The organism is Rhodanobacter sp. OR92, assembly GCF_000427545.1.
In the GTDB taxonomy this organism is placed as follows: Bacteria; Pseudomonadota; Gammaproteobacteria; order Xanthomonadales; family Rhodanobacteraceae; genus Rhodanobacter; species Rhodanobacter denitrificans.
The window spans coordinates 191149-248819 of sequence record NZ_KE386556.1; the positions used below are offsets into that span (position 1 = coordinate 191149).

Below are 57671 nucleotides of genomic sequence, written 5' to 3' on the forward strand. Positions count from 1 at the left end.
CGCGGCGCCGTCGAAACGCAGCGATTCGTGCACCCGCGCGTCGCTCCAGCGCGCGCGGCCGCGGTGGTACAGCCGCGCCAGCTTCTCGCCCACCGACGGGCGGTACCAGCGCATCGGTCGCCCCATGTAGATCGTGCGCCGGCGCAGGTACGCCGCCGGCGCATCGCCGTCCATCAGTGCCGGCAGGCGCTGCTGCAGCTCGGCGGCGAGTGCCGGGCTGAGGTATTCGTCGGCGTCCAGCACCAGGATCCAGTCGTGCGCGCACTGCGTGGTGGCGAAGTTGCGTTGCGCGCCGAAGCCCAGCCAGTCCTGGTGCACCACGCGCGCGCCATGCGCCTGCGCGATCGCCACCGTGTCGTCCTCGCTGCCGGAGTCGACCACCAGCTTCTCGGCCGCGAACGGCACGCTGTCCAGGCAGCGCGCGATGCTGCCGGCCTCGTTGCGGGTGATCACGGCAAGGGTCAGCGGGAACGTGGGCATGGGCGGATTCTAGCCGAAGCCCGGCATGCGCCCGCGGGCCGACGGACTGAACGGGTTGCGTGTCGGGCGAAGCCGGTCGCACCCCTGCACGGAAATCCATGACAATATTTGTCAGGCAGCAGCGGATCCGGCGTCACCTCTCCCTTTACCGCAACGGTACCCTACGGCAACGCATGAAACGGATCCTAGTCACCGGCGGCGCCGGCTTCCTCGGCTCGCACCTGTGCGATCGCCTGCTCCACGACGGCCACGACGTGCTGTGCGTGGACAACTTCTTCACCGGCAGCAAGCGCAATGTCGCGCACCTGCTCGCCCACCCGTACTTCGAGCTGATGCGCCACGACGTGACCTTCCCGCTGTACGTGGAGGTGGAGCGCATCTTCAACCTGGCCTGCCCGGCCTCGCCGGTGCACTACCAGCACGACCCGGTGCAGACCACCAAGACCAGCGTGCACGGCGCGATCAACATGCTGGGCCTGGCCAAGCGGGTGAAGGCGCGTATCCTGCAGGCCTCCACCAGCGAGGTGTACGGCGACCCGGAAGTGCACCCGCAGGTCGAGGGTTACTGGGGCCGGGTCAATCCGATCGGCATCCGCAGCTGCTACGACGAGGGCAAGCGCTGCGCCGAGACGCTGTTCTTCGACTACTACCGCCAGCACGACCTCGACATCAAGGTGGTGCGCATCTTCAACACCTACGGCCCGCGCATGCACCCGAACGACGGCCGGGTGGTCAGCAACTTCATCATGCAGGCACTGCGCGGCGAGGACATCACCATCTACGGCGACGGCAGCCAGACGCGCAGCTTCTGCTACGTCGACGACCTGATCGAGGCGATCGTGCGCATGATGGAATCCGAGCGCGGCTTCACCGGTCCGGTGAACATCGGCAACCCGGTCGAACACACCATGCTGGAGCTGGCCGAGAAGGTGATCGCCCTGGTCGGCGGCCGCTCGAAGCTGGTGTACCGGCCGCTGCCGTCGGACGACCCGCGCCAGCGCCAGCCCGACATCGGCGTGGCCCGCGAGCGGCTCGGCTGGCAGCCGACGGTGGCGCTGGAGGACGGCCTGCAGGAGACCATCGGCTACTTCCGCCGCCTGCTGCAGGACGGTGCGGCGGCATGACCAGCTTCGCGGTCGTCATCACCAGCTACAACTATCGCGGCTTCGTCGGCACGGCGGTCGACAGCGCGCTGGCGCAGAGCCGCGCGCCGATGCAGGTCATCGTGGTCGACGACGGCTCCACCGACGGCACGCCGGCGTATCTGCGCGAACGCTACGGCGCCGACCCGCGGGTGACCCTGCTGTGCGGCGAGAATGGCGGCCAGCTGGTCGCGTTCCAGCGCGGCGTGGCGCAGGCCCGCGCCGACGTGGTCTGCTTCCTCGACGCTGACGACCGCTGGGAGCCGGACTACCTGGCGCGCCTGGGCGAACTCTACGACAGCCGCCGCGATGTCGACTTCGTGTTCTCCGACATGCAGCTGTTCGGCGACCAGCAGCGCTGGATGGGTTACGCCGCGTGTTCGCGCGACCTCGGCTTCACCGCGATCAGCACCTACGTGCTGATGCACTGGTACGGCGCGCCGACCTCGGCGTTGTCGATGCGCGCGCTGTGGGCGCGCCGCACGCTGGAGCTGCCGGCGGAGCTGGGCCAGACCTGGCGGCTGTCCGCCGACAACTGCCTGGTGTTCGGCGCCAGCGTGCTGGGCGCGCACAAGTACTACCTGCGCACCGGCGCGGTGCATTACCGCATCCATGGCAACAACGGCTGGTGGGGCCGGCAGACGGCGGCCACGACCTACCTCAACCGGTTCCGCTCGCGCTGCCTGATCGAGATCTACGCCCGGAACATTGGCCTGGACGAGCGCTGCCTGGAGAGCGTCAAGCACGAGTTCCGCACCAAGCCCGACCCCTCGTGGCGCGAGGCCCGGCACTACGCGAAGCTGGCGCGCCTGCGCCACGGCTCGTGGCTGCGCAACCAGCAGCGTGCCGCGTCGATCCTGTGGTCGGCCATCCGGCCACGCCGGCACGTGCCGGCGACGGACTGAGCCCGCCGCCGTGCGCATCAGCGTCGCCGTGATCACCTACAACTGGCCCACCGCGCTGGCGCGGGTGCTGCGCGCGCTGGCCGCGCAGAGCGAGCTGCCGCACGAGGTGATCGTCACCGACGACGGCTCGCAGCCGGCCACGCGCGAACTGCTGGAGCGCATCGCCGCGGACTACCCGGTGCGCCTGGTGCACCTGTGGCAGCCGGACGATGGCGCGCGCATGAGCCGCGCGCGCAACCGCGCGATCGCCGCCGCGCAGGGCGACTACGTGATCCTGCTCGACGGCGACATGGTCGCCGAGCCGCACTTCGTCGCCGACCATCGCGCGTTCGCGCGCCGCGGCTGCTTCGTGCAGGGCTCGCGCGTGCTGACCGACGCCGCGCTGACCCGCCGCCTGCTGGAGGGCGTGGCGCTGCCGGGCTTCTTCGGCCGCGGCATCGAGCGGCGCCGGCACACCCTGCGCCTGCCGTGGCTGGCGCGCTGGTATGCCCGGCCCGGCACCAAGCAACGCGGCATCAAGAGCTGCAACATGGCGTTCTGGCGCGACGACCTGCTGCGCCTGAACGGCTTCAACGAGGCGATGACCGGTTGGGGCCGCGAGGATACCGAGTTGGCCCTGCGCGCCTTCCATGCGGGCCTGCTCCGGCGCGAGCTGCGCTTCAGCGCGCTGGCGACGCACCTGTACCATCCCACCCGCAAGCACGTCGTCGACAATCCGAACGACCGCATCGTGGACGAAACGCGGACGTACCGGCTGCTGCGTTGCGAGCGCGGCGTCGAGCAGCACCTGGGCGAGTTCGCCGATCCGCCGCCGGACCTGCGCGCGCTCGCCGCTCAGCCGAGCTGACGCAAGGCGGCATCCAGCCGCGCGGCGAAGCTCGCTTCGTTCGACTCGAACCAGGCCCGCGCCTGGACACCCAGCGCCGCGCGTTCGTGCCCGGGCATCGCCAGCAGGCGTTCGATGGCCGCTTCCAGCGCCGCCTCGTCGAAGCGATGCAGCGTGCTCAGGTTGAACGGCCCGGCGTCGCTGGCGCCGATCAGGACGCCGCGTGCCGGGGTGACCAGCTCGTTCATCGGCGGTGCGTCGCAGCTGACTACCACCGCGCCGCAACTCATCGCCTCGACCAGGTAGTGACCCCAGCCCTCGGTCTCCGACAGGCACAGGTGGAACAGGTGCGCGTTCTGCAGCCGGCGGATCTCGCGCACGTCGCCCGGATAGCCGATCCGGTGTTCGATGTTGGCCGGCACCGGCGCAGTCAGCGGGGTGGCGGTGCGCGGCGACTGCAGCACCAGCAGCTTCGGCCATTCCGGGTGCCGCTGCCATAGCGCCAGCAGGCGCTGCGTGCCCTTCATGCGGCTGGCGCCGGCCAGGTGCAGGAAGGTCGGCTGCCGCGGAATTTCCGGCTGCAGGCAGTCGGTGCTGCGAAAGCCGATGTACAGCGCGCGGCAGCCGCGGGCGGCGAACAGCCCGACCGCATGCCGGGTCTTGCACAGGATCGCGTCGTGGCGAGCCAGGTAGCGCTGGCTGCGTGGCGACAGCCATTCCGGGTTTGGCACCAGCAGGTTCCGCCGCGCCAGCCCGAACCAGTCCGGACGCACGTGCTCCAGTGCGATGTTGAAGTCGTACAGCGTGGCGTGCCGGTCGGCGTGGCGCAGCCGTTGCCACCACATGCGCGCATGCGCCAGCCATACCTTGCGGCGGCCATCGTGCCGGTGCGGGCCGAGCCGGGTCACCTGGACCTGATGACCGAGCGCGACCAGGGCCGCGGACAGCAGCCGGATGTCGTGGCTGAGACCGCGCTGGTTGTCCCATGCAAGCAGATTGATGCGGGCCATGGCAGGCGTCAGCAGGATGGAGCGTTGCGCTGCAGACGGCCGATGCCGACGGCCAGGCCCAGCACGAGGAACAGATAGAGCGATTGCGGCATGGCCCGATAGAACACGTTGTCGCCGAACGCACACAGGGCGTACATGCCGATCACCATCACCCCGGCCGCCGCCGCCGCGGCGACCGGCTCCCGCGGATGGCCGAGCTGGCGGGCAAAAAAGCCCAGCGGCACGGCGAGGAACAGCAGCAGCACCAGCAGCGCGGGCAGGCCGCCGGCTACCATCGATTCGAGGTATTCGCTGTGTGGGTGCACATACTTGGCGATCAGCGGGCTGGCATTGCCCGCAGCGGCCTGTTCGCGCACATAGACGCCGAACTGGTCCAGGCCGATGCCGGCCAGCGGATGCTCGCTGAAGGCCTGCCATGCGGTGCGCCACATTTCCAGCCGTTCGCCGACGGCGCTGCCGTTGCTGTCGCCGCCGGTGTCGTAACTGGCGATCTCGGCCGGGACATCGGTCAGCCGTTCGACCAGTTCCCGGTGCAGCGTGGCGGTGACCGCCAGCATGCCGAGCACGGTTGCCGCGAACAGCACCAGCACGCGGCGCCAGTGCCGCGAACGCATCGCATGCCACAGCATCAGCCCCAGGTAGACCGGGGCGAACGACAGCAGCGGGCCGCGGCTCTGGGTCAGCACCGCGCCGTACAGGCCGACCGCCACGGCGGCGACGTGCAGCCAGCGGTCGCCGCGCCGGGTGTCCGGCCGCAACGCCTGCAGCATCGCCAGCAGCACCAGCACCAGCAGGTACATCGCAAACTCGACCGCGGCCCAGTCGCCGCCGTTCAATCCGTAGGGGCGGTCGACACCCAGCGCGTAGCGCTGGTACAGGCTCGCCGCACCCAGCAGCACGGCGGTCAGGCTGAAGCCAAGCGCGATCACGCGCTGCTTCAGCGGCAGCGTGAACACGGCCGCGATGCCCAGGAACAGCAGGGTCTGCGCCGGCAGGTCGAGGGTGGACCAGTCGAGCCGGTGGCTCAGGAAGTTGCCGATGTCATACAGCAGGCGCAGCATGCAGACGGCGATGACCGGCCAGGCCAGTCGCCAGGCCTGCCGACTCTCCGCCCGCGTGGCCAGCAGGACCACGCCGGTCACGAACAGCAGGGCCATCGGCAGGCTCTTGAAGCGCCCGGATACGGCGAAACACAGCGGCATGACTGCCAGCAGCAGCGAAGCGGTCCAGAGCTGCCATGAAGCGGGGTGAGCGCGCACGCGAGAAACCTGTCGAAGCAACGTGTAATCCCTGTCCGGCCATGCTAGCGGGCCAGCGTCCTCGACTTGGCATGCGCGCGCCGCATCGTAACGCGAAGGTTCATCTTCCATGTGTGCCGTTCCGTGGGCGTGTCGTGAATGGGTGCTGCGCTTTTGTTCAGAGCGTGTCGTCGGCCTGCGGGTCCGCGCTGGCGCCGGGCACGCAGCCGGGCACCACCGCGTTGGCCTGGAACATCCACCACTCGCGGCGGTTGGCGTGGCCGACGTAGGTGGCGCGATGGCGGTCCACGCAGGCGCCCATCGCCTCGTCGAGGCTGAAGATCCAGCGATGCGCCGGGTCCTGCCGCTGCCAGGCGATCGCCTCGGCATATTGCTGCGGCCACGGTTTCAGGAAGCCGAACTCGGCGACCGGCCCCGCGGCCATCAGCAGGTTCTGCTCCTTCCAGGCGAGCAGGCCGATGGTGGCGTCGGGGCCGGCCATGGCGCGCGCCTGCACCATCACGTCGCGCGCCGAGCGGTCACCGTTGAGCATCGGATAGCCCCACAGCCCATACACGCTCCACAGCACACCGGCGAACAGCAGCCAGCCCAGCGGCGCGCGGCGCACCCGGGTCAGCGCCACGATGACCAGGCCAGTCGCGCCGATGGCCAGCAGCATCCACCAGATCTGTGGATCGAGACTCTGCTCGATCTTCACCGCCCAGGCCGGATGACGATGGATCGCCAGCGCGGCGGCGGCGGTCAGCGCGCCGGCCAGCAGCACGGTCAGCGCGCACACCGCGAGGCGCACGCCGCGCCGGCGCAGCAGGCCGGGCAGCAGCGGTGCCAGCGCCAGCGCGGTCATCGGCAGCGCCGGCAGGATGTAGACGTCGCGCTTGCCCGGGCTGAACGAGAAGAACAGCAACATCAGCACGATCCAGCCCAGCGGCAGCAGGAAGCGCGCGTCGCGCCGCTGCAGCCGGCGCCACCATGCCGGCAGCGCCCATGGCAGCAGCAGCGACAGCGGCAGCCAGTCGACGACGATGATGCCGAGGAAGTAGAACGGCGAGTGGAGGTGTCCGGTCGGCGTGGCGTAGCGGTGCACGGTCTGCCCGAACAGGATGTTCTGCACGTACGCGGCGTGCTGCGGATCGCCGTCGGCATGGGCGACCAGCAGCATCGGCAGCAGCCAACCCAGGATCGGCACGAAGAACAGCGCCAGGCCGCCGGCCCAGCGCCAGCCGCCGACCGGCAGCGCCAACTGGCGCCAGTGGCCGCGGCGCGCGACCAGGTACGGCAGCAGCATCAAGAGCGCCAGCACGCCGACGCCCTTGGTCGCCACGCCCAGGCCGGCGAAGAAGCATCCCACGGCGAACCAGCGCCACGACGGCCCCAGCAGCAGGTGGCGCAGCAGGCCGTAGTTGGCCAGGGTGATCCAGCCCAGCAGCAGCGGGTCGATCTGCGCATTGCGCATCTGGTAGGTGAAGTGGATGGTGACCAGCAGCGTGGCCGCGGCCAGCAGCGCGCTGCGGTGGTTCCACAGCCGGCGTGCCAGGTCGTAGACCAGCGCCAGCGCGCCCAGCGCGGCGAGCAGCGAGGGCAGCAGGAAGGCGATGCGCCAGTGGTGGGTGAGGTAGTAGCTGAGCGCCTGCAGCCACATGAACACCGGCGGCTTGTCCGGGTACAGCTCGTGGCCACGGTGCGGGAACAGCCACTGGCCGTGCTCGACCATCCACTGCGCCACCAGCGCGAAGCGCGGTTCGTCGGACGGCCACGGGTCGCGCAAGCCGATGCCGAGGCCGAGCAGCAGCAGCGCGAACACGCCGAACAGCAGCAGCTCCGCGCGGGCGCTGCGCAGCCACAGCGGGCGCGCATGGGACAAGGATGCGCAGGGATTCACGGGTGGGGCGTTCCGTCGGCGGGGGTCGGGGGAGTGCCAAGCATAGCCCGGCGGTGGTATGCCGACCTCATGGAGGGCTCAGCGGGACTTTTGCAGCACCGCGTAGTACATGCCGTCGAGGTCGCCGTCGCCGGGCAGGATCTGCCAGCCCAGCGCAGCGGGCTGGCCCGCCGGCAGGGTGAACGCCAGCGCCTGCGCATCGGTTTGTGCCGCGAGCAGTTCGCCGACGATCGCCTCGTTCTCCGCGCGCAGCACCGAGCAGGTGACGTAGAGCAGCCGCCCGCCCGGCGCCAGCAGCGGCCACAGCGCGGACAGGAGGCGACGCTGCTGTGCGTGCATCGCGGTGATGTCGCTCTCGCGCCGGTGCAAGCGCACGTCCGGCCGGCGGCGCAGCACGCCGCTGGCCGAGCACGGCGCGTCGAGCAGGATGCGGTCGAACGGCCGACCCTTCCACCAGCCCTTCGGCGCGCCGGCGTCGCCGACCACGATTTTCGCGTCCAGGCGCAGACGCATCAGGTTCTGGCGGATGCGTTCGGCGCGCGGCGCGTCGAACTCCAGCGCGGTGAGGTCGATGTCGGCGCGTTCGAGCAGGTGGCAGGCCTTGCCGCCGGGGGCGGCGCAGGCATCCAGCACGCGCAGGTCGTCGTGCAGGTCGGCCAGGTCGGCAGCTGCTTGCGCGGCGCCGTCCTGCACCGCGAACAGGCCATCCTCGAAGCCGGGCAGGCGGGTGACATCGCTGCTGTGCGGCAGCACCAGCGCGTCGCTCAGCCACGGATGCGCAGTGGCGGTGTAGCCAGCGGTCTGCAGCCGGGCGAGCAGCGCCTCGCGCGTGCTGCGCCGGCGGTTGACACGCAGCATCAGCGGCGGTTCGGCGTTGTCGGCGGCCATCACCGCCTCGGCCTGCAGCGGCCAGTCGCGCGCAAGCGCCGCGGCCAGCCAGGCCGGGTGCGCGTGGCGGGTCTGCGGCCGGGCATCGAGTTTCGCCAGCAGGCTTTCGCGTTCGCGCTGCCAGCGCCGCAGCACGGCGTTGACCAGGCCGGCCAGTTGCGGCCGCTTGAGCGCGCGCACCGCCTCGACCGTGGCGGCCACCGCGGCGTAGGCCGCAAGTTCGAGGATCTCCAACTGGACCAGTCCCAGCACCAGCAGCGCGTGCACGGCCGGGTCCTTGTGCCGCAGCGATTTTTCCAGCAGGCCGTCGACCGCCGGATCGAAACGCAGCCACCAGCGCGCGCCTTCGCTGAGCAGAGCCATCAGCAGGGCGCGGTCGCGTGGGTCGGCCAGCCTGGGCGCGGAACGCTCCATCACGTCGCGCAGCGAGGCGCCGCGCAGGGCCACCTCGGCGAGCCCTTTGGCGGCCAGCGCGCGGGTGTCGGCCTTCATCAGCCGCGCCGCAATTCGGGACGGGCGTTGAGGTAGTCGGTCGCGCCGATACGCCTGCCGCCGGCGCGCTGCACCGCGCTGACGCGCAGCGCGCCCTGCCCGCAGGCGAGGTCGATGCCGTCGCGCCCGGCGGCCAGCACGCTGCCCGGCGCGGCGTGGTGGTCCGCCTCGATCGCGCGGGCGGCCCAGATCCGCAGCGGTTCGCCGGCGATCTCGCCTGCGGCCACCGGCCACGGGTCGAACGCGCGCACCTGGCGCTCCAGTTCGATCGCGGGGCGGCTGAAATCGAGCTTCGCCTCGGCCTTGTCCAGCTTGTGTGCGTAGGTCACGCCGGTTTCCGGCTGCGGCGTGGCGGCCAGTGTCTCGCCGGCCAGCGTGCGGCGCAGGCCCTCGGCCAGCACCTCCGCGCCCAGCGTGGCGAGGCGGTCGTGCAGCGAGCCGCCGGTGTCGTCGCGGCCGATCGGCGTGCGCCGTTCGAGCAGCACCGGGCCGGTATCCAGACCCGCCTCCATCCGCATCAGGTCGACGCCGCTCTCGGCATCGCCGGCCAGGATCGCGCGCTGGATCGGCGCGGCGCCGCGCCAGCGCGGCAGCACGCTGGCGTGCACGTTCCAGCAGCCGAGGCGCGGAATCGCCAGCACCTTGCGCGGCAGGATCAGGCCGTAGGCCACCACCACCAGCAGGTCGGGACGGTAGTCGGCGAGCCGCTGCTGTACCTCGGCGGGTTTCAGCGATTCGGGCTGCTCGACCGCGAGGCCGGCGGCCAGCGCGGCCCGTTTCACCGGACTCTCCGCGAGCTGGCGACCGCGGCCGGCGGGGCGGTCGGGCTGGGTATAGACGGCCACCACCTCGGCGCCGCTGGCACGGCAGGCCTCGAGACAAGGGACGGAGAACTCGGGGGTGCCGGCGAAGACGACCCGCAGGCGCCGGCCGCTCAAGCGCTGGCCGCCTGCTTGCGCTGTTTGTCCAGGCGCTTCAGCAGCAGCGAACGTTTCAGCGGGGAGAGGTAATCCACGAACACCTTGCCTTCCAGGTGGTCCATCTCGTGCTGCACGGCCACCGCCAGCGGGCCTTCGGCCTCGTGGACGACGTCCTTGCCGTCGACGTCCTGCGCCTTCACCCTCACCCTCAGCGCGCGGGTCACGTCGGCGTACAGGCCGGGGAAGGACAGGCAGCCCTCCTGGTAGACCTGGGCGCCGTCCTTCTCCACGATCTCGGCGTTGATCAGCACCAGCGGCTGGTTGCGCTCCTCGCTCATATCGATCACCAGCACGCGCTGGTGCACGTTGACCTGGGTGGCGGCCAGGCCGACGCCGTTGGCGGCGTACATGGTCTCGAACATGTCGGCGACGAACTGCTTCAGCTTCGCGTCGAACACGCTCACCGGCGCGGCACGGGTGCGCAGCCGGGGGTCGGGGAATTCAAGGATGGAAAGGATGGACACAGGCATCACCTCGGCGCCGAAAGTGCGGGCGATTTGGTAAAAAACCACCCGCGGCGCCATCTAGAATGTGTCTTATTGTACGTCGGCAAGCGCCCGAGTACAGACGATTTTTGCCAACTCGCGCCTGTTGCGCGCATTAACCATTCGGTTACACTCGGCCGAGCATCTGGGGAAGGGGGATTCCCGCCAATGATCAAGAAAATTATCGTGTTGCTGGCCGGCATGCTGGTCACCGTGGCCGTCTATGCGGCCGGTGCGCAACTGCGGGCCGATCATCCCGACAGCTATACCGTGCGTCGGGGCGACACGCTCTGGGACATCTCCGCCAAGTTCCTGTCCAAACCGTGGCTGTGGCCGGAAATCTGGCAGGCCAATCCGCAGGTGCGCAATCCGCACCTGATCTACCCCGGCGACGTGCTCAACCTGTCCTTCATCAACGGGCCGCGCCTGGGCCTGCAGCCGAGCGTGCATCGCGAGGGCGAGGCGGTGCCGGCGATCCCGCTGTCCGAGCTGAAGATGTTCCTGAAGGACATGCGGGTGATGGACTCGAATGCGGTCAGCTCCGCGCCGTACGTGGTCGGCCTCGAGGAAGCGCGCCTGCGTGGCGCGGTCGGCCAGAACATCTATGTGCGCGGCCTGCAGGGCGAGGCCGGCCAGCGCTGGGCGATCGTGCGGCCCAGCCACGTGTTCCGCGGCTTCGACCAGGGTGACGCGGCCAGCGCCGACCTGGTCGCGCACGACCTGGACAGCAACGCGGCGATGGTCAATGCGCCGTGGCGCGAGGATTCCCGCAACGACGGCCACTACGGCAAGGGCGACGACCTCGGCGTCGAGGTCAGCGTGATCGGCACCGCCGAGACGCTGCGCACGGGCGACCCGGCGACGCTGCTGCTGCTCGGCGCCACCCAGGAAATCCGCAGCGGCGACCGCATCATGCCGCTGGACGAGTCGCCGTACGACGCCTACTACTACCCGCATGCGCCGAAGTCGGTGCCGGCCAATGCCAAGGTGATCGGCTTCGCCGACGCGATGGATGCGGCCGGTCCGCGCCAGGTGGTGATGTTGTCGATCGGCGCGAAGGACGGCGTCGAGAATGGCCAGACTTACACGATGATGCAGCCCGGCGAGACGATCCACGACGACGTGGCCAGCAACAGCTGGCGGCGCGGCGTGGGCGAGAAGGTCAAATTGCCCGACGAGTACATCGGCCACGTGATGGTGTTCCGCACCTTCGACCGGGTCAGCTACGGCCTGGTGATGGATGGCCTGCGGCCGGTGCACGTCGGCGCCCGCCTGGTCATGCCGGAGTAAGTGCCGGCAAGCACCACCGCGGCATCTGCCTACAGCACGGCGCGGTTCCCACCGCGCCGTTTTCTTTGCGGGCCACTGCGTAAACTGCCGCCATGACCATGGATGATCGCGATGAACTGCGCGCCTGGCTGCTCGCCTTGCGCACGCCCGGCCTCGGCCCGGGCGGCCTGCGCGAGCGGCTGGATGCGGCCGGCGGCGACATCCGCGCTGCGCTGGCGCAGTTGAGCCGCGACGCGGCCCGGCTTGGCGAGCCGGCCCGCGCCTGGCTGGCCCGGCCCGACGAAGTGCAGCTGGCCGCCGACCTGGCCTGGCTGGCCGAACCCGGACATCGGCTGCTGCGCTGTACCGAAGTGGATTTTCCGCCGCAACTGGAGCACATTCCGCAGCCGCCGGCGGTGCTGTTCGTGGTCGGCGACACCGGCCTGCTGCTGTATCCGCAGGTGGCGATCGTGGGCGCGCGCGGTGCCAGCGCAGTGGGTCTCGCGCATGCCCGGGCGTTTGCGCTGGCGCTGACGGAGGCCGGTTTCGCGATCACCAGCGGCATGGCCGACGGCATCGACGGTGCCGCCCATGTGGCCGCGCTGGATGCCGGCGCGAAGACGCTCGCGGTGGTCGGCACCGGGCCGGATCGGGTGTACCCGCGCAAGCACCATGCGCTGGCCCGGCGGCTCGCCGCGCAGGGGGCGCTGGTCAGCGAGTTTCCGCCCGGCACGCCGGCGCGCCCGGATCACTTCCCGCGGCGCAACCGGATCATCGCCGGGCTCGCGCTGGGCACGCTGGTGGTCGAGGCGGGCCTGCGTTCGGGCTCGCTGATCACCGCCCGACTGGCCGCCGAACAGGGCCGCGAGGTATTCGCGCTGCCCGGTTCCATCCACCACCCGCTGGCCCGCGGTTGCCACCGATTGATCCGCGACGGCGCCCGGCTGGTGGAGAGCGCGACCGAGATTGTCGAGACATTGACGCCGGCAGCGCGCATGCTTGGCGGCGAGCTGGCCGCGCGGCTGGGTGCGACTGGCGGCGCGGTGGCCGGGCCGCCGCGGGTCGCGAGTGACGATGGTGTCGCCCCGGGGCTCGCCGAGGCAGATGGCGACACCGGGTATCGACGGCTTTTGACCGAACTTGGTCATGAACCGGCGACGTTGGATGAACTTGTACAGCGTACCGGGCGGTCGGCCGCCGCACTTTCCTCGATGCTGATGATCCTGGAGCTGGAGGCCAGGGTGGCGAGCCTGCCGGGCAACCGCTATCAGCGATTGCCCGGCGGCTGAACGGCCGTCGGGCGACGCCTGCGGTGCGGCCGGGCTTGACAGTCGTCGGCGCGGCATGGTTTCAACTATATATATGTCCGGCACGGAAGCGCCGGTGGTTCACCTTTGGATATCCAGCTTCATGGCAAAAAACCTGCTCATCGTCGAATCACCGGCCAAGGCCAAGACGATCAACAAATACCTGGGCAAGGACTTCCAGGTCCTCGCCTCCTACGGTCATGTGCGCGACCTGAAGCCGAAGGAGGGCGCGGTCGACACCGAGCACGGTTTCGCCATGGCCTACGAGATCATCGAGCGCAACGAGAAGCACGTCGACGCGATCGCCAAGGCGGCCAAGCTGGCCGACGACATCTATCTGGCGACCGACTTGGATCGCGAAGGCGAGGCGATCAGCTGGCACATCAGCGAGATCCTGAAGGAGCGCGGCCTGACCAAGGGCAAGCAGCTGCACCGGGTGGTGTTCTCCGAGATCACGCCGAAGGCGATCAAGGCCGCGGTGGCCGCGCCGCGGCAGTTGTCGCACGACCTGGTCGATGCGCAGCAGGCGCGCCGGGCGCTGGACTACCTGGTCGGCTTCAACCTGTCGCCGGTGCTCTGGCGCAAGGTGCAGCGCGGGCTTTCCGCCGGCCGCGTGCAGTCGCCGGCGCTGCGCATGATCGTCGAGCGCGAGGAGGAGATCGAGGCGTTCAAGGCGCGCGAGTACTGGACCATCGAGGCCCAGCTGAAGCACGCCGAGGGCGATTTCGCCGCGCGCCTGTCCAGGCTCAACGGCAAGAAGTTCGAGCAGTTCGACCTCACCAGCGAAGCGGACGCGCATGCCGCCCGCGACGCGCTGAAGCAGGCCGCGCGCGGCCGCCTCACGGTCAGCGAGGTCAGCTCGAAGGAACGCAAACGCCGCCCGGCCGCGCCGTTCACCACCTCCACCCTGCAGCAGGAGGCGGCGCGCAAGCTTGGCTTCACCACCAGCCGCACGATGAAGGTGGCGCAGGGCCTGTACGAGGGCGTGGCGCTGGGCAGCGAGGGCAATGTCGGCCTGATCACCTACATGCGTACCGACTCCACCATGCTCGGCGAGGATGCGGTGGCCGAGCTGCGCCAGCTGATCGCCCGCGACTTCGGCGGCCACGCGCTGCCGGACGCGCCGCAGGTGTACAAGACCAAGTCGAAGAACGCGCAGGAAGCGCATGAAGCGATCCGCCCGACCTCGGCGATGCACACGCCGAAATCGGTGGCCGCCTTCCTCAACGACGACCAGCGCAAGCTGTACGAGCTGATCTGGAAGCGCACGGTGGCCTGCCAGATGATCCACGCCACGCTGAACACCGTGACGGTGGAATTCGCCGTGCGCGACGTCGCCGGTGGCGACGCCGCGTTCCGTTCCAGCGGCACCACCGTGGTCGACCCGGGCTTTCTCGCCGTGTACGAGGAGGGCCGCGACCAGAAGAATGCCGAGGACGACGACGAAGGCCGCCGGCTGCCGCGGCTGGCGGTGGACGAGCAGGTGCCGCTGCACGACATCGTCGCCGACCAGCACTTCACCGAACCGCCGCCGCGCTATTCCGAGGCGAGCCTGGTCAAGGCGCTGGAGGAATACGGCATCGGCCGGCCGTCGACCTATGCCAGCATCATCCAGGTGCTGCAGAACCGCGAGTACGTGTTCCTCGACAGCCGCCGCTTCAAGCCGACGGACGTGGGCCGCGCGGTCAGCAAGTTCCTCACCCAGCACTTTAGCCGCTACGTCGACTACGACTTCACCGCCAGGCTCGAGGACGAGCTCGACGCGGTCAGCCGCGGCGAGGAGGCGTGGGTGCCGCTGATGCAGCGCTTCTGGCAGCCGTTCAAGCAGCAGGTGGAGGAGAAGACCGAATCGGTCGATCGCAGCGAGGCCACCGGCGCGCGCGAGCTCGGCAGCGACCCGAAGACCGGCAAGCCGGTCTCGGTGCGGCTGGGCCGGTTCGGGCCGTATGCGGCGATCGGCACCAAGGACGACGCGGACAAGCCCACCTTCGCCAGCCTGCGCCCGGGCCAGAGCATGCACACGATCACCCTGGCCGAGGCGCTGGAGCTGTTCAAGCTGCCGCGCCAACTGGGCAGCGCGCCGAACGGCGAGGAAGTCAGCGTGGCGATCGGCCGCTTCGGCCCGTTCGTCAAGCAAGGCGGCACCTATGCCTCGCTGAAGCCCGAGGACGACCCGTACACGATCGAACTGCCGCGCGCGCTGCAGATCGTGCAGGAGAAACTTGAGATGCTGGCGAACCGGCTGATCCTCGATTTCGGCAACGGCGTGCAGGTGCTGAACGGCCGCTACGGCGCCTACATCACCGACGGCGAGAAGAACGCGCGCATCCCGAAGGAGCAGGAGCCGAAGGAGCTGACCGAGGCGCAGTGCCTGGAGCTGCTGGCGGCCGCACCGGCACGCAAGCCGGGTCGCTTCGGCAAGAAGGGCGCGACCAAGAAGGCGGCCGCGAAGAAGGCGGCGCCGGCAAAAAAGACGGCGGTGAAGAAGGCCGCCAGCAAGAAGGTTGCGGCGAAAAAGACCCCGGCGAAGAAGACGGCGGCAAAGAAGACCGCCACCAAGAAGGCCGCTGCAAAGAGGCCCGCGACCAGCAAAACCGGAGCCTGAGTGCTGCAGCGCTTCACCCTGGCCGAACTCGACGCTGCCGCCGCGCTGCTGCATGGCGGCGGCGTGCTGGCGTACCCGACCGAGGCGGTGTTCGGCCTCGGCTGCGATCCACATGACCGCGTCGCCTTCGAGAAAATCTTCGCGTTGAAGCAGCGCCCGGCGACCCAGGGCGTGCTGTTGATCGCCGCTGATTTCGCCCAGGTCGAGCGCTACATCGAACTGGCCGCGGTGCCGGCGGAGGTGCTGCGGGAGGTGCGATCGAGCTGGCCCGGCCCGCACACCTGGATCTTCCCGCGCTCGGCCGAGGTGCCGGCGTGGGTCGCCGGCGCGCATGCCGGGATCGCGCTGCGGGTCACCGCGCACGCACCGGCCGCCGCGTTGTGCCGCGCGTTCGGCGGCGCGCTGGTGTCGACCAGCGCGAACCCGCACGGCCAGCCGCCGGCGCGCACGGCGCAGACCGTGGCGGAGTACTTCGGCGATGCACTGGATGGCCTGCTGGACGCTCCACTGGGTGGCCAGGCCAGTCCCACGGTGATCCGCGATGCATTGTCGGGCGCTATCATCCGCGCCTGAGCGTCCACGGGAGCGCGCCGGATCATTGCGCCAGCTGAACCGCCGCGGGATGCCAGCTGCCGCCATTCACGCCGCTGTTCATGGTGCGGCGCGATTCTGCGGGGCATGTCGAATTGAAGATCAGGGAGATTGCGGCTTGGCCATCGTTTACGACACCTACCAGCGTGAGGCGCCACCGCGACTGCCGTTGCTGGACGCGGTCGACCCCGCACGGATCGTGGCCTGGCATCACGGCGAGCCGGTGAACGCGGCGTGCTTCCTGGCCCAGGTGCAGGCGGTGGCCGCCGGGTTGCCGGCCGCCCCCGCCGGGGTCAATTTGTGCGAGGACCGCTACGCGTTCCTGGTCGCGTTCTGCGCGATCGCGTTGCGTGGCCAGGCCAACCTGTTGCCGTCGTCGCGTGCGCCGCAGGCAGTGGACGAGGTGATGGCAGCGCATCCGGGTTGCTATGCGCTGGGCGAGCAGGCGCTCGATCCCGCGCCGCGCGGTTACCGGCAACTGCCGCCGCTGGATGCCGTACCGCCGCTTGAACTTGATGCAGCGTGGCCGTCGATTCCGGCCGGGCAGGTGGTGGCGATCGGCTATACCTCCGGCTCCACCGGTGCGCCCGGCGCGAACCTGAAGACCTGGGGCAGTTTCCACGCCAGCAACGCCGGCAACCTGGCGCTGCTGCGCGCAGCGGTCGGGCCGCGTGTCGAGATCGTCGCCACGGTGCCGCCGCAGCACATGTACGGCATGGAGATGTCGGTGCTGCTGCCGCTGCTGGGCGACGTCGGCGTGCATGCCGGGCGGCCGTTCTTTCCGGCCGACGTGGCCGCCGCGCTGGCCGAGGTGCCGGCGCCGCGGGTGCTGGTGACCACGCCGGTGCACCTGCGCGCGCTGGTGGAATCGGGCATCGCGCTGCCGCCGGTCGCGGCGATGGTGTCGGCCACCGCACCGCTGCCGGTGGAACTGGCGCGCCGCGCCGAGCAGCGGTTCGGTGCACCGCTGCTGGAGGTGTTCGGCTCCACCGAGACCTGCGTGTTCGCCAGCCGGCGTCCCGCCGTGGACGAGGACTGGTCGCTGTATGACGGTGCCAGCCTGCATCCGCAGCCGGACGGCACGCTGGTGCAGGCGCCGCAGCTGGACGCGCCGGTGGCCCTGGCCGACATCGTGAGCCTGTCCGACGGCGGCCGCCGCTTCCGCCTGTGCGGCCGCCACGCCGACCTGCTGGAGATCGCCGGCAAGCGCGCCTCGCTGGGCGACCTTACCCGGCGCCTGCTGGCGATCCCGGGCGTGCGCGACGGCGCGGTGTTCCAGCTCGACGACGGCGATGCGCTGGGCGTGCACCGGATTGCCGCGCTGGCGGTGGCACCGGGGCTGGATGCACACGCGATACTCGACGCCCTGCGCCGCGCGATCGACCCGCTGTTCCTGCCGCGTCCGCTGAAGCTGGTCGAGGCCTTGCCGCGCAACGAGACCGGCAAGCTGCCGCGCGCGGCGCTGCTGGCCCTGCTCGGCCAGCACGACGACGATTGAGCCGCCGGCTCGCGCCAGGGCGTGCGGCCTCGCTGCCGTCGGCTGAGCGCGCAGCCGCTACAATGCCGGGCTGCGCCGGGTGGCGCGCCTCACACGGAGCAGCCCAATGAAGGTCCTGGTCATCGGCGGCGGCGGTCGCGAACATGCGCTGGCGTGGAAGCTCGGGCAATCGCCGCAGGTCGACGAGGTGATCGTGGCGCCCGGCAACGCCGGCACTGCGCGCGAGCCGGGCGTGCGCAACGCCGACGTGGCGGCGGACGACCTCGATGGCCTGCTGCAGCTGGCGAAGCGCGAAAAGGTCGGGCTGACCGTGGTCGGTCCCGAGGTGCCGCTGGTGGCCGGCGTGGTCGACCGTTTCCGCGCCGCCAGCCTGCGCATCTTCGGCCCGCGCGCGATCGCCGCGCAGCTGGAAGGCTCCAAGGCGTTCGCCAAGGATTTCCTGCAGCGGCACAACATTCCCACCGCGCACTATGCGGTGTTCACCGAACTGAATCCGGCGCTGGCCTACGTGCGCGAGCAGGCCCATCAGAGCGGCGGCGCGCCGATCGTGATCAAGGCCGACGGCCTGGCCGCCGGCAAGGGCGTGGTGGTGGCGCTGACCCTGGCCGACGCGGAACTGGCGCTGCACGACATGCTCGGCGCACACGCGTTCGGCGACGCCTCGGCGCGGGTGGTGATCGAGGAGTTCCTCGACGGCGAGGAAGCCAGCTACATCGTGATGAGCGACGGCAGCCATGCGCTGCCGATGGCCTCCAGCCAGGACCACAAGCGCCGCGACGAAAACGACCTCGGCCCGAACACCGGCGGCATGGGTGCGTATTCGCCGGCGCCGGTGGTCACGCCGGAAGTCGAGCAGCGCATCCTCAAGGAAGTGATCGAGCCGACCCTGCGCGGCATGGCGGCCGAGGGCGCGCCGTTCATCGGCTTCCTCTATGCCGGCCTGATGATCGACAAGTCGGGCGCGCCGAAGGTGATCGAGTTCAACGTGCGTTTCGGCGACCCGGAAACCCAGCCGATCCTGCTGCGGCTGAAGTCCGACCTGGTCGAGTTGATCGACGCCGCGCTGGACGGCCGGCTGGAACAGACCCGGGCGCGTTGGGACGCGCGCCCGGCGATCGGCGTGGTGATGGCGGCCGGTGGCTATCCGGGCCGGGTGCGTCTGGGCGACGCGATCGACGGCCTCGACGTGGCGCTAGCGGCCGACGTCAAGGTATTCCACGCCGGTACCCGCCTCGACCCGGCGGGGCGCGTGCTCACCACCGGCGGCCGCGTGCTGACCGTGTGCGCACTGGGCAGCGACCTCGCCGCGGCGCGCGAAAGCGCGTATGCCGCGCTCGGCCGGATCCATTACGACGGCGCATTCTGCCGCCGTGACATCGCACACCGGGCCTTGCACCGCCGCTGAGCCGGGCCGGCGTCGCGGGCCGCGTACGCCGCCGCATGGTAGGCCATTGGATGGCTTGACTTTTCCGGGCGGCGCTTTTTGGGCTATGCTTGGAACTTCCCCCGCGTAGAGTCGTGGCGCATAGCGCCTGAACGGCCTCGTGCTTGATTTCACGTTGATGAGGTTTTCCCATGCGCAAGACGGTTTTGTCGCTGATGTCGGTTGCGACACTGGCTCTGGCTGGTTGCAACAACGCTTCCCATCCGTCTCAGTCGACGGACTCCACGGCGCCCGCTTCCGCGAACACGGCTGCGGCCGCTGCGCCGGTCCCGAGCCAGGTGAGCGGCACGATTACGCTGCGCGCCGGCACGCCCGCGCCGTCGGCGAACGCCACCCTGGTGCTGAACCTGGCCGACGTGTCGTCCACCGCCGTGGGCTCCGCCCCGCTGGCCAGCAAGACCTCGCCGGCCGGTTCGTTCCCGCAGTCGTTCACGCTGAGCTTCAACCCGGCCGAAGTGAAGCCGGGCGACCTGTACGTGATCCAGGCGTCCCTGACCGACGGCGACCGCAAGTACACCATGCCGATCCAGGCGCCGGTGCTGGCCAAGGGCAGCAAGAACGACGGCGTGGCGATCGAGCTGCTGGCCGAGCAGACGCCCAGCGAGAAGATCCTGGCCGAGTTCGCCGAGGCGAAGGCGCAGATCGGCGGCATGAAGATCAGCCATGGCACCAAGCTGGAGGCCAGTGATTCGCGCGGTTGGCAGCTGTTCCGCCAGGCCGGCGAGGTGAAGTACATCCGCGAAGAGGTCGACTACGGCGACAAGGGTTACACCAGCACCGACTATGCCTACAAGGACGGCAAGCCGTGGGCGATCGTGCAGGAAACCAAGGCCAGCCGCGACGGCAAACCCAGCGCGATCGACCGCGCCGGCTGGAGCGACGACGGTACGCTGGTACTCAAGCAGCACCAGGTCGGCAGCGACGTGCAGCCGCTCGATCCGGCAGTGGCGGCGACGCTGAGGAAGCAGGCGGTGGCGATTCTCGCCATGGCTACCGGCGGCAAGAACAAGTAAGCCGTCCGGGCTCCCGCGTCGAGCGGGCTGGTCCACAAAAAAAGCCGTCCGCATCCACGGACGGCTTTTTCATGGGCGGCCCGGACCAGGCCGGGCCGCTGGGCAGAGCGGATCAGAGACTGATCCGCACGCCCATGTTGACGCTGTTGAACTTCTGGCTGTTGTCGCCGAAGCGCCCGCTGTAGCCGATCCAGCTCTGCACGCTCGGGGTGAGTTGGGCGGACAGGCCCAGCGTCGCGGTACCCCAACTCGGGTCCGGGCTGAAGCCGGACAGGGCGAAGCCGCCGTTCATGCTGTTCAGGCCGGCGCGGACCATGCGCGGGTCGGCCTTGCTGTCGTGGTTCCAGCCCAGCTCGACATAGGGCGACATCACCAGGTTGTTGACCTGCCACTGGCCGCGCAGGCGCCAGCCCAGCGTGGATAGCAGCGAGTCGCGCTGCTGCCGGCCGAACCACATGGCGCTGCTGTCGTTGCCGCTCTCGGCGTAGCCGCTGATCTTCACGGTCTGCCAGTCGACGGTGGCGAACGGGCCGGTCTGCAGCTTGTCGGTGAGATCGAACCACCAGCCGCCGGTGACGCCGCCGCCCAGGTGCGAGCCGTCGGTCTTGCCGGTTTCGGTGCGCTGCATGGCGCCGATGCTCATGCGGCGTTCGATGTCCTTGAAATTCGACTGGCCGAAGTTGACGTAGCCGCCCACGTAGCCGCCGCCGTTGTGGTAACCGACATAGCCCAGGCCGCTGACGTCCTGCAGCTTGTAGCCGCCACCGCCGGAGAAGTCGGCGTTGTGCTGGCCCACACCCAGCGCCACGCCGGCGGTGACGTGCTCGCCGGCGAAATAGTTCGCGCCCAGGGTGAAATTGAAGTTGTCGCTGTTGGTGCGCGGCGAATTGCCGGTGGCGTCGAAGCGCTGCCGGGCATAGTCGATGTTGACGAAGGTGCGCACGTCGCCATCCTTGCCGGTGGTCAGCATCTGCTCGCGCATGACGCGGTTCTGCGTGGCGCTGGCGGCCAGCGGCGCTTCGCCGAGCAGCGAGACCTGCTCCGGCGCACGGATCACCGACAGCACGTACTGGCTGAGCATCGCGTGAGCGGCGGTGGTCGGATGCACGCCATCGGCGAACAGGTAGCTCTGGTCGGTGCCCGCCGCGTAGCTGTAGGGCAGCCCCGAGCCCTGCGGGCCGCACTGGATCGAACTGCCGGTGCACGCCGGCGTGGTGACGTTGCTGAAGCCGTAGGCCGCGGGGTTCGCGACCGCCTCGTTGAGCAGGGCGAAGGTATTCACCGGAATGATGTTCAGGCCGTTGGCGCTCAACTGCGCCAGCCCGCTGTTGAGCACGCCGTTGTAGAGCACGGCGAGCTGGCTGGCGCCGGCCTGCGCGGCCGCGCCGCCGGCGGCGGAGGCGGGCGTCTTGCCCAGGTCGGGCAGGTTGTAGACCACCACGTAGCGCGCGCCGGCGGCCTGCAGCGCGCCGAGTACGCCCAGCTCGGCCTGCGCCGCGCCGGTGGTGCCGGCGGCGATCGCGTTCGGGTCGGTCAGCGCACCGCTCAGGTAGAAGATGTCGTTGGCGCCGCCCCAGACCTGGTACAGCGCGTTGCCGTCGGCCTTGCCGCCGGTCGTGCCGAGGTACATCTGCAGCTGCTGCGGAATGGTCGGCACCGCGGCGACGTTGTTGACGAAGCCGGCGCCGCCCCAGGCGAAGTCGGTGCCGCCGGCGGCTGACGGGGCCAGCGCGAAACCGAGCTTCGCCGCGACGTTCTCCGCGGTGGTGATGCCCGGGTTGGTGGTGAAGCGCAGCGGCGGCTGGATCGTGGGCGCAGTGGCCAGCGAGATGTTGCCGCCGTCACTGAGGCTGTCACCGAAGACGATGACGTTGCTGAAATCGGTGGCCGCGGCGGCCGTGCTGAACAGCAGGGCGGTGGCGATGGCACCGGCCAGATGGCGGGTACGAAGCATGCAGATACTCCTCGGCCGGGATGGCCGTGTTAGCTGGACGTTACGGTACGGCATTCCATACGGAACCGCATGCTGCAGCGCATCGCCGCCGCCCGCGGTCCCGGCTTGGGCAGTTCAGCGCTTGCCCGCCCGCGCAAACGCATCGGCGAACGCGTTGCTGGCCGGGGCGGCAGCGGGTTTGGGCGCGCCGCCGCCGGGGCGTGGGCCGCGGCTGTCGCGTGGGCTGCCGCCGGCATCGCGGCCGGCCCCCGGACGGGCGCTGCGCGCCTGCCCCGGTTCGTCGTCCAGGCGCATGCTGAGGCCGATGCGCTGGCGCGGGATGTCCACCTCCATCACCTTGACCTTGACGATATCGCCGGCCTTCACCGCGTCGCGCGGATCTTTCACGAAGCTGTGCGACAACGCCGAGAGGTGCACCAGGCCATCCTGGTGCACGCCGATGTCGACGAACGCGCCGAACGCGGCGACGTTGGTGACGCGGCCTTCCAGGATCATGCCGGGCCGGAGGTCCTTTACGTCCTCGACGCCTTCGGCGAAGCTCGGCGCCACGAATTCCGGGCGCGGGTCGCGGCCGGGCTTCTCCAGTTCCTTCAGGATGTCGCGCACGGTCGGCACGCCGAATTTCTCGTCGGTGAACTGCTCTGCCTTCAGGCCGCGCAGGAAGCCGCTGTCGCCGATGATGTGGCGCACTTCGCGGCCGCATTGCGCGATGATCCGCTCGACCACCGGGTAGGCCTCCGGGTGTACCGCGCTGGCGTCCAGCGGATTGTCGCCGCTGAGCACGCGCAGGAAGCCGGCGCACTGTTCGAATGCCTTGTCGCCGAGCCGCGGCACCTTCAGCAGCGCCTTGCGGTTCGGGAACGGGCCGTTCGCATCGCGGTGCTTCACCACGTTCTCGGCCACCGAAGCGGACAGGCCGGCCACGCGCGCGAGCAGCGCGGCCGAGGCGGTGTTCACGTCCACGCCGACCGCGTTGACGCAGTCCTCCACCTTCGCATCCAGCGCGCGCGCCAGCTTGATCTGGTTGACGTCGTGCTGGTACTGGCCCACGCCGATCGCCTTGGGCTCGATCTTCACCAGCTCGGCCAGCGGGTCCTGCAGCCGGCGGGCGATCGAGACGGCGCCGCGCAGGCTCACGTCGAGATCGGGAAACTCCTTCGCCGCGAGCTCGGACGCCGAATACACCGAGGCGCCGGCCTCGCTCACCACGATCTTCGAGAGCTTCGCCTCGGGCAGCTTCTTGATCAGCTCGGCGGCCAGCTTGTCGGTCTCGCGCGAGCCGGTGCCGTTGCCGATCGCGATCAGGTCCACGTTGTGTTGTTTGCACAGCTTGGCCAGCGCCACCAGCGATTCGCTCCACTGCCGGCGCGGTTCCAGCGGGTAGATCGTGTCGGTGGCCAGCAGCTTGCCGGTGGCGTCGACCACCGCGACCTTGCAGCCGGTGCGGATGCCCGGGTCCAGTCCCATCACCGTCTTGGCGCCGGCCGGCGCAGCCAGCATCAGGTCTTTCAGGTTGTCGCCGAACACGCGGATCGCCTCGTCCTCGGCGCCTTCGCGCACACGGCCGAACAGATCGAGCGTGAGATGCAGGTGCAGCTTCACCCGCCAGGTCAGGCGCACGGTCTCGCGCAGCCAGGCGTCGGCGGCACGGCCGCGTTGGTGGATGTTCGCATGCGCCGCGACGCGGCCCTCGCCCTCGGCGTGGCCCTGCTCGCTGTCCGCGGCGGGGGCGAGCTCGAGTTCGATCACGCCCTCGTTGCGCGCGCGCATCAGCGCCAGCAGGCGGTGCGAGGGGATCTTCGCGATCGGCTCGACGTGATCGAAGTAGTCGCGGAACTTGGCGCCCTCGTGCTCCTTGCCCTCGACCACCTTCGCGCGGATCTGCCCCTGTGCCCATAGCCAGTCGCGCAGCTCGCCGACCAGGTGCGCGTCCTCGGCGATCGACTCCATCAGGATCGCGCGGGCGCCGTCGAGTGCGGCGCGCACGTCGGCGACGCCTTTCTCCGCGTCGACGAACGACTCGGCGAACGTCTCCGGCGACCGCGTGGGATCCTCGCGCAGGCCCAGCGCCAGCGGTTCCAGCCCGGCCTCGCGGGCGATCTGCGCCTTGGTGCGGCGCTTCGGCTTGTACGGCAGGTACAGGTCCTCCAGCCGCGCCTTGGTGTCGGCGGCGAGCAGGTCGGCTTTCAACGCATCGCTGAGCTTGCCCTGTTCTTCCACACTGGCCAGGATCGCGGCGCGGCGCTCTTCCAGCTCGCGCAGGTAGCGCAGGCGCTCTTCCAGCAGGCGCAGCTGGGTGTCGTCGAGGCCGCCGGTGACTTCCTTGCGATAGCGCGCGATGAACGGCACGGTGGCGCCGCCGTCGAGCAGGTCGACGGCCGCCCGCACCTGTTCGGTCTTCGCGGCAATGTCGTGGGCGATGCGTTGTTCGATGCTGAGCATGGGTGGTGATCGGTTCCCGTCGGCGGCGTGATGCGCCGGATGAAGAAGAATGCGGCGGCCGATGATACCAAGCGGCTCTGGCGGTACCGCCGCGCAAACAAGAACGGCGCCGCGGATCGGCCGCGGCGCCGTCGTGGGGTCAGTGGCTCAGGCGCTGAACGAGTTGCGGCTGTCGGCCGTCGACGGGCTCGCTTTGAACTCGCTGGCACGGCCGTTCAGTACCAGGGTGCCGCAGATCATGTCGTGCAGGCCCTGCTTGCGCTGGGTCCAAGCGACCATCAGGAAGCCGACGCCCAGGATGATGGCGCTGAGGATCTTGGCGAAGTAGCGGCCCAGCGCGCGCGGGAAGCTGATCCGCCGGCCTTCCAGGTCGGTGACCCGGATGCCCAGCGCCAGCTTGCCCAGCGTGCCCTGCCAGGCCGAGCTTTCACACACGGTGAAGTACAGCACGCCGAGCACCACGATCAGCAGCATGGCCGGCCACATCGTGGAGTAGTAGTGCATGTTGGCGGCCATCATGGCGTCGGGGTTGCCGACCGCGTCGAGACTGGCCTGCTTCAGCGCCGCCTTCGCCGCGTCGCCGCCGAATGCCTTCTCGATCAGCACCTGCGGGATGTACAGCACGATCGCGTCGAGAATATAGGCGGCCACGCGCTTCCAGAAACCGGCGTGGTCTTCCAGCGCGGCGGCGGTGGTCTGCGGCAGCAGCGGGGCGGCCGGTGCGGCGTAGGGGTTGGCGGTTGCCGGCGGCGGTGCGACTGCCACGTCGGGGAACAGCACCGACAACGGCTGCCAGTCGGCCAGGCCTTCGTGCCAGGCCAGGTCGGCTGGGCTCACCTGGCCGCTGCGCAGCCATTGGCGCACGTCGTCTTCCTTGTACGGGCCATGCCGTTCACCGTCGCGGCCGATCCAGATTTCCATCGCGCACCCCCATGCTGGTCAAAGTGCGCATGATGCCATGAGCGGATTGCCGCGCGGGGGTCAGGCGGCGTCGCGGCGCTTCAGGTGCACCAGCAGCAGCGAGATCGCCGCCGGGGTGACGCCGCTGACGCGCGCGGCCTGGCCCACTGTGGCCGGCCGCGCGCGCTTCAGTTTCGCCAGCACCTCGGCCGACAGCCCGCGCACCTTGTCGTAGTCGAAGCCGGTGGGAATCGCCAGCTGCTCGTGGCGGCGCTGGCGCTCGATCTCCTCGCGCTGGCGCTGGAGGTAACCGGCGTACTTCACCTGCACCTCGACCTGTGCGGCAACGTCGTCGCGCTGCACCGGCGGCCCCAGTTCGGGAACGGCGGCCAGTGCGGCGTAATCGAGTTCGGGTCGGCGCAACAGGTCGATGGCGCTGGTCTCGCGGCTGACCGCGATGCCGAGCTGGCGCTCGACCGCCGCGCCACGGGCGTTCGCCGGGGTCACCCACAACGTGCCGAGCCGCTGCAGCTCGCGCTCGACCGCCTCGCGCTTGGCGCACCATGCGTCGAGGCGTGCCTGCGACACCACGCCGAGTGCGAAACCCTGCTCGGTGAGGCGCAGGTCGGCATTGTCCTCGCGCAGGTGCAGCCGGTATTCGGCACGCGAGGTGAACATGCGGTACGGCTCGATCGTGCCGTTGCTGGTGAGGTCGTCGATCAGCACGCCGAGGTAGGCCTCGTCGCGGCGCGGATACCACGGCCCCTTGCCCTGCACCGCGAGCGCGGCGTTGAGGCCGGCGACCAGGCCCTGCGCGGCGGCCTCCTCGTAGCCGGTGGTGCCATTGATCTGGCCGGCGAAGTACAGGCCGGGAATCGCCTTGGTCTCCAGCCACGGGTGGAGGCCACGCGGGTCGAAATAGTCGTACTCGATCGCGTAGCCGGGGCGTGTGATGTGCGCCCGCTCGAAGCCCTTGATCGACTGCACCAGGGCCAGCTGCACGTCGTACGGCAGCGAGGTGGAGATGCCGTTCGGGTAGATCTCGAAGGTGTCCAGGCCTTCCGGCTCGATGAAGATCTGGTGCGACGACTTCTCCGCGAAGCGCACCACCTTGTCCTCGATCGACGGGCAGTAGCGCGGGCCGACGCCTTCGATCTGGCCGGTGTACAGCGGCGAGCGATCCAGTGCGCCGCGGATGATCTGGTGGGTGCGCTCGCTGGTGTGGGTGATCCAGCAGCTGACCTGGCGCGGGTGTTCGTCGCGCGTGCCGAGGTAGGAGAACACCGGCACCGGATCGTCGCCGGGCTGCTCATCCAGGCCGCCAAAGTCGATGCTGCGGCGGTCGATGCGCGGCGGCGTGCCGGTCTTCAGGCGGTCGGCCGCCAGCGGCAGCTCGCGCAGCTTCTGCGCCAGCGCGCTGGCCGGCGGATCGCCGGCGCGACCGCCGGCGTACTGCGCCTGGCCGATGTGGATCTTGCCGGCGAGGAAGGTGCCGGCGGTGAGCACCACCGAGCGGGCGCCGAACGACAAGCCCATCTGGGTGACCACGCCGGTGACGCGGCCGTTTTCGATGAGCAGGTCGTCGACCGCCTGCTGGAACAGTTCGAGGTTCGGCTGCGTCTCCACCATGCGTCGGATCGCCGCCTTGTACAGCGTGCGGTCGGCCTGGCAGCGGGTGGCGCGCACGGCCGGGCCCTTCGACGCGTTCAGCGTGCGCCACTGGATGCCGGCGAGGTCGGCGGCATGCGCCATCGCGCCGCCAAGCGCGTCGATCTCCTTCACCAGATGGCCCTTGCCGATGCCGCCGATGGCGGGGTTGCAGCTCATCTGGCCGATCGTCTCGATGCTGTGGCTGAGCAGCAGCGTGCGTGCACCGGCGCGCGCGGCGGCCAGCGCGGCTTCGGTGCCGGCGTGGCCGCCGCCGATCACGATGACGTCGTAGTGGGTCGGGTGGCGCATCGAACTGACCTGAGCGTGCAAAAAGTGACGAAACGGGGCGCCATGGTAGCGCCACCCATGCCTGGCGAGCCGCCCGGGACGGCTGGCACGTTTTCTGCTTCAACAAAGCCAGCACTTTCAGGGGCAGACGCTGCGCGACCACGCGCGCCGAGATCGGACGGACAGGGGTTCGATCGCGTACCAGGAAAGGAAGCAAGACGGCACCCCTCGGGGTGCCGTCGCCTTTTGCGGAGTCAAAAAGCGTGCAAGGCCCAAAAGACGAGGCCCCGCGGCTTGGCGGCCGCGGGGCCTCGTGCTGTTAGATCTGGCGCCCGGCGGTCTCAGGAACAGGGGGAATCCAGGATGACCGTATTGCCGAGCGCCAGAAACCGGAAACCTGCTGGCGCAGACCACAGTGGTTGCTGTGGAGCGTGGAGCGATATTCGCCGCAAATGCGTGAACACGGGGTGACTGAAAAGGAGTTTTGTGCCGGATCGCGGCAGCAGATGACGTATTGCGTCAGTCGTGTGATTGCATGCGTGAATCGGTCGTGATCCAGATCACATGTGGCATGGCGGTTGCATCTCCCGGCTTACCTATCACGAGGGATACGCCATGGACATGAGCTTCGATTTCCAACCGGTTTATCCGCACCATGACCTGCTGGTCGAACTCGGCCAGGTCGAGATGGCCATCGACGGCCTGAGCGAGCGCGACGACAGCGAGCGCGTGGCACTGCAGCCGAGCCTGGAGTCGCGCCTGCAGAGCCTGCTCGACGCGCTCGATCATCTAGACGTCTGAACGAAGCCTCCGGCCCGTGTGCGGGGCAGCGCCACGTGCACGTCAGGGCGATCCGGCGGGATCGCGCGATGCCCCGCCGCCGGTCAGCGGTTCAGCACGCTGCCGATGATCTCGGCCAGGTTGCGGGAAAGCCCGTGATGCCCGGCCAGTTCCACGATGGCCGCATGCGCGGCCTCGCGCCGTAGCGGCTCCAGCCGCTGCCAGCCGTTGAACGCCGTGGCCAGCCGCGCCGCGACCTGCGGGTTCAACGCATCCAGCGCCACCAGCCGTTCGGCCAGCAGTCGGTAGCCGGCGCCGTCGACGCGGTGGAAGCCGCTCGGGTTGTTGCGCACGAACGCCCCCAGCAACGACTGCACCCGGTTCGGGTTCTTCAGGGTGAACGCGGCATCGCGCTCCAGCCGCCGCACGCGGTCCAGCGCGCGCTCGCCCGGCAACTGCGCCTGCACCGCGAACCACTTGTCCAGCGCCAGCGCGTTGCCGGCGTGGCGTTCGCGGTAATCGCGCAGCGCCGCGGCGGCCTGCGGGGCATCGCTGCGCACCAGCACGGACAGCGCGGCGAGGCGGTCGGTCATGCCGGGCGCCTCGCGGTATTGCGCCGTGGCCAGTTCGCCAGCGCCGGCAGGGTCGAGCAGCGCCAGCAGTTCCAGCACGCGGCGCTTCAGCCGGCGCTGGGCCTGGCTCGCTGCGTCGAGTTCGATCGTGGTGTGTGCGGCCAGCGCGGCATAGCGCTGGCGCAAGGCCGGGGCGCCCAGGCGCGCGGCCAGTCGCTGCTGCAGGGCCTGGCGCAAGTGATGGATGCGCTGCGGGTCGATCGCGCTCTCACGCTCGGCCAGTTCGACCTCGCCCGGCGGGGTCAGCAGGTCGGCAAGCAGGGCGTCATCGATGGCGGCGGCATCGAACAACCGGGCCAGTGCATCGCACCAGGCATGCAGGGCGGCGCCGGCGGTGTCGTCGCGCAGGTCCTCGTAGGCACGCGCAGCCAGTTGCTGGCCCGCTTCCCAGCGGTTGAAGCCGTCGACGTCATGGGCCAGCAGCAGGGCCAGTTCCCCGGGCGTGTAGTCGCACTCCAGGATCACCGGCGCGGAGAACCCGCGCAGCAGCGACGGTACCGGTGCGGTGGTGACATCGGCGAAGACGAAGCTTTGTTCGGCCCGCTCCAGCACCACCACCCGCTCGGTGTCGGGTTTGGCCGTCTGGCCGTCCAGATGCAGCGGCAGCATGTCGCCCTGCGGCGTGAACAGCGCCAGTTTCACCGGGATCGGCAGCGGTACGCGGGGTTCCGCGCCGTGGCCGGCCGGGGTGTACTGGGCCAGGGTCAGGGTGTACGTGTGGCGGACCGCATCGTAATGGCCGTGCGCCTTCAGCCGGGGCGTGCCGGCCTGGGCATACCAGGCCAGGTAGGGCGTGAGGTCGGTGCCGTTCGCCCCGCCCAGCGCGGCGAGGAAATCCTCCAGCGTGGCGGCGCGGCCGTCGTTGCGCTCGAAGTAGCGATCCATGCCGCGGCGGAAACCGTCCCGCCCCAGCGCACCGGCCAGCATGCGCACCAGCTCGGCGCCCTTCTCGTACACCGTGGCGGTGTAGAAATTGTTGATCTCGCTGTATTGCGCCGGGCGCACCGGATGCGCCAGCGGGCCGGCGTCTTCGGGAAACTGCGCGCGGCGCAGCAGGGCGACGTCCTCGATGCGCTTCAGCGGCGCCGAGTTCATGTCGGCCGAGAAGCTCTGTTCGCGGAACACGGTCAGCCCTTCCTTCAGCGACAGCTGGAACCAGTCGCGGCAGGTGACGCGGTTGCCGCTCCAGTTGTGGAAATACTCGTGCGCCACCACCGCCTCGACGTGGCGATACTCCTCGTCGGTGGTCGAGTCCGGCGCGGCCAGCAGGCATTTCGCGTTGAAGATGTTGAGGCCCTTGTTCTCCATCGCGCCCATGTTGAAGTCGTGCGTGGCGACGACGTGGAACACGTCGAGATCGTAGTTGCGGCCGTAGGCCTGCTCGTCCCAGCGCATCGCGCGTTCCAGCGCGTCCATCGCGTAGTGGCAGCGGTCGATGGCGTCGGCTTCGGCCCAGATTTTCAGTTGCACGGCGTGGTCATCGGCGGTGACGTAGTCGCGCTCCATCACCTGCAGATGGCCGGCGACCACGGCGAACAGATAGCTCGGCTTCGGATGCGGGTCGACGAAGCGCGCCCAGTGCCGGCCGCCGTCCAGCGCGCCGGCACCGTCCGGGTTGCCGCCGGCCAGCAGCACCGGAAAGCGCGTGCGGTCGGCACGCAGGGTGACCGTATAGCGCGACAGCACGTCGGGCCGATCAGGGAAGAAGGTGATGTGGCGGAAGCCCTCGGCCTCGCACTGGGTCAGCAGGAAGCCGGTCTCGCGCGGGCCGGACAGGTACAGGCCTTCCAGTGCGGTGTTCGCCGCCGGGCGCAGCCGCACGCGGGTTTCCAGCACGCTGCCGTCGCGCGCGCCATCCACCTCCAGCGCGTTGCCGTCGTAGCGGTAGGCGGTGGCGGGCAGCGGCGTGCCGTCCAGCGCGATCGACAGCAACTGCAGGTTCTCGCCGTCCAGCCACAGCGGGGCGTCCTGCGCGGGGTCGCGACGCAAGTGCAGGCGCGCGAGTACCTCGCTGGCGTCGATGCCGAGGTCGAAGTCCAGTTCCACCGTGTCCACGCGCCATGCCGGGGCGCGGTAGTCGCGAAGACAAATCGACGCCGAGGCGGCTTGCGTGGAGAGTGCATGCATGGGAACAACGGATGGGGCGTTGGGGAGCGAACAGGATACCATGCACCTCTCGAACCACAGGGAACCCCGCATGGCTGTGATGCGCTACACCGCCCGGCCCGGTCGACTCGGCGATCAGGACATCGTGGTGCTGACCGATGTCGACGGCGGTCGCTGCATCCGCGTCGCACGGCGCGGCGCGGCGCTGCTCAGCTTCGAGGCCGATGTCGATGGCGTCAGCCGCGACCTCGCCGGCGGCTATGCCGACGCCGCCGAAATCGCCGCCCGACCGGGCTCGCGCTTCGCGGTCATGGTGCCGTTCGCCGGGCGCATCGCCGATGCGCGCTACACCTTCGACGGCCAGGTGCAGGATCTCGCCCCGGGCGTCACCGGCGTCGATCGCGGCAGTCGGCATGGTTTCGTGCGTGACGCGGATTTCGAGCTGGCCGGCCTGGAGGCGGATGACGATTCCGCCCGCGTCACGCTGCGCACCGATGCGATCCGCCCGCGGCCGGGCTATCCGCATGCGATCGACCTGTCGGTGACATTCGTCCTCGACTACGCCGGCCTCAGCCTGGAGGCGTGCATGCGCAACGTCGGCGATCGCGCCGCGCCATGCTTTTTCGGCTGGCATCCGTATTTCCGCGTGGCCGACGGCGAGGTCGACGGCTGGGAACTGCAGATTCCCGCGCAGACCCTGATCCGCACCGGCGCCGACCTGATCGCGCTGGCCGGCGCGGAAGCCTACGTGGCACTGGACGATGCGCCGGCGCTGGATTTCCGCGAGCCGCGGCGGATCGGCGACAGCATCATCGACCAGGGCTACACCGACCTGGAGGCGGACCCCGACGGCCGCATCCGCACACGCCTGCGCGACCCGGCCAGCGGTTTCGGCATCGCGGTGTGGCAGGAACACGGCGTGATGCACGCGTTCACCGGCGACACGGTGAGCCGCGATCCGCGCCGCGCCGTCGCGCTGGAACCGATGGAATGCATGGCCGACGCGTTCAACCGGCCCGAGTGCGCCGCGGCGGTCCGGCTCGAACCCGGTGCCGAGCGACGCTTTCGTTGCGGCTTGGAGATCGATTCGTGATGAACCTGTTGCCCGGCTTCGATGACATCCTCGCCGCCGCCGCGCGCATCGCGCCGTACGCCAGCGTCACGCCGGTGCTGCGCAGTGCGGCGCTGGACACGCTGGCCGGTGCCGAACTGCATTTCAAGTGCGAGAACCTGCAGCGCGGCGGCGCGTTCAAGTTCCGGGGCGCCTGCAACGCGGTGTGGTCGCTCGACGACGGGCAGGCCGCGCATGGCGTGGTCACCCATTCCTCCGGCAACCATGGCAACGCGCTGGCGCTGGCCGCCGCCACTCGCGGCATCGCCGCGCACGTGGTGGTGCCGGAAGGCGCGGTGCGCGCCAAGCTCGCGGCGATCGAGCGCGCCGGCGCGATCCTGCATCGCTGCGCGCCGACCCAGGCCGCGCGCGAGGCGACCTGTGCCGAGGTGCAGCGCGCCACCGGCGCGGAGCTGGTGCATCCGTATGCCGACACCCGGGTGATGGCCGGGCAGGGCACGCTCGCGCTGGAACTGCTGCAGCAGGCGCCCGGACTGGATGCGCTGATCACCCCGGTCGGCGGCGGCGGCCTGGCCAGCGGCGTGGCGATCGCCGCGCACGGCATCGACCCGGCGCTGGACCTGTTCGGTGCCGAGCCGCTCGGTGCCGACGATGCGGCGCAGTCGCTGGCGCGCGGCACGCGGGTCACCACGGTGGTGCCCGACACGGTCTGCGACGGGCTGCGCGCGCTGGTCGGTGAACGCAACCTCGACGCGTTGCGCACGCACCGCGTCGAAGTGATCACGGTCAGCGATGCCGAGACCGTCGCTGCGATGCGGCTGCTGTGGTCGGAGCTGAAGCAGGTGGTGGAAGTGTCCAGCGCCACCGTGTTCGCGGCGATCCTCAAGCAGCCGCAGCGTTTCGCCGGCCGACGCGTCGGCGTGGTGTTGACTGGCGGCAACGTGGATCTCGACGCGCTGCCCTGGTGAATTCGCGGACGGATCAGCCCGGCACGGATTCCACCGCCGCGCTGCCGCTGGTTGGCACGTCCTCGTCGGCAATGACGGCGGACGCATGGCGCGCCAGGGCGTGCAGGTCCAGCTGGTCGACCGGGATCGGCGTGTAATCCGCGCCGAAGGCCACTTCGCCCGGTCGCCAGCCGGCAGGCTGGCGCACGGCGACCCAGAACCGTTTCAGCGCGGCCCAGTGCAGCCCGACCAGGCCGTAGTCGTTGTCGGCATCGACGATCGGGTCGCCCACGCCGGTCGGCCGCGGCGGCTCGCCGTACAGCGCCGTGCCGAACAGCACGTCCCACACCGAGAGCACCTGGCCGTAGTTGCAGTTGTGCAGCGTCGGCCGCTCGGGATCGACCAGCATGTGGTGCAGGCGGTGGAATTTCGGTGCGACGAACACGCGGTCGAACACGCGGCCGAAGCCCAGCCGCACGTTGGTGTGCGAGAAGTTCTGCACCAGTTCGCCGAGCAGCATCAGCCAGGCGAACTCGTCCGGGTCCACGCCGATCGCCAGGCCTACCGTGGCCAGGATCATCGACTGGATGAAGCCGTCCACCAGACTGCCGCGGTCGTTGGTCCAGCAGCTCATCTGGCGTGTGCTGTGGTGCATGCTGTGCAGCGCCCACCACCACGGGATCGCGTGCTGGGTGCGGTGCATCCAGTAGTACGTGAAGTCGTAGATCACGTAGTAGACGGCGAACAGCACGTAGGGATGCCGGTTGAACCACGGCACCCAGTGGGTCAGCGCCAGCGCCGAACCGGTGCCGGGGTCGACTGCCTCGCCGCCGCCGCCGAGCAGGTGGCTGAACGGCATCAGCACCAGGTAGGTGAACAGCGGGAAGATGCCCAGCAGCATCAGCAGCGTGTAGTTGCGATCGACCCGGGTCAGCCGGCGGTCGCTCCAGCGCTCGGCCGGAAACCAGCTTTCCAGCGGGCGGAAGATGAGGCCGATGATGCCGAGCTGCAGCGCGGCGATCAGCAGCGAGGCAGCGATGTCGTCGGGGTTGCCGCTCAAGCCGTCCAGGTGCAGCGCATCCAGCAGCGGCACCACGGCATGGCCGCTCAGCCAGCTGACCAGATGGGCCCACCACGACGGGAGATCGAACATCGGCGCCTCGGTCCATTCACCAGATGGGGATTCTATCGCCGCTGCCGGCGGCGCAGGCTGAATCGGCTCAGCTGCGCTGGCGCGCGCCCACGCCGCTGACCGCGAGCAGGCCCAGCAGCACGAACACGATGCCGACCAGCTCCATCGACGAGGGCTGCTCGTGCAGGATCAGCCAGGCCAGCAGCACGCTGACGATCGGCACGCCGAGGCTGGACACGCTGGCCAGCGTGGTCGGCAGTCGCTGCAGCACGATCGACCACAGCCACCAGGCCAGGCTGGAGGCCAGCAGCACGCTGTAGGTCAGTCCGCCGACGAAGACCCAGTTCCATTCGATCGGGCGCTCCGGCACCGCCAGCGCGATCAGGCCGAGCACCACGCCGCCCAGCAGCATCTGCCACGCGGTGAGGTTGAGCACCGCCGGTGCATGCCGCAGGAACATGCGCTTGCTGAGCACGGTACCGGCCGCCCAGGCGGCACCGCCGGCGATCGCCAGCGTGGTGCTCAGCGCGCTGCCCATGGTGCGCCACGGTTCGATGATGCACAGCAGCCCGAGCGCGGCCAGCGCCAGCCCCAGCCAGTGCCGCGCGGTGGGGCGGTCGCCCAGCAGCAGCCACGCCAGCAGCACCGCCCAGAACGGCATGGTGTAGGCGAGCAGCGCGACGTGGCCGGCGCCGCCATCGAGCAGCGCCCACTGCTCCAGCCCCTGGAACGCGGTGGTTTGGCACAGGCCGATCAGCAGCGTGGGCAGCAACGGCGGCGGGCGCAGCGATTGCCGCGACAGCAGCAGCGCGGCGAACAGCACGCCGGCGCCGAGCAGGTAGCGCAGCGCGGCGAAATGGAACGGCCCGGCGTACGCCAGCACCTGTTTCATCACGACCCAGCTGTAGGCCCAGATCAGGATGGTGACGAGCAGCGCGGACAACGCGCCGCGTGAGGGCGAAGGCGACATGGGAAGCCGGGGCAAGGTGGGGCGACAAGTCTAGCGGCGTGGGTTACGTTGTGCGGCACCCCGCGACCACCCACTCATCGACGATGGGCCAGCCATGACCGAGACCACCGAGCTCCAGCGTTGCCACTGGGCCGCCGGCAACGACCCGCTGATGCGCGACTACCACGACACCGAATGGGGCACGCCGCTGCACGACGACCGCGCCCTATTCGAGTTCCTCTGCCTGGAGGGCGCCCAGGCTGGCCTGTCGTGGCGCACCGTGCTGGCCAAGCGCGAGAACTACCGCAAGGCCTTCCATGATTTCGAGATAGCTCGCGTCGCCGCGATGAGCGATCGCGAACTGGAAAAGCGGCTGCTCGATCCGGGCATCATCCGCAACCGGCTGAAGGTCTCGTCCACCCGCGCCAACGCACTCGCCGCCATGGAGGCAATCGATGAATTCGGCAGTCTGGACGTCTATCTGTGGTCGTTCGTCGACGGCACGCCGCTGCGCAACCGCTGGCGCCGCCCGGCCGAGGTGCCGGCCAGCACCGCGTTGTCCGACCGCATGAGCAAGGCGCTGAAGAAGCGCGGCTTCCGCTTCGTCGGCAGCACCATCTGCTACTCGCTGCTGCAGGCCACCGGCATGATCGACGATCACCTGGTCGGCTGTTTCCGGCACGGCGGGTCGCGCTAGGCAGGCATCGAAAGAAGTTTCGTCCGGCGCCGGACACGGCGGCGTGATGCCGGAAATGCCTAGCCGTTCACACAATCGCGACAAAGATGGACGGCGGTTGTCCAGTGCGTGAAACGCATGCTGAACAAACGCGGCGACGTCGCTTGTGTGCTGCGCGCGTGCGGCGCAAAGATGCGCGCAGAGACGTCGGTGGCATGCGAATCGAACCGTGGCCATGAGGCGGGATTCGGATACAGGGGCGTAAGGGAACACACCACGTCGTCTCGTCGGCATTTCGCCATCGTTGCATCCTCAGGAGCCATCCCATGAAATACCGCCCTCTGCAATCCACGCTGATCTGTGCCGCGGTGCTTGGCGCGTTGTCGCTCGCACCGGCGATGGCGCAGACCACCACGCCCACCGATACGTCCACCTCCACCAGCACCACCAGCCACGAGTCGACCCGGCTGAGCACCGAGTTCGCCGGGTTCGCCGGTTCGGATGCCAACGCGCAGGCGCTGGTCAGCGGGCTGCGCGACGGCAGTGCGGTCACGCTCGACGACGTGACCAAGAACGCCGACGGCACCACGACCACGGCGAGCACCACGTTCACGCCGGCCACCGGCAAGATGGGCTACGGCAACGTGAAGATCGCACTGTCGCTGGCCGAGGCCAGTCTGGCCAAGGCGGGCATCACCGATCCGACCGCTGCCGAGATGCAGGCCGCGCTCAACGGCGGCACCCTGGTGCTTGCCGACGGTACCAGCATCAAGCTCGACGGCATCCTCGCCGCGCGCGCCGCCGGTGAAGGCTGGGGCCAGATCGCCAAGGCGGACGGTTTCAAGCTGGGCGACGTGATGCGTTCGCCGAAGGCGGCCGGCGCCGCCGCCGCGGACGGGCACGCGCATGCTCACGTGGAAAAAGTCGAACTGGCCAAGGTGCACGGCGTCGATCGTCCGGGCAAGCCCGAGCATGTGGCAAAAGCCGATCGCCCGGCTCGCCTGGATCGCCCCGATCGTCCGAGCCGGCCGGAGCGCCCCGAACATCCCGATCATGCCGGTCGCCCGGGCGGCTGAGCCCGCCTTTCCCCGCACGCAGTCATCCATGCAGGCCCGGTGCGATGCCGGGCCTGCTGCCATCCTCTTTCAACCAAGGAAACCCCATTCATGCGCAACCCCCATCACTGGATGATCGTCGGCGGACTACTGCTGATCGGTGCGCCGGCGGCACATGCCGCCACGTCCGACAGCGGCCGGTTCAGCCTTTCGGCAGGCGCCGACTACAGCAGCGGCAAGTACGGCACCGACACCACCACCGACATCTGGTCGGTGCCGGTGACGGCGGCGTACCAGACCGACCGCTGGACGTTCAAGCTCGTCGTGCCGTACATCAACATCAGCGGTGCCGGCAACGTGATCCCCGGCGTGGGCAAGGTGAAGAACGGTAATCCGAAGGGGCGCGGCCGCGGCAACGGCGGCGGCACGACCACCACCTCCAGCGGTTCGGCCTCGGGCCTGGGCGATATCACCGCGTCGGCTGGCTATGAGCTGTTCGGCAGCGCCGATCGCACGTTCGGGCTGGACCTCACCGGCAAGGTGAAATTCGGCACCGCCGACGAGAACAAGGGCCTGGGCACCGGCAAGAACGATTACGGCCTCTCGCTGGATACCTACAAGGTCAGCGGCGACTGGACCGCGTTCGGCGGCGTGGGCTGGATGAAATACGGCAGCTCGCAGTACATCAAGCTGAAGAACGGCTTCAATGCGAACATCGGTGCCGACTACAAGCTCAACTCCAGCAACAACATCGGCGCGTACTACTACTACCGTGAGCGGATCGCCGATACCGGCGCCTCGCAGAGCGAGATCGCCGCTTACTGGAACCACAAGTTCAACGACAGCCTGCGCGTGCAGGCCTACGCGCTCGCCGGCTTCGCCGACGGCAGTCCGGATTACGGCGTGGGCGCGTCGCTGAAGTACAGCTTCTGACCGAACCGGCGCCGTGTGCGAGCACACGGCGCCGCCATGTCGGCGTGCGTCATTTGCGTCGCGAGCCGCGCAGCGTGTCGATCGAGAAGGTGGCGATCTCGCCGCCGGGGACGCGGCGCGGCTGGCCCACGGGCGGGCCCCAGGCATGCGCGCTGACCACTTCCCAACTGGCCGGGATGCGCCCGTCCGTGCGCATCGCCTCGTACGCGGCCAGCATGCGCCGATAGCGCCCCTTGCCGGTGAGGCCGCGTGCGCGTGCGCGGTCGGCATTGGTGGCACCCAGGCCCCGCAGTTCCTCCAGCAGCTTGCGCGGCTCGCTGTAGGTCAGCGTGTAGCGGAACACGTCCAGCACCGGGTCGCGCAGGCCGGCGTTGAGCATCGCGTCGCCGACGTCATGCATATCGAGGAAGCGGCCCACGTGCGGCTGCTGGTCGGCCTCGGCCCAGGCCGCGCGCAGTTCCATCAGGGTGTCCGGGCCGAAGCTGGAGAACGCCATGAAGCCGCCGGGCTTGAGCACGCGCATGCACTCGCCGAACAGTGCCGGCAGGTCGTCGACCCACTGGAAGCAGAGGTTGGAATACAGCACGTCCACGCTGTGGTCGGCCAGCGGCAGGCGGGTGGCTTCGGCGCACACGCGGCGGAACGGCTTGCGCCAGCTGCTGTGCTGCTTCGCGGCGCGCAGCATCGGCAGCGCCAGGTCTACCGCGATCACCTCGGCCTTGGGGTATTTCTGCTTCAGCAGCGCGCTGCCGCGGCCGGTGCCGGCGCCGACGTCGACCACGCGCAGCGGCGTTTCCAGGTAGAAGCCCAGCCGTTCGAGCAGGGCATCGCCGACTTCGCGCTGTAGCGCGTCGTGCTTTTCGTAGGTGCTGGCGGCGCGGCCGAAGTGGCGGCACACCTGGGTGGGATCGAGTTGGAAGTCGCTCATCGCGCCTGCTCAAGGGAAAGGGGGGCCAGCAGCGGCTGCAGCGCTTGCGCCACCGCATCGGCGTGGCCGAAGAACGGCGCGTGGCCGGCCTGCGGAATCTCGGTGTACTGGCCGCCGCACTGGCTGGCCGACCAGGCCATCGCCTGCGGCGGCACCAGCCGGTCGCGGCGGCCGCTTATCCAGGCACTGCGTACGGCGAGGTCGGGCAGGGCAGCGCGGCGGTCGCTGCTTTCCAGGATGCGGATGCCTTCCTGCAGCACGCGCAGGTCGGGTTCGCCGTGCGTGAACACCAGCTCGCGCAGGTGGCGCAGTTCGCCGCGCGGGTCGGCGCTGCCCATCGCTTCCAGCGCCAGGAAGCGCTCGATGGTGGCGTGGTAATCGGTTTCCAGGTCGCTGGCCAGCTGGTGCACCAGCTGGGCATCGCTGCCGTGCGGCCAGCCGGCGTCGCGCACGAATTTCGGCGTGGCGCACAGCATGGCCAGCCCGCGCACCTGCCGCGGCAGCTCCAGCGCGGCGGTCAGCGCGATGGTGCCGCCTAGCGACCAGCCCAGCCAGAGCGCCGGTGGCGTGAGCTTGGCGATCGCCGCGGCGCAGGCATGCGGTTCCAGCGGCAGGCCGCAGTCGCGCGAGCGGCCGTGGCCGGGCAGGTCGACCACGTATATCGTGCATTGGTTTTCCAGCGCCTCGACCAGCGGCGTCAGCACGCCGCCGTGCATCGCCCAGCCATGCAGCAGCACCAGCGGGACGGGGCCGTGGCCGCGCCGGTCGACGTACAGGCTCATGCCCCGCTCCAATGAGGCAACGCGCTTCTTGCGTTCGCCTCCTCTCCCCCTCGGGGAGAGGATTGAGGTGAGGGGCCGGGGCTTGCCAACGCGTGGTTCAGAGCACGCTCTGATGCCGGTTTCTCGGCAGCGTTTTCTCTCACCCCAGCCCTCTCCCCGGAAGAGAGAGGGAGTTCGCCTGTCGGGAGCAGATTGGGCCCCACGGCGCCACGCCCGTCGAACACGAAGCAGTCGCCCTGCCAGTGCGCGCCGCCGGTCTGTTCGAGATACTTCAGGATGCCGCCGTCGAGCTGGTAGACGTGCGCCATGCCGAGCTCCTGCATGTGCAGCGCGGCCTTCTCGCAACGGATGCCGCCGGTGCAGTACGAGACCACCGTCTTGCCCTCGTAGCGCGCGCGGTCGGCAGCGATCGCGGTGGGGAAGGCGGTGAAGCTGGCGAGGCGGTAGTCGATCGCCTGCGCGAACTTGCCGGCGGCGGTCTCGTAGTCGTTGCGGGTATCCAGCAGCAGCACCTCGCGACCGTCGTCGTCGCGGCCCTGGTCCAGCCAGCGCTGCAGGGTGGGCGCGTCCACCGCCGGTGCGCGGCCGCCCTCGGGGCGGATCGCGGGTTGGCGCATGGTGATGATCTCGCGCTTCAGGCGCACGCGCAGGCGGCCGAACGGCACCGCATCGGACAACGACTCCCTCGGCGCGACATCGGCGAAGCGCGGGTCGTCGTGCAGCGTGGCCAGGAAGCCGTCGATCTGCGCGCGGCGGCCGGCGAGGAACAGGTTGATGCCCTCCGGCGCGAGCAGGATCGTGCCCTTCAATGCCAGCGCTTCGCAGCGCGCGAGCAGCCGCTCGCGCAGCGCGGGCAGGTCGTCCAGGCTGATGAACTTGTAGGCGGAGATGTTGACGATCGACATGCGGGGGAATCGGCGGAGCAGGCGGCGATTATACGTGGTCGCCGCCGGGCACCCGGAGCGCGGCCGGCAGATGCAGTGTTTCCAGTGCGCCCAGCAGCCGGTCGACGTGGATTTCCTCATGCGCCGCCGACAGCGTGATGCGCAGCCGCGCCTGGCCGGCGGGCACCGTCGGCGGACGGATCGCGGTTACCAGCAGGCCTTGCCGTTCGAGTGCCTGCGCCGCCCCCAGCGCGGCGTCGGCGCTGCCCAGCAGCAACGGCTGGATCGCGCTGGGCGAGGCCGCCAGCGGCAGGCCGAGCTCGGCCGCGCCGCGGCGAAAACGCCCGATCAGCACGCTGAGTTTGTCGCGCCGCCAGGTTTCGCTCTGCGCCAGCCGCACCGCTTCCAGCGCGGCGGCGGCCAGCGCCGGCGGCATCGCGGTGGTGTAGATGTAGGGGCGCGCGAACTGCACCAGCCCGTCGATCAGCGCGGCCGGTCCGGCCACGAACGCGCCGCTGCAGCCGAGCGCCTTGCCCAGCGTGGCCATCAGCAGCGGCACCTCGTGCTGGCCCAGCTTTGCCGCGCTGAGGCTGCCGGCGCCGTCGTCGCCGAGCACGCCGAGGCCGTGCGCGTCGTCGACCATCAAGGTGGCGCGCTCGAGTGCGCACAGCTGCGCCAGCGCGCGCAGCGGCGCGACGTCGCCGTCCATGCTGAACACGCCGTCGGTGGCCAGCAACGCCGCCGCGCCGGGGTTCGCCGCCAGCTGGCGCGCGGCGGCGGCCACGTCGGCGTGCGGATAGCGCTTCAGTTCGGCGCCGCCGAGCCTGGCGCCATCGAGCAGGCAGGCGTGGTTGAGCTTGTCCTGCACGCACACGTCGCCGCGCGCCAGCAGCGCCTGCAGCACGCCGAGGTTGGCCAGGTAGCCGGTGGAGAACAGCAGCGCGCGCTCGCGCCCGGTCCAGGCGGCCAGCGCTTCCTCCAGTTCCGCGTGCGCGCTGCGATGGCCGCAGATCAGGTGCGCCGAGGTACTGCCGACGCCTTCCTCACGCGCCGCGCGGGTGAGCGCGGCGACCAGCTGCGGGTGCTGCGCCAGGCCGAGGTAGTCGTTGCTGCAGAATGCCAGCAGGCGCTGGCTGCCGGTTTCCAGCCACGGGCCGTCGGCGTGGTCGATCGTGCGCAGCCGGCGGCGCAGTTCGGCGCGCTCGCGTTCGGCCGTCTGGACGGCCAGTCGTTCGAGCAGATCAGGCCGCGGCACTGCAGCCACAGCCTTGTCCGCAGCCGGCCGCGTCGCTTTCAAGAAGGCCGGCGCGCACGGTAGCCACCTCTTCGGCCACTTCCATCGCATGCAGGTCGAGCCGGCGGAACAGCGCGCGATCGGCTTCCACGTCGGGGTTGCCGGTGGTCAGCAGCTTCTCGCCGTGGAAGATCGAGCCGGCGCCGGCGAAGAAGCACAGCGCCTGCACCGCGTCGTCCATCTGCTGGCGGCCGGCGGACAGGCGCACGATCGACAGTGGCATCAGGATCCGTGCCACCGCGATCGCGCGCACGAATTCGAACGGATCGAGCGGCTCGGCGTCGCCCAGCGGCGTGCCGGGCACCGGCACCAGCTGGTTGATCGGCACCGAGTGCGGATGCTCGGGCAGGTTGGCCAGCGCCTGCAGCAGGCCGGCGCGCTGCTCGCGCGTCTCGCCCATGCCGACGATGCCGCCGCAGCAGGTCTTCAGGCCGGCGTCGCGCACCTGCTCCAGGGTTTCCAGGCGATCGCGGTAGTCGCGGGTGTGGATGATCTCGCCGTAGAACTCCGGCGCGGTATCGATGTTGTGGTTGTAGTAGTCGAGGCCGGCGTCCTTCAATGCCTGCGCGTGGCCGTCGCCGAGCAGGCCCAGGGTGGCGCAGGTTTCCAGGCCCAGCTCCTTCACCGCACGCACGATCGCGGCGACCTTGGGAATGTCGCGGTCCTTCGGCCCGCGCCAGGCTGCGCCCATGCAGAAGCGGCTGGCGCCGGCGGCCTTGGCGGCGCGGGCGTGGACCAGCACGTCGTCGACGTCCATCAGCTTCTGCGCGGCCACGCCGGTGTCGTAGCGCGCCGCCTGCGGGCAGTAGGCGCAATCCTCGGGGCAGCCGCCGGTCTTGATCGACAGCAGGGTCGACACCTGCACCGCGTTCGGGTCGTGATGCTGGCGATGCACGCCGTGTGCGCGGTGCAGCAGTTCGTTGAACGGCAGCGCGAACAGCGCGGCGACTTCCGTGCGCGTCCAGTCGTGGCGGATGGCGGCTTCGGGCATGGCGGGCTCCGTGGCAGAGGCCGCGAGTTTGGGTGGGCCGATCGCTGTCGTCAACTTGTTTGCAGGGCGGTTCAGTTGACGAAGTGAACTTGGCGCCCGCGCCGGAAACGGAAAGGCGGCCCGCAGGCCGCCCTTCCTCGACGCATCCGCACCGGCTTATTTGCCGCGTGCGGCCTTCACCTGGTCGGCGGTGATCAGCTTGCCCTGGTTGCCCCACGAACTGCGCTCGTGGTTGGCGATGTTGGCGATGTCCGCGTCGTTCAGCGCGGCGGCGAACGGCGGCATCGCGGTGGGGTAGCTGGTGCCGTTGATCACCAGGCCCTGCAGGCCCTTCAGGATCACCTCGATGTGCTTGGCCGGGTCGGCGTCCTGCACCGCCACGTTGTCCTTCAGCGGCGGGAAGGCGCCGGGCAGGCCCAGGCCGGTGGCCTGGTGGCAGGCCGCGCAGTTGGCGGCGTACAGCGAGGCGCCGCGGGCCGGGTCGAACGTGTACGGACCGCTGGCGGCCGGCGGCGGCGTGGCGGGCGCGGCGGCGACCGGTGCCTTGCTCACCGGCGGCTTGGCGGCGGCCTCGTCGGGCGAGCCCACCAGCAGCACGCCCTGCGCACCCAGCTGCATGTGCGCCATGGCGTGGTCGACGAACGGATAGTGGCCGGCCTCGTCCAGCTTCAGGTCGAATACCGCGCCCTCGCCCGGACCCACGCTCCAGGTGGAGACGCCGTCGATCGCCTGCGCCGGGTTGCCGCCCGGATAGACCTTGTCGAAGATCGCGCCGATCACGTGGAACGAACTCCACAGGCTGGGGCCGGCGTTGACCACGTACAGGCGCACCAGGTCGCCGGGCTTGGCGGTGAGCGGATGGTCGCGGTACTGGAACGCGGCACCGTTGAACACCACCTCGTCGGGGCGCATCTGCTGCATCTTCTCGTAGTTGCCGGCCATCAGCTTGCCCGACACCTGCTGGGTGTACCACTCGCCCTGCACCAGCACGTAGCTCTCGGCGGCCGGCGGCAGCGGCGTGGCCGGGTCGACGATGATCGCACCGTACATGCCGTTGCCGATGTGCAGCAGCACCGGCGGCGTGCCGCAGTGGTACAGGAACGCACCGGGCACCTTGGCCACGAACGAGAAGGCGATCGACTCGCCCGGCATGATGTCCACGTAGTGCAGGCTGGGCGGGGTGATCGCGCTGTGGAAGTCGATCGAGTGCTGCATGGTGCCGTGGTTGGTGAGCTTCACGTTGACCGTTTGTCCCTGGCGCACGTGGATCACCGGGCCGGGCACGCTCTTGCCGAAGGTCCAGGCCTGGTACTGCACACCGCTGGCGATTTCCACGCTCTGGTCGGAGACGGCGATGTCCACTGCCACGCTGCCGCCTTCCTGCAGCGGCGGCAGGCGTGCGTCGCGGGCCTTGCCGATGGGTTGGCTGGAGGCCAGCGACAGCGGCGTCACCGCGGCCGCCGCGGCCTGCGGGCTGGCCGATTTCACGTTCAACGCGCTGTGCAGGCCGGCCAGCAGCAGCGCCACCAGGATCAGCACGCCGGCCAGCGCCGGCCCCTGTACGCGCCACGGCAGCGGGTGCACCTCGGTCAGCGGCAGCGTGTCGTTCCAGTCGGCCAGCCGGCGCCAGCTCGGCCAGCGGCGCTCGATCAGGTAGTCCAGGCTGTACGGGCTGGGGCCCGAGCGCAGGTTGATCACGATCAGCGCCGCGAAGATCAGCACGTAGCTGATCGCCGCGCCGATGTTGTTGGCGCCCACCGAGTACGGGCCGCCGAAGCCTTCCGCCGTGCTCCAGATCAACAGGCTGAACAGGATGCCCACCACGTAGGTGATCTTGCGCGCGAAGCCCAGCAGCAGCGCCAGCGCCAGCAGGGTCTCGGCGATGCGCGTGGCCCATACGAAAAAGCCCACGTGCGGCGTCACCAGGCCGATCCACAGCTCGAACCACCACCCCGACCAAGCCGGCTGGCCGGTCGCGGCGTTGTGCAGGTAGCCTACGTAGTGGTTGGCGAAATCGGCGGTCCAGGTCAGCGCGGCGCTCACGGCCCAGATCAGGCCGAACGCCACGCGCAGCGCGGTGCCGGCTACCGCCGGCCAGGTGGAAGGAGCGGGCTTGCCGCTGTCGGGCACGGACATGGGAACCTCTCTGAGTGGATGAAGTGGCGGGCGGAATCGGACGTCGCGGCGCGACGACGCCCGAGTGTACGTCGCCACGGTGGCACCGGGCGATACTCGCGGGCGACTTGCCGCTACCATCCCGAGCGACGAACGGGGAGGACGCATGGATCGGCCAAGTCGGCTGCAACCCTGGCACGCGCTGCAGCGATGGCTGCTGCCGCGGCGCTGCCTGCTGTGCGGCGCGCCCGGCGCCGACGAGATGGATCTGTGCGCCGACTGCGCCGCCGAGCTGCCGCGCAACCGCAGCTGCTGCGCGCGTTGCGCGCTGCCGCTGGCCGTGCCGGCAGCGCTGTGCGGCGAGTGCCAGCGCCACCGGCCGCCGTGGGACGCGGCGTGGGCGCCGTTCCGCTACGGCTGGCCGCTGGACCGGCTGGAGTCGCGCTACAAGTTTTCCGCCGACCTCGCCGCCGGGCGCGTGCTGTCGCAACTGTGGCAGCGCGAGCCGTGCCCGCTGCGGCTGCCGCAGCTGCTGCTGGCCGTGCCGCTGCATCGCAGCCGCCTGCGCCGGCGCGGCTACAACCAGGCGCTGGAGCTGGCCCGCTCGCTGGCGCGCGCATCCGGCGTGCCGCTGCGGCACGATGCGCTGCTGCGCCGGCGTTCCACCGCGGCGCAGACCGAACTCGACGCGCTCGCCCGCCGCCGCAACGTGCATGGCGCGTTCGCCCTGCGCGAAGGCGTGGCACTGCCCGCGCACGTGGCGATCCTCGACGACGTGATGACCACCGGCGCCACCCTCGCCGAATGCGCCCGCGTGCTGCGCCGCGCCGGCGTGCAGCGGGTGGACGTGTGGGCGCTGGCGCGGGCGCCGTCGCCGCGGGCGCCTTGACTTCAAGTTTAGGCACAAGTACCTTTTTCAAAAAAGGTAGTGCGTGAGATGGATGCAGGCAAGTCCGGCGCGTTGCGCAAGGGGCTGTTGGAGTTCGTGGTGCTGGCCGTCGTTTCGTCGGGAAGGGCCTATGCCGCCGACATCCTGCAGCGCCTGGGCGGTACCGAGTTCGCCACCAGCGAGGGCACCCTGTATCCGCTCCTGAGCCGGATGCGGCGCGAACGCTTGCTGGATTACGAGTGGCAGGAATCCGCAAGCGGCCCGCCGCGGAAGTATTACCGGCTCACGCCGAACGGCCGCAGGCAACTGGCCGCGTTCCGGACGTACTGGAAGTCCTTGACGCGTCTCATCGACGAACTGGGTACACCACCATGCAAACCATGATCCATGTCGGCCTGAGCGGTCACACGACGGCGTTCCAACTGGACGAGGATGGCTACGGATCCTTGCGCCGCTACTTCGAGCGCGCGCGTGCGGGGCTGGCGCGCGATCCCGATCGCGAGGAAATACTCCGCGACCTCGAGCAATCGATCGGCGAAAAACTCGCGGTGTTGCCGCATGCCGGCGGGCGGGTCATCGCCGGCCACGAAGTCGATTCGGTGCTGGGGCAAGTCGGCACGGTCGATCCCGGCAGCGACAACGGCCATGCCCGCCGCCCGCCGCCGATGCGGCCCTGGCGGTTTTGCCGCATCGAGCAAGACAAGTGGATCGGCGGCGTTTGCACCGGACTGGCGGCACGTTCGGGCGTCCGCGTCGACTGGGTGCGGACCATCTTCATCCTGGCGACGGTTTTCACCGGCGGCATGATGGCGCTGGTCTACCTCGCCCTGGTGCTCGCACTGCCGGTACTCCGGACGCGCGACGATTACGAGGACATGTGCCGTTTGTCGCCGTAGGCGATGCGAGACCGGACAGGGTGGCGCGGCCAGGGCGGATCAGGCCAGTGACGAGGACTCGCCTTGTGCTCGCGGCGTGTCGGCAGTGATGGAATGAGGAGGTTTGCCATGTCGGTAGCAAGGCGGATTCGCGGATCGGCACGCGTGGCGTCGCTGGTTTTTTTCCTGCTTGCGCCGACCCTGGCGCTGGCCGCGTCGCCTGCGCCAACCGAGATAGCGCAGGCGAAAGCCGTCTTCGCGGATGCGCAAAGCGTCTCCGCCAGGGACGACGGCCGCCTGTGGGGCATCCCGCTCTACGGCCGGATGCTGCTGGTGATCCCCGCGACGCGGGCCGTCATCGCCAACCAGCCGGATCCGCGGCATCTGCTGCGGCCTGCGGACGGGGTCTATGTCGGCACGCTGCCCGAGGACGTGGTCCTTTCGGACGCGCCCACGGAATGGGAGGGCGTGCGCTGGACGCAGCTGAGGTTGCCGGCCTTGCCCGAGGATGCACTGACGCGCTCGATTACTCTGGCGCACGAGATGTTCCACCGCATCCAGCCGCAGCTGCATCTCGCGGCGAACGCCACGGCGAACCCGCAACTCGACGCCGAGCAGGGGCGATTGTGGCTGCGGCTGGAGTGGCGCGCGCTCGCCGCCGCCCTGATCGAATCGGGCGATGCGCAGACGCAGGCGATCCGCGACGCCCTGGCCTTCCGCGACCGGCGCCACACGCTGTTCCCCGGCGCGGCGGCAACGGAAGCCGCCATGGAGATCACGGAGGGCACCGCCCAATACACCGGCATCGTGGTGGCGGAGCCGGATGCCGCGGCGGCGCGCTGGCACACGGCGGCCGATCTCCTCCATCCCGATGTCGAGAGTTCCTTCTCGCGCATTTCCGCCTTCATGTCGGGACCGGCCTACGGCCTGTTGCTGGACGAGCGCATGCCGGGATGGCGCAAGACGCTCGACGAGCGTTCCGACCTTGGCGCGATGCTGGCATCGACGCTACACGGCAACGCGGAAGCGTCGGCCGAGTCGCGTGCCGCGACCTATGGTGCCAGCGGGCTACGCGTGGTGCTGGCGGATCGCGCCGCCCGCGAGAAAGCCATGCAGGCGCATTACCGCGCCGCCCTGGTCGACGGGCCGACGCTTGCGCTGACTGCGCTGGGGCGCTTCAGTTTCAATCCCAGCACCGCGGTGGCGCTGGGCGCGGACGGCATCGTCTACCGCACGTTCCACGCCATCGCGCGGTGGGGCACCCTGGATGTGCAAGCGGGCGGCGTGCTGGTGGCAGCGGATTTCAGCCGCGCCGCGCTGCCCGTCCCGATGACGATCAAGGGCCCGCGTCTCGCAGGCAAGGGCTGGACCATCGAGCTGGCGCCGGGCTGGTCCGCCGCGCCGGCGACGAAGCCCGGAAGCTACGTGCTGGTGCAGCATCCTCGCTGACCGCTGACCGCTGACCGCTGACCGCTGACCGCTGACCGCTGACGCCGATCCGGTGCCTTCTCAATGCACCGCCAGCGCCAGCACGATGCCGATCCACAGCGCCAGCCCCAGCCAGTTGTTGTGGCGGAACGCGGCCAGGCAGGCGTCGCGGGCGCGCGCGCGGATCAGCCACAGCTGCCAGCCGAACAGGCCGGCGGCGGCCAGCAGCGCCAGCCAGTACGGCCAGCCCAGCGCGGCACGCCGGCCGACGAACAGCATCGCCAGCAGGAAGGTGCCCATCAGCATGCCGAGGATCGGCAGGTCGGCGTCGCCGAACAGGATCGCGGTGGATTTCGCGCCGACCTTGCGGTCGTCGTCGCGGTCGACCATCGCGTACTCGGTGTCGTAGATCACCGCCCACAGGATGTTGCCGATGAACAGCAGCCAGCCCAGCGGCGGTACCGTGTGCGTCACCGCGGCGAATGCCATCGGGATCGACCAGCCGAATGCGGCGCCCAGCACCACCTGCGGCAGGTAGGTCCAGCGCTTGGTGAACGGGTAGATCGCCGCCAGCGCGGCGCCGGCGAACGCCAGCCGGATGGTCAGCGCGTTGGTGAACAGCACCAGCACGAAGGAGAACGCCAGCAGCGTGGCGAATACCACCAGCGCCTCGCGTGGCGTCACCCGCCCGCTGGCGATCGGCCGCCCGGCGGTGCGCTCCACCAGCGGATCGAGCTGGCGGTCGGCGTAGTCGTTGATCGCGCAGCCGGCCGCGCGCATCGCGAACACGCCGAGAGTGAAGATCAGCAGTGGCTGCCACGGCGGGAAATCGCCGGCTGCCAGCCACAGCGCCCACCAGGTTGGCCACAGCAGCAGCAGCGCGCCGATCGGGCGATCCATCCGGGTCAGCACCAGGTAGTCGCGCGCCTTCGCGCGATGGCGCGCCGGCAGCCGGCACATCAGCCAGTCCAGCACCCGCGTGGCACGGGTCGAGCTGTCCGCCGGCTGCATCGCCCGGGCGGCGGGGTTCGCGGTGCCGGGCCGTGGCCGGGCGGCGGAGGAAGGCGCGGCGCGGTGCCGCTGGCGTTGGCGGGATGGGGGAACCATGCGGCAAAGTCTAGCGCGCCGTGCCTCGGCGAACCGCGCGGTAGTTCTAAAGTCCGCCCTGCCGCGGCCGATAAGGCTGACGAGCGCTACCGTTCGTGGTAACGCCAAGCATGCGCCGCACGACGCCGGACGCCGTCGGTGCCTGGAGCGTCGATGGCCGGATACGAAGCCAGCGAAGAGGACCTTGCGCTGTCGCCCGACGCGCTGCCGCCCGATGACGCCATCGCCGGCGCGCCCGCGCCAGCGGCGGAATCGGCGGTGGCCGATTCCTTCGTGCACTCGCGCCTGCTCGATTCGGTGGCCTCGTTCACCCACCACCGCGACATCGCCGCGCTCGACCACAGCCTGGTGCTGTCGTTGGCCGAACTGACCGCAGCGCGGCGGGTGGTGCTGGCCAAGCGGGCGCTCGACGGCGCCTACGTGGAGGCCATCATGTGTTGCACGCCGGACGCGCAGGGCGTCTATCGCCTGCAGGCGGACGACCCGGACGCTATCGATCCGGCGCTGAAGCTGCTGCACCGCTGCATGCACCGGCTGGACGTGCAGACGGAAACGGTGCAGGGCCTGCATCGACTGGTCGTGCCGATCCTGTGCGACGGCCGCGCGATCGGCGCGCTGCAGCTGGACAGCGACCTGCCGCCGGCTGCCAGCCGGTCGCTCACCGAGGGCTTTGCGCGCATCTACGCCAACTACACCGTGCTGCTGCACGAAAGCGAACACGACAAGCTGACCGGCCTGTACAACCGGCGCAGCCTCGAACGCCAGTTGCAGCGGCTGTTGCACCAGCACGAGCAGACGCTGCGCGTGCTGCCGCCGGCACGCGCAGCGCCCGGCGAGCCCGCCGCGGAGCCACCGCAAGTGTGGCTGGCGATCCTCGACATCGACCACTTCAAGCGCATCAACGACACCTACGGGCACATCTACGGCGACGAGGTGATCCTGCTGCTGGCGCAGCAGATGCGTGCCTGCTTCCGCCGCAGCGACGTGCTGTTCCGCTTCGGCGGCGAGGAGTTCGTGATCCTGTTCGGCGCGGCCAGCGAGGGCATCGTGCACGCCGTGCTGGAGCGTTTCCGCCAGCGCATCGCCGAGCACGTGTTCCCGCAGGTGGGCAGTGTCACCGTCAGCATCGGCTACGCCGGCGTCGGTCGCCACGATTACCCGGCCAGCGCGCTGGATCGCGCCGATAAGGCGCTGTACTACGCCAAGCAGCACGGCCGCAACGGCACCTGCGGCTACGAGAGCCTGAGCGCGCGCGGCCTGCTCGGGCGGGAGATGGCGGCCGGCAGCATCGACCTGTTCTGAGCGGCCGCGGGCGCACGGCGCCGGCGATGCGCGCTCAGCTGCGCAGCAGCCGTCGGTAGGCCGGGTGCGCGCTCTCGTCCACATGCGGATAGCCAAGCGCGGCCAGGAACTGCCGCAGCAGCGGCAGCTCGGCCGCCGGCACCTGCAGGCCAACCAGGATGCGGCCGTGGTCGGCGCCGTGGTTGCGGTAGTGGAACAGGCTGACGTTCCAGTCCGGGTGCAGCCGCCCGAGGAAGTCGGTGAGCGCGCCGGGACGCTCGGGGAACTCGAAGCGGTACAGCCGCTCGTCCCGTGCCAGCGGCGAACGGCCGCCGATCATGTGGCGCAGGTGCAGCTTGGCCAGCTCGTCGTCGGTGAGGTCGAGCAGTTCGAACGCCTGCGCGCGGAACGCGGCGGCCAGTGCTTCGCGCTCGCCGCGGCGGGCGATGCGCACGCCCACGAAGATGTGCGCCGAGCGCGCGTCGCCGATGCGGTAGTTGAACTCGGTGATGGCGTGCCGGCCCAGCGCGGCGCAGAAGCGGCGGAAGCTGCCGCGCTCCTCCGGGATGGTCACCGCGAACACCGCCTCGCGCTGCTCGCCCAGCTCGGCACGCTCGGCGACGAAGCGCAGGCGGTCGAAATTCATGTTCGCGCCGGAGACGATCGCCACCAGCGCGCCCGCGCCGCCGCCGTGCGCGGCGGCGTATTGCTTCAGCCCGGCCAGCGCCAGCGCGCCAGCGGGTTCGGGCACGCTGCGGGTGTCCTGGTAGATGTCACGGATCGCCGCGCAGACCGCGTCGGCATCCACCCGCAGCATCGCGTCCACATGCTGCCGGCACAGCGCGAAGGTCAGCGCGCCGACCTGCTTCACCGCGGTGCCGTCGGCGAACAGGCCGACCTCGTCCAACACGACACGCTCGCCGGCGTCGAGCGAGCGCGCCATCGCGTCCGAGTCCGCCGCCTGCACGCCGATCACCCGTACCGCGGGCCGCAGCGCCTTGATGCACGCGGCCACGCCGGCGGCGAGGCCGCCGCCGCCGACCGGCACGAACACCGCCTCCAACGGACCCGGGTGCTGGAGCAGGATCTCCAGCGCCACCGTGCCCTGGCCGGCGATCACCGCCGGGTCGTCGAACGGGTGCACGAACACCGCGCCGCGTTCGGCCTGCAGCTGCGCGGCCGCCGCCTGCGCGTCGCTGTAGGAATCGCCGGCCAGCACGACGTCCACCATCGCCCCGCCGAAGCGGCGCACCGCGTCCACCTTCAGCTGCGGCGCGGTCACCGGCATCACGATGGTGGCGCGGATGCCCAGCTTCGCCGCGGCCAGCGCCACGCCCTGCGCGTGGTTGCCGGCGGAAGCGGCGACCACGCCGCGCGCGCGCTGCGCCGCGTCCAGCTGCACCATGCGGTTGTACGCGCCGCGCAGCTTGAACGAGAACACGCTTTGCTGGTCCTCGCGCTTCAGCAGCACCGGCCGGCCCAGCCGCTCGCCGAGCAGCGGCGCCGGTTCCAGCGCGGAGACCTGCGCCACCTCGTAGACGCGCGCGGCACGGATCTGCGCCAGCAGGTCGGCGTGATCGTCGTCGACGAGCGGGGCGACGGCGTTCATGCCGCGAGCGCGGCAGCCGGATGCGCCACCTGCAGCACGTCGACCAGCTTGCGCGTCTGCTGCAGGATCTGGCCGAGCGCCGCGTCGTCGCATTGCAGGCTCAGCGTGAGCCGCGAGACGGCGGGATCGTGCGTGGCCGCCACGGTCAGCGTGTCGATGTTGTAGCCGCGCGCGGCGAACAGCCCGGCCACGCGCACCAGCGCGCCGGCTTCGTTCTGTAACAGGATGGACAAGGTGTGGTTCATGACGGGACTCCGTGGGTGAGTCCCCCTCCCTTCGGGAGAGGGTGCCGACAGGCGGGTGAGGGTACGGGCGAAGCGAGGCGCTGACGCCCGCCCGTACCCTCAGCCGGCCCTTGGGGGGGCCACCTTCTCCCGGAGGGAGAAGGGAAAGGCCCAAAGCTCAGAACATGTGTGACGTCGCGCCCTCGCCCGCGGCCGCCGCCGCGCGCGAGGGAATGAAGTCGCCGGTGATCATCTGCGCGTAGCTGGCGCCGGGGCCAACCATCGGATATACGCCGGCCTCCGGGTCGATCATCACTTCCAGGAAGGCCGGGCCGGGGTAGGCGAGGAAGTCGGCAATCGTCGCCTCCAGCTCGTCCACGCGTTCCAGCCGCCGCGCCCAGCCGAAGCCGTCGGCCTGCGCGGCGCGCACGAAGTCCTTCTTGTGCAGGCTCTTGTCCGACGCCGCGAAGCGGCCCTTGAAGTACAGCTTCTGCCACTGCCGCACCATGCCGTCGCCGACGTTGTTCAGCACCACCACCTTGATCGGCAGCTCGTAGGTGGTGACGGTTTCCAGCTCGCCGAGGTTCATGCGGATGCTGGCGTCGCCGTCGATGTCGATCACCAGCTCGTCGCGCCGCGCGAATTGCGCGCCGATCGCCGCCGGCAGGCCGAAGCCCATCGTGCCCATCGAGCCGGAGGTGAGCCAATGCCGTGGCGCGCGGAAGTCGAAATACTGCGCCGCCCACATCTGGTGCTGGCCGACGCCGGTGCTGACGATGGCATGGCCCCGTGTGTGGCGGTTGATCGCCTCGATCACTGCGTACGGCTGGATCAGTGCGCTGGCGCGGTCGTAGGCCATCGCGTGCACGCGTTTCAGTTCCGTCACGTGCGCATGCCAGGCGTCCAGCTCGGGGCGCAGGCCGTGCGCGCGGCCGTACGCGGTGAGCCGTTCCAGCGCGCGCACCAGCGGCCCCACGTGCTGCCAGTCGACCGCCTTCACCTTGCCGATCTCGGCCGGGTCGATGTCGACCTGCGCGATGAACTTCGCGCGCGGCGCGAACTTGTCCGGTACGCCGGCCACGCGGTCGTCGAAGCGCGCGCCCAACGCCAGCACGAAGTCGCAGTCCTCCACCGCGTAGTTCGCGTAGGCGGTGCCGTGCATGCCGAGCAGGTGCAGCGCCAGCGGGTCGGTGCTGTCGAAGCCGCCCAGGCCCATCAGGGTGGTGGCGACCGGCAGCCCGAAAGCGTCGACGAAGGCGCGCAGCGCGGCCGACGCTTCCGCCGCGATCACGCCGCCGCCGGCGTAGATCAGCGGGCGCCGCGCCCGCACCAGTGCGTGGAAGAACGTCGCGCAGTCGGCGTCGCTCAGCGTCGACTGCTCCACCGCACGCAGCCGCGTGCGGTAGCCGGCCAGCGCCAGCTCGCCGCCGCCGCGCCAGGCCAGCGCGGTGTTCTGCACGTCCTTGGGCACGTCCACCACCACCGGACCGGGCCGGCCGCTGCGTGCCAGGCTGAACGCGGTACGCACGATCGCTTCCAGCTGCGTCGCGTCGGTGACCAGGAACACGTGCTTGGCGCAGGCGCCCATGATGTTGCTGACCGGCGCCTCCTGGAACGCGTCGCTGCCGATCGCGGCGGTGCCCACCTGGCCGCAGATCACCACCAGCGGGATCGAATCGGCCATCGAGTCGCGTACCGGCGTGACCATGTTGGTGGCGCCGGGGCCGGAGGTGACGATGGCCACGCCGATCTTGCCGGAGGCGCGCGCGTAGCCGGCCGCCATGAAGCCGGCGCCCTGCTCGTTGGCCGGCACGATCAACGGCATCGGTTCGCTGCCGTCGGCGCGCGGGTGTCCGGCGTTGTAGCGGAACACCGCGTCGTACACCGGCAGGATCGCGCCACCGGAGTAGCCGAACAGAACGTCGACGCCCTCGTCGGCGAGTATCTGCACGATCACTTCGGCGCCGCTCATGCTGTGGCCGGCCAGCGGGTGCCGGTCGGTCGTGGTCTCGGCTTTCAGTGCTTGTGCATTCACAAAGAAAATCCCCACAAGTTCGGTGTCGTGCTCCCTCCCCTGCGCAGCAGGGGAGGGTTGGGGAGGGGTCGCTCTTGCCCGTAAAAAGTCAAAAGCGTCACCCCCTCCCAACCTCCCCTTCATTGCAGGGGGAGGAGCCAGGGAGCGTCAGCCGGCTTTCTTCAGCGGCGCGACGGCGGCGGGCGGCGTGTTCGGCTGCAGCCACGGCATCCGTGCGCGCAGCTTCGCGCCGACCACCTCGATCGGATGCTCGAGGTCGGCCTGCTTCAGGCGCTTGTAGTTCGGCAGGCCGGCCTGGTATTCGGCGATCCAGTTCTTCGCGAAGGTGCCGTCCTGGATGTCGCTGAGCACCCCCTTCATGCGCGCCTTGGTGCCGGCATCGACGATGCGCGGGCCGCTGACGTAGTCGCCGTACTGCGCGGTCTCGGAGACGAACTGCAGCATCTTGGCCAGGCCGCCCTCGTAGAACAGGTCGACGATCAGCTTCAGCTCGTGCATCACCTCGTAATAGGCGATCTCCGGCTGGTAGCCGGCCTCGACCAGGGTCTCGAAGCCCTTGGTCACCAGCTCGCTGGCGCCGCCGCACAGCACCGCCTGTTCGCCGAACAGATCCGTCTCGGTCTCTTCCTTGAAGTCGGTCTGGATGAGCATCGCGCGGCTGCCGCCGATGCCGTCGGCGTAGCCCTTCGTCTTCGCCTCGGCGTGGCCGCTGACGTCCTGGTGCACGGCCCAGATGCACGGCACGCCGCGGCCGCGCTCGTACTCGCTGCGCACCAGCGCGCCGGGACCTTTCGGCGCGACCAGGATCACGTCGATGTCCGCGCGCGGCGTGATCTGTCCGAAGTGCACGTTGAAGCCGTGCGCGAACAGGAGTGCCGCACCGGGTTTGAGGTTCGGCTCGATCGCTTCCTTGTACAGCGCGGGCTGCACCATGTCGGGGGTGAGCACGGCGACCAGGTCGGCGCCCTTCACCGCCTCGGCCGGCTCGGCGACAGTGAAGCCGTCGGCCTTGGCCTTGTGCCAGGTCGGGCCGTTCGGGCGCAGGCCGACCACGACGTCGAGGCCGGAGTCGCGCAGGTTGAGCGCGTGCGCGCGGCCCTGGCTGCCGTAGCCGAGCACGGCGATGCGGGATGAGGCGAGGGTGTGGTGGCTCATGCGGTGACTCCCTGGTTGGATGCGGTGGTGGTAGGGCGTGGGGCAGGGTTGGCGGGTTGCGTGGTGGCGCCGTCGGAAGCCGAGCCCACCAGCAGGGCGAACTTGGCCAGCACGCCGCGACTGACTTTCGGCGCCGGCGGTTGCCACCGCGCGCGGCGCGCGGCGAGGTCGGCGTCGGTGGACATTTCGCGGGCGAGCGCGTCGATGCGGATGCGGTCACCGTCGGCGAGCAGCGCGATCGGGCCGCCGCGGGCGGCTTCCGGGGCGATGTGGCCGACCATGAAGCCGTGGGTGGCGCCGGAGAAACGACCGTCGGTGATCAGCGCCACGTCGTCGCCGAGGCCGCGGCCGATCAGCGCGGCGGTGACGCCGAGCATCTCGCGCATGCCGGGGCCGCCGGCCGGGCCTTCGTTGCGGATCACCACCACGTCGCCCTTCGCGATACGGCCTTCCTGCACGGCGGCGAAGGCGGCCTCCTCGCTCTCGAACACGCGGGCGCTGCCCTCGAAGCGGGTGCCGCCGTGGCCGGCGCTGTGCTTGCCGGGGATCTTCAGGATGCAGCCGTCCGGCGCCAGGTTGCCGTAGAGGATGGAGTAGCCGCCGCGCGGCTTCAGCGGTGCGACGACCGGATGGATCACCCGCTGCTGCGCGACGCGCGGCGCCGCGGCGGTTTCGGCGAACAGGCTGCGGCCGGTGACGGTGGCGGCGTCCTCCAGCATGCCGGCGGCGATCAGCTCCTGCGCCACGCGCGCGGCGCCGCCGGCGTCGAACATCTCCACCGCGGTGTAGCGGCCGCCGGGCAGCAGGTCGGCGATCACCGGGGTGCTTTCGGTGGCCGGCTGGAAATCCTCCAGCGACCATTCCACGCCGGCCTCGCGGGCGATCGCGAGCAGGTGCAGCACCGCGTTGGTGGAGCCGGCGGTGGCCGCAACCATGCGCGCGGCGTTGTGCATCGCGGTGCGGCTGATCAGGGCACGCGGCGTGCGGCCCTGGCGCAGGCAATCCATCACCAGCTCGCCGCAGCGGCGAGCGGCGGCGAGCTTGTCCGGGTGGGTGGCGGGAATGTCGTTCAGCCCCATCGGCGACAGCCCCAGCGTGGTCAGCACCATCGCCATGGTGTTGGCGGTGAACTGGCCGCCGCAGGCGCCGGCGCCGCCGCAGGCGTCGCACTCCACCTGGCGCAGCTCGGCGTCGTCGATGGTGCCGGCGCCGTGCGCGCCCACCGCCTCGAACACCTGCTGGATGGTGATCGGCCGGTTCCTGTGCAGGCCGTGCGCGATGGTGCCGCCGTAGAGCGCCACCGCGGGGATGTCCAGCCGCGCCATCGCCATCGCTGCGGCGGGAATGGTCTTGTCGCAGCCGCACAGCACCACCATGGCGTCGCACAGGTGGCCTTCCACCGCCGCCTCGATCGAGTCGGTGATCACCTCGCGGCTGACCAGCGAATAGCGCATGCCCGGCGTGCCCATGGCGATGCCGTCGGTGACCGCGATGGTGTTGAACTCCACCGGCGTGCCGCCGGCGGCGCGCACGCCTGCCATCGCCGCCTGCGCCAGCTCGCGCAGGTTGAGGTTGCATGGCGACACGTCCGACCAGGTGTGCACCACCGCCACCAGCGGCTTCTTCAGCGCCGCATCGTCCAGGCCGGTGGCGCGCAGCATAGCGCGAGCGGGGGCGCGGTCCGGGCCGCTCTTGATCAGGTCACTGCGCATGGGGAAAGCTCCGAAGGACAAAGTCCCTTGACGGGGGGACAAATCGGCAGGAAAGCCGATTTGCACGGCGCCAGCCGCCCGCAGGGTGAGGGCCGGGGATGGCCCGAATGAAGGTGCCCCGAAGGGGCGGATGAGGGGCGAGTGCTTGCGGTGGAGCTGATCGAAAGGAAGAAGAGCGCCCCCTGCGCGCCAGGGAGGTGGCGGGACGGAACGGGAGTCGGCGCCATCGCGGCGGGCACGAACCGTCCGGCGCCGAAGACGCGCAGGGGGCGGCAAAAAGGGCGGACACGTCCGTGTGCCCGCCGGGGAAAGCTGGCCGGATCAGCCGCATGCGCGCGCTCCGGCGAAGAACGCAGCGGCGGTGTCGGCGTGGTCGTCGATCGCGGCGATCACCGCATCGCGCACCTCGTCGGTGCCGGCGCTGCCGCCGATGTCGCGGCTGTGCGGGCCGTGCCGCAGCACCTGCTCGACCGCCGACTCCACCGCGACCGCCTCCGCTTCCAGTCCCAGCGAATGGCGCAGCAGCAGCGCGGCGGAGAGGATCGCGCCGACCGGGTTGGCCACGCCTTGCCCGGCGATGTCCGGCGCCGAGCCGTGGATCGGCTCGTACAGCCCGCGCCGGCCGTCGCCCAGCGAGGCCGACGGCAGCAGGCCCAGCGAGCCGGCCAGCGCGGCGGCCTCGTCGGTGAGGATGTCGCCGAACAGGTTCTCGGTGACTACCACGTCGTAGCGGTTCGGCCGGGTCAGCAGCAGCATCGCCATCGAGTCGACCA

Annotated in this window: 48 protein-coding genes (2 of these 48 only partly in view); 21 read left to right on the forward strand and 27 right to left on the reverse strand. The window is 70.1% G+C overall.

Annotated features, from left to right (window positions below):
- Positions 1–480, reverse strand: partial view of a glycosyltransferase family 2 protein gene (locus tag RHOOR92_RS0112610; protein ID WP_027490392.1) — the 5' portion only. 336 nt of this gene lie to the left of the window's left edge; the window shows 480 of its 816 coding nt (coding positions 1–480); it begins with the start codon at positions 478–480; its stop codon lies off the left edge, out of view.
- Positions 481–653: 173 nt separating this feature from the next.
- On the opposite strand from RHOOR92_RS0112610, the gene RHOOR92_RS0112615 reads away from it, so the two are divergent.
- From RHOOR92_RS0112615 to RHOOR92_RS0112625, 3 genes are read left to right on the forward strand one after another with little or no spacing between them, the layout of a single operon-like run.
- Positions 654–1604 (forward strand): UDP-glucuronic acid decarboxylase family protein, encoded by a 951-nt coding sequence (locus RHOOR92_RS0112615; protein ID WP_007513508.1) that lies wholly within the window; start codon positions 654–656, stop codon positions 1602–1604.
- Positions 1601–2527, forward strand: a complete 927-nt coding sequence (locus RHOOR92_RS0112620) for a glycosyltransferase family 2 protein (protein WP_007513510.1) — start codon at positions 1601–1603, stop codon at positions 2525–2527. Before RHOOR92_RS0112615 ends, RHOOR92_RS0112620 begins: the two co-directional genes overlap by 4 nt.
- Before the next feature lie 10 nt (positions 2528–2537).
- Positions 2538–3374, forward strand: a complete 837-nt coding sequence (locus RHOOR92_RS0112625) for a glycosyltransferase family 2 protein (RefSeq protein WP_027490393.1) — start codon at positions 2538–2540, stop codon at positions 3372–3374.
- Here the strand turns inward: RHOOR92_RS0112625 and RHOOR92_RS0112630 are convergent.
- The 6 genes from RHOOR92_RS0112630 to def all read right to left on the reverse strand — a co-directional run bounded on the left by RHOOR92_RS0112630 (position 3362) and on the right by def (position 10325).
- Entirely contained in the window at positions 3362–4363 is a 1002-nt protein-coding gene (locus RHOOR92_RS0112630) for a glycosyltransferase (RefSeq protein ID WP_027490394.1), read from the reverse strand. The two genes, RHOOR92_RS0112625 and RHOOR92_RS0112630, sit on opposite strands and share 13 nt — an antisense overlap.
- 8 nt (positions 4364–4371) lie before the next feature.
- Entirely contained in the window at positions 4372–5622 is a 1251-nt protein-coding gene (locus RHOOR92_RS0112635; RefSeq protein ID WP_231378389.1) for an O-antigen ligase family protein, read from the reverse strand.
- 157 nt (positions 5623–5779) lie between these two features.
- A complete protein-coding gene (locus tag RHOOR92_RS0112640) occupies positions 5780–7501 on the reverse strand; it encodes a glycosyltransferase family 39 protein (RefSeq protein ID WP_027490395.1) in 1722 nt (573 codons plus the stop codon).
- Positions 7502–7579: 78 nt separating this feature from the next.
- Positions 7580–8881: a 16S rRNA (cytosine(967)-C(5))-methyltransferase RsmB gene (gene rsmB / locus RHOOR92_RS0112645; RefSeq protein WP_027490396.1), complete on the reverse strand. Its 1302-nt coding sequence runs from the start codon at positions 8879–8881 to the stop codon at positions 7580–7582.
- Positions 8881–9804 carry a methionyl-tRNA formyltransferase gene (gene fmt, locus RHOOR92_RS0112650; protein WP_027490397.1) on the reverse strand — a complete coding sequence of 308 codons (924 nt, stop codon included), beginning with the start codon at positions 9802–9804 and terminating at the stop codon, positions 8881–8883. Before fmt ends, rsmB begins: the two co-directional genes overlap by 1 nt.
- 11 nt (positions 9805–9815) lie before the next feature.
- Positions 9816–10325 (reverse strand): peptide deformylase, encoded by a 510-nt coding sequence (gene def, locus RHOOR92_RS0112655; protein ID WP_027490398.1) that lies wholly within the window; start codon positions 10323–10325, stop codon positions 9816–9818.
- A gap of 189 nt (positions 10326–10514) precedes the next feature.
- Between def and RHOOR92_RS0112660 the strand changes: the two genes are divergently transcribed.
- From RHOOR92_RS0112660 to RHOOR92_RS0112690, 7 genes are all read left to right on the forward strand, one after another.
- Entirely contained in the window at positions 10515–11636 is a 1122-nt protein-coding gene (locus RHOOR92_RS0112660; protein ID WP_007513526.1) for a LysM domain-containing protein, read from the forward strand.
- A gap of 92 nt (positions 11637–11728) precedes the next feature.
- On the forward strand, positions 11729–12904 hold the full coding sequence (dprA, locus tag RHOOR92_RS0112665; protein ID WP_037115428.1) for a DNA-processing protein DprA: 1176 nt from the start codon (positions 11729–11731) through the stop codon (positions 12902–12904).
- A gap of 121 nt (positions 12905–13025) precedes the next feature.
- Positions 13026–15527 (forward strand): DNA topoisomerase I, encoded by a 2502-nt coding sequence (locus tag RHOOR92_RS0112670; RefSeq protein WP_015449009.1) that lies wholly within the window; start codon positions 13026–13028, stop codon positions 15525–15527.
- A complete protein-coding gene (locus tag RHOOR92_RS0112675) occupies positions 15528–16100 on the forward strand; it encodes a Sua5/YciO/YrdC/YwlC family protein (RefSeq protein WP_015449008.1) in 573 nt (190 codons plus the stop codon).
- Positions 16101–16236: 136 nt separating this feature from the next.
- A complete protein-coding gene (locus RHOOR92_RS0112680) occupies positions 16237–17616 on the forward strand; it encodes an AMP-binding protein (protein WP_015449007.1) in 1380 nt (459 codons plus the stop codon).
- A gap of 106 nt (positions 17617–17722) precedes the next feature.
- Positions 17723–19021 carry a phosphoribosylamine--glycine ligase gene (purD, locus tag RHOOR92_RS0112685; protein ID WP_015449006.1) on the forward strand — a complete coding sequence of 433 codons (1299 nt, stop codon included), beginning with the start codon at positions 17723–17725 and terminating at the stop codon, positions 19019–19021.
- A gap of 170 nt (positions 19022–19191) precedes the next feature.
- Complete coding sequence (locus tag RHOOR92_RS0112690) at positions 19192–20073, forward strand: YbaY family lipoprotein (RefSeq protein WP_015449005.1); 882 nt, start codon at positions 19192–19194, stop codon at positions 20071–20073.
- Positions 20074–20185: 112 nt separating this feature from the next.
- On the opposite strand, the gene RHOOR92_RS0112695 is transcribed toward RHOOR92_RS0112690, so the two are convergent.
- From RHOOR92_RS0112695 to mnmG, 4 genes are all read right to left on the reverse strand, one after another.
- On the reverse strand, positions 20186–22027 hold the full coding sequence (locus tag RHOOR92_RS0112695; RefSeq protein WP_027490400.1) for an autotransporter domain-containing protein: 1842 nt from the start codon (positions 22025–22027) through the stop codon (positions 20186–20188).
- Between the two features lie 114 nt (positions 22028–22141).
- The gene (locus RHOOR92_RS0112700) at positions 22142–24469 is read right to left on the reverse strand and encodes a Tex family protein (RefSeq protein WP_027490401.1); all 2328 of its coding nucleotides are present in this window, start codon (positions 24467–24469) and stop codon (positions 22142–22144) included.
- 147 nt (positions 24470–24616) lie between these two features.
- Positions 24617–25390, reverse strand: coding sequence for an RDD family protein (locus RHOOR92_RS0112705; RefSeq protein WP_015449002.1), 774 nt, complete (start codon positions 25388–25390; stop codon positions 24617–24619).
- Positions 25391–25450: 60 nt separating this feature from the next.
- Positions 25451–27328, reverse strand: coding sequence for a tRNA uridine-5-carboxymethylaminomethyl(34) synthesis enzyme MnmG (gene mnmG, locus RHOOR92_RS0112710; protein ID WP_007513546.1), 1878 nt, complete (start codon positions 27326–27328; stop codon positions 25451–25453).
- Between the two features lie 594 nt (positions 27329–27922).
- Here mnmG and RHOOR92_RS0112715 point away from each other — a divergent pair.
- Entirely contained in the window at positions 27923–28108 is a 186-nt protein-coding gene (locus RHOOR92_RS0112715) for a hypothetical protein (protein WP_007513548.1), read from the forward strand.
- Between the two features lie 83 nt (positions 28109–28191).
- Here RHOOR92_RS0112715 and pepN read toward each other — a convergent pair whose 3' ends face one another.
- Positions 28192–30846 (reverse strand): aminopeptidase N, encoded by a 2655-nt coding sequence (pepN, locus tag RHOOR92_RS0112720; RefSeq protein ID WP_027490402.1) that lies wholly within the window; start codon positions 30844–30846, stop codon positions 28192–28194.
- Between the two features lie 70 nt (positions 30847–30916).
- Between pepN and RHOOR92_RS0112725 the strand changes: the two genes are divergently transcribed.
- Both RHOOR92_RS0112725 and RHOOR92_RS0112730 read left to right on the forward strand, forming a co-directional pair.
- Entirely contained in the window at positions 30917–31918 is a 1002-nt protein-coding gene (locus RHOOR92_RS0112725; RefSeq protein ID WP_027490403.1) for an aldose epimerase, read from the forward strand.
- Entirely contained in the window at positions 31918–32865 is a 948-nt protein-coding gene (locus RHOOR92_RS0112730; protein ID WP_027490404.1) for a pyridoxal-phosphate dependent enzyme, read from the forward strand. The genes RHOOR92_RS0112725 and RHOOR92_RS0112730 overlap by 1 nt, the downstream gene beginning before the upstream one ends.
- Positions 32866–32878: 13 nt before the next feature.
- On the opposite strand, the gene RHOOR92_RS0112735 is transcribed toward RHOOR92_RS0112730, so the two are convergent.
- Positions 32879–33997, reverse strand: coding sequence for a sterol desaturase family protein (locus RHOOR92_RS0112735; RefSeq protein WP_007513556.1), 1119 nt, complete (start codon positions 33995–33997; stop codon positions 32879–32881).
- Positions 33998–34064: 67 nt separating this feature from the next.
- A complete protein-coding gene (locus RHOOR92_RS0112740; protein WP_027490405.1) occupies positions 34065–34946 on the reverse strand; it encodes a DMT family transporter in 882 nt (293 codons plus the stop codon).
- Positions 34947–35040: 94 nt separating this feature from the next.
- On the opposite strand from RHOOR92_RS0112740, the gene RHOOR92_RS0112745 reads away from it, so the two are divergent.
- The 3 genes from RHOOR92_RS0112745 (at position 35041) to RHOOR92_RS0112755 (ending at position 37589) form a co-directional block, all read left to right on the forward strand.
- A complete protein-coding gene (locus tag RHOOR92_RS0112745; protein WP_027490406.1) occupies positions 35041–35622 on the forward strand; it encodes a DNA-3-methyladenine glycosylase I in 582 nt (193 codons plus the stop codon).
- A gap of 305 nt (positions 35623–35927) precedes the next feature.
- Positions 35928–36677: a hypothetical protein gene (locus RHOOR92_RS0112750; RefSeq protein ID WP_027490407.1), complete on the forward strand. Its 750-nt coding sequence runs from the start codon at positions 35928–35930 to the stop codon at positions 36675–36677.
- 90 nt (positions 36678–36767) lie between these two features.
- A complete protein-coding gene (locus tag RHOOR92_RS0112755; RefSeq protein ID WP_007513564.1) occupies positions 36768–37589 on the forward strand; it encodes a transporter in 822 nt (273 codons plus the stop codon).
- Between the two features lie 49 nt (positions 37590–37638).
- Here the strand turns inward: RHOOR92_RS0112755 and bioC are convergent, their stop codons facing one another.
- The 6 genes from bioC to RHOOR92_RS0112785 form a co-directional block, all read right to left on the reverse strand.
- A complete protein-coding gene (gene bioC, locus RHOOR92_RS0112760) occupies positions 37639–38517 on the reverse strand; it encodes a malonyl-ACP O-methyltransferase BioC (protein ID WP_027490408.1) in 879 nt (292 codons plus the stop codon).
- On the reverse strand, positions 38514–39299 hold the full coding sequence (gene bioH / locus RHOOR92_RS0112765; protein WP_007513567.1) for a pimeloyl-ACP methyl ester esterase BioH: 786 nt from the start codon (positions 39297–39299) through the stop codon (positions 38514–38516). Before bioH ends, bioC begins: the two co-directional genes overlap by 4 nt.
- The gene (locus RHOOR92_RS0112770; protein WP_007513569.1) at positions 39296–40204 is read right to left on the reverse strand and encodes a sulfurtransferase; all 909 of its coding nucleotides are present in this window, start codon (positions 40202–40204) and stop codon (positions 39296–39298) included. The genes bioH and RHOOR92_RS0112770 overlap by 4 nt, the downstream gene beginning before the upstream one ends.
- Before the next feature lie 28 nt (positions 40205–40232).
- Positions 40233–41438 carry an 8-amino-7-oxononanoate synthase gene (gene bioF, locus RHOOR92_RS0112775; protein WP_007513571.1) on the reverse strand — a complete coding sequence of 402 codons (1206 nt, stop codon included), beginning with the start codon at positions 41436–41438 and terminating at the stop codon, positions 40233–40235.
- Entirely contained in the window at positions 41425–42468 is a 1044-nt protein-coding gene (gene bioB / locus RHOOR92_RS0112780; RefSeq protein ID WP_027490409.1) for a biotin synthase BioB, read from the reverse strand. Before bioB ends, bioF begins: the two co-directional genes overlap by 14 nt.
- A gap of 156 nt (positions 42469–42624) precedes the next feature.
- Positions 42625–44604, reverse strand: coding sequence for a multicopper oxidase domain-containing protein (locus RHOOR92_RS0112785; RefSeq protein ID WP_027490410.1), 1980 nt, complete (start codon positions 44602–44604; stop codon positions 42625–42627).
- A 145-nt stretch (positions 44605–44749) separates the two neighbouring features.
- Between RHOOR92_RS0112785 and RHOOR92_RS0112790 the strand changes: the two genes are divergently transcribed.
- From RHOOR92_RS0112790 to RHOOR92_RS0112805, 4 genes are all read left to right on the forward strand, one after another.
- Positions 44750–45472 (forward strand): ComF family protein, encoded by a 723-nt coding sequence (locus tag RHOOR92_RS0112790; RefSeq protein WP_027490411.1) that lies wholly within the window; start codon positions 44750–44752, stop codon positions 45470–45472.
- Positions 45473–45520: 48 nt separating this feature from the next.
- Positions 45521–45856 (forward strand): PadR family transcriptional regulator, encoded by a 336-nt coding sequence (locus RHOOR92_RS0112795; RefSeq protein WP_027484120.1) that lies wholly within the window; start codon positions 45521–45523, stop codon positions 45854–45856.
- A complete protein-coding gene (locus RHOOR92_RS0112800) occupies positions 45844–46368 on the forward strand; it encodes a PspC domain-containing protein (protein WP_027490412.1) in 525 nt (174 codons plus the stop codon). Before RHOOR92_RS0112795 ends, RHOOR92_RS0112800 begins: the two co-directional genes overlap by 13 nt.
- Positions 46369–46512: 144 nt before the next feature.
- Positions 46513–47796 (forward strand): hypothetical protein, encoded by a 1284-nt coding sequence (locus RHOOR92_RS0112805; RefSeq protein WP_231378390.1) that lies wholly within the window; start codon positions 46513–46515, stop codon positions 47794–47796.
- A gap of 60 nt (positions 47797–47856) precedes the next feature.
- On the opposite strand, the gene ubiA is transcribed toward RHOOR92_RS0112805, so the two are convergent.
- Positions 47857–48786, reverse strand: coding sequence for a 4-hydroxybenzoate octaprenyltransferase (gene ubiA, locus RHOOR92_RS0112810; protein WP_027490414.1), 930 nt, complete (start codon positions 48784–48786; stop codon positions 47857–47859).
- 249 nt (positions 48787–49035) lie between these two features.
- On the opposite strand from ubiA, the gene RHOOR92_RS0112815 reads away from it, so the two are divergent.
- The gene (locus RHOOR92_RS0112815; protein WP_007513587.1) at positions 49036–50184 is read left to right on the forward strand and encodes a GGDEF domain-containing protein; all 1149 of its coding nucleotides are present in this window, start codon (positions 49036–49038) and stop codon (positions 50182–50184) included.
- Positions 50185–50218: 34 nt separating this feature from the next.
- On the opposite strand, the gene ilvA is transcribed toward RHOOR92_RS0112815, so the two are convergent.
- From ilvA to leuB, 6 genes are all read right to left on the reverse strand, one after another.
- The gene (gene ilvA, locus RHOOR92_RS0112820; RefSeq protein WP_051281218.1) at positions 50219–51772 is read right to left on the reverse strand and encodes a threonine ammonia-lyase, biosynthetic; all 1554 of its coding nucleotides are present in this window, start codon (positions 51770–51772) and stop codon (positions 50219–50221) included.
- Positions 51769–52017: an acetolactate synthase small subunit gene (ilvN, locus tag RHOOR92_RS0112825; protein WP_007513591.1), complete on the reverse strand. Its 249-nt coding sequence runs from the start codon at positions 52015–52017 to the stop codon at positions 51769–51771. Before ilvN ends, ilvA begins: the two co-directional genes overlap by 4 nt.
- A gap of 157 nt (positions 52018–52174) precedes the next feature.
- Complete coding sequence (gene ilvB, locus RHOOR92_RS0112830) at positions 52175–53968, reverse strand: biosynthetic-type acetolactate synthase large subunit (RefSeq protein ID WP_231378397.1); 1794 nt, start codon at positions 53966–53968, stop codon at positions 52175–52177.
- A gap of 210 nt (positions 53969–54178) precedes the next feature.
- Positions 54179–55186, reverse strand: coding sequence for a ketol-acid reductoisomerase (ilvC, locus tag RHOOR92_RS0112835; RefSeq protein WP_027484127.1), 1008 nt, complete (start codon positions 55184–55186; stop codon positions 54179–54181).
- Positions 55183–56898 carry a dihydroxy-acid dehydratase gene (locus tag RHOOR92_RS0112840; protein ID WP_027490417.1) on the reverse strand — a complete coding sequence of 572 codons (1716 nt, stop codon included), beginning with the start codon at positions 56896–56898 and terminating at the stop codon, positions 55183–55185. The genes ilvC and RHOOR92_RS0112840 overlap by 4 nt, the downstream gene beginning before the upstream one ends.
- A 321-nt stretch (positions 56899–57219) precedes the next feature.
- On the reverse strand, positions 57220–57671 hold the end of the coding sequence (leuB, locus tag RHOOR92_RS0112845) for a 3-isopropylmalate dehydrogenase (RefSeq protein WP_027490418.1). 646 nt of this gene lie beyond the right edge of the window; only the last 452 of its 1098 coding nucleotides appear in the window; its start codon lies off the right edge, out of view; it ends in the stop codon at positions 57220–57222.

Coding starts and splice junctions, on each gene's coding strand:
- ubiA (WP_027490414.1), bottom strand. CDS start 48,786: ATGCAGCCGGCGGACAGCTCGACCCGTGCCACGCGGGTGCTGGACTGG.
- ilvN (WP_007513591.1), bottom strand. CDS start 52,017: ATGAACCACACCTTGTCCATCCTGTTACAGAACGAAGCCGGCGCGCTG.
- RHOOR92_RS0112750 (WP_027490407.1), top strand. CDS start 35,928: ATGAAATACCGCCCTCTGCAATCCACGCTGATCTGTGCCGCGGTGCTT.
- RHOOR92_RS0112815 (WP_007513587.1), top strand. CDS start 49,036: ATGGCCGGATACGAAGCCAGCGAAGAGGACCTTGCGCTGTCGCCCGAC.
- RHOOR92_RS0112790 (WP_027490411.1), top strand. CDS start 44,750: ATGGATCGGCCAAGTCGGCTGCAACCCTGGCACGCGCTGCAGCGATGG.
- pepN (WP_027490402.1), bottom strand. CDS start 30,846: ATGCATGCACTCTCCACGCAAGCCGCCTCGGCGTCGATTTGTCTTCGC.
- RHOOR92_RS0112840 (WP_027490417.1), bottom strand. CDS start 56,898: ATGCGCAGTGACCTGATCAAGAGCGGCCCGGACCGCGCCCCCGCTCGC.
- RHOOR92_RS0112800 (WP_027490412.1), top strand. CDS start 45,844: ATGCAAACCATGATCCATGTCGGCCTGAGCGGTCACACGACGGCGTTC.
- dprA (WP_037115428.1), top strand. CDS start 11,729: ATGACCATGGATGATCGCGATGAACTGCGCGCCTGGCTGCTCGCCTTG.
- RHOOR92_RS0112755 (WP_007513564.1), top strand. CDS start 36,768: ATGCGCAACCCCCATCACTGGATGATCGTCGGCGGACTACTGCTGATC.
- RHOOR92_RS0112660 (WP_007513526.1), top strand. CDS start 10,515: ATGATCAAGAAAATTATCGTGTTGCTGGCCGGCATGCTGGTCACCGTG.
- RHOOR92_RS0112705 (WP_015449002.1), bottom strand. CDS start 25,390: ATGGAAATCTGGATCGGCCGCGACGGTGAACGGCATGGCCCGTACAAG.
- ilvA (WP_051281218.1), bottom strand. CDS start 51,772: ATGAACGCCGTCGCCCCGCTCGTCGACGACGATCACGCCGACCTGCTG.
- RHOOR92_RS0112740 (WP_027490405.1), bottom strand. CDS start 34,946: ATGTCGCCTTCGCCCTCACGCGGCGCGTTGTCCGCGCTGCTCGTCACC.
- RHOOR92_RS0112695 (WP_027490400.1), bottom strand. CDS start 22,027: ATGCTTCGTACCCGCCATCTGGCCGGTGCCATCGCCACCGCCCTGCTG.
- RHOOR92_RS0112700 (WP_027490401.1), bottom strand. CDS start 24,469: ATGCTCAGCATCGAACAACGCATCGCCCACGACATTGCCGCGAAGACC.
- RHOOR92_RS0112745 (WP_027490406.1), top strand. CDS start 35,041: ATGACCGAGACCACCGAGCTCCAGCGTTGCCACTGGGCCGCCGGCAAC.
- RHOOR92_RS0112725 (WP_027490403.1), top strand. CDS start 30,917: ATGGCTGTGATGCGCTACACCGCCCGGCCCGGTCGACTCGGCGATCAG.
- mnmG (WP_007513546.1), bottom strand. CDS start 27,328: ATGCGCCACCCGACCCACTACGACGTCATCGTGATCGGCGGCGGCCAC.
- RHOOR92_RS0112630 (WP_027490394.1), bottom strand. CDS start 4,363: ATGGCCCGCATCAATCTGCTTGCATGGGACAACCAGCGCGGTCTCAGC.
- RHOOR92_RS0112785 (WP_027490410.1), bottom strand. CDS start 44,604: ATGTCCGTGCCCGACAGCGGCAAGCCCGCTCCTTCCACCTGGCCGGCG.
- ilvB (WP_231378397.1), bottom strand. CDS start 53,968: ATGAGCGGCGCCGAAGTGATCGTGCAGATACTCGCCGACGAGGGCGTC.
- RHOOR92_RS0112735 (WP_007513556.1), bottom strand. CDS start 33,997: ATGTTCGATCTCCCGTCGTGGTGGGCCCATCTGGTCAGCTGGCTGAGC.
- RHOOR92_RS0112715 (WP_007513548.1), top strand. CDS start 27,923: ATGGACATGAGCTTCGATTTCCAACCGGTTTATCCGCACCATGACCTG.
- bioC (WP_027490408.1), bottom strand. CDS start 38,517: ATGAGCGACTTCCAACTCGATCCCACCCAGGTGTGCCGCCACTTCGGC.
- RHOOR92_RS0112795 (WP_027484120.1), top strand. CDS start 45,521: ATGGATGCAGGCAAGTCCGGCGCGTTGCGCAAGGGGCTGTTGGAGTTC.
- bioH (WP_007513567.1), bottom strand. CDS start 39,299: ATGAGCCTGTACGTCGACCGGCGCGGCCACGGCCCCGTCCCGCTGGTG.
- RHOOR92_RS0112670 (WP_015449009.1), top strand. CDS start 13,026: ATGGCAAAAAACCTGCTCATCGTCGAATCACCGGCCAAGGCCAAGACG.
- RHOOR92_RS0112730 (WP_027490404.1), top strand. CDS start 31,918: ATGAACCTGTTGCCCGGCTTCGATGACATCCTCGCCGCCGCCGCGCGC.
- purD (WP_015449006.1), top strand. CDS start 17,723: ATGAAGGTCCTGGTCATCGGCGGCGGCGGTCGCGAACATGCGCTGGCG.
- RHOOR92_RS0112620 (WP_007513510.1), top strand. CDS start 1,601: ATGACCAGCTTCGCGGTCGTCATCACCAGCTACAACTATCGCGGCTTC.
- RHOOR92_RS0112690 (WP_015449005.1), top strand. CDS start 19,192: ATGCGCAAGACGGTTTTGTCGCTGATGTCGGTTGCGACACTGGCTCTG.
- RHOOR92_RS0112615 (WP_007513508.1), top strand. CDS start 654: ATGAAACGGATCCTAGTCACCGGCGGCGCCGGCTTCCTCGGCTCGCAC.
- RHOOR92_RS0112770 (WP_007513569.1), bottom strand. CDS start 40,204: ATGTCGATCGTCAACATCTCCGCCTACAAGTTCATCAGCCTGGACGAC.
- bioB (WP_027490409.1), bottom strand. CDS start 42,468: ATGCCCGAAGCCGCCATCCGCCACGACTGGACGCGCACGGAAGTCGCC.
- ilvC (WP_027484127.1), bottom strand. CDS start 55,186: ATGAGCCACCACACCCTCGCCTCATCCCGCATCGCCGTGCTCGGCTAC.
- rsmB (WP_027490396.1), bottom strand. CDS start 8,881: ATGAAGGCCGACACCCGCGCGCTGGCCGCCAAAGGGCTCGCCGAGGTG.